The organism is Pseudomonas oryzihabitans, from assembly GCF_032027545.1.
Taxonomy (GTDB): Bacteria; Pseudomonadota; Gammaproteobacteria; order Pseudomonadales; family Pseudomonadaceae; genus Chryseomonas; species Chryseomonas oryzihabitans_F.
The window spans coordinates 394,837-450,875 of the sequence record NZ_JAVSJB010000004.1; the positions used below are offsets into that span (position 1 = coordinate 394,837).

Here is a 56,039-nt window from a genome sequence, read left to right on the forward strand (position 1 = left end):
CAGCAAGTCCCCGCGAGCCCGAAGGTGCCTCATCTTCGGGCTCGTGCGTCTGTGCAGAACGGTCATTACGATTTTGTGACAAGCTCGCCAGGAGCTCTTGGACACGCGCCGGGAGGGCGCCACGATGCTGACACTGCTCAATCTGCTATCCGCCGTGTCCCTGCTGGTGTGGGGCACCCATATCGTACGCACCGGCATCCTGCGGGTGTACGGTGCCAGCCTGCGCCGGGTACTCAGCCGCAGCATGCAGCGCATGCCGCTGGCCTTCCTCTCTGGCATCGCCGTCACCGCCCTGGTGCAGAGCAGCAATGCCACCGCGCTGCTGGTGACCTCCTTCGTCGCCCAGGGCCTGGTGCCGCTCACCCCGGCGCTGGCCATCATGCTCGGCGCCGACGTGGGCACCGCGCTCATGGCACGGGTGCTGACCTTCGACCTGTCCTGGCTGTCGCCGCTGCTGATCTTCCTCGGCGTGGTGTTCTTCCTCGGCCGCAAGCAGACCCGTGCCGGCCAGCTCGGTCGGGTCGCCATCGGCCTCGGCCTGATCATCCTGGCGCTGCAGCTGATCGTCGAGGCGGCCTCGCCCATGACCCACGCCGCCGGGGTCAAGGTGCTGTTCTCCTCGCTGACCGGCGACCAGTTGCTCGACGCCCTGACCGGCGCCATCTTCGCCATGGTCTCCTATTCCAGCCTGGCGGCGGTGCTGCTCACCGCTACCCTGGCCGGCTCCGGGGTCATCTCGCTGAAGGTGGCGCTGTGCCTGGTGGTGGGCGCCAACCTGGGTAGTGGGGTGCTGGCCATGATCGGCGCCGCCAAGCAGGGCGTGGAGGCGCGCCGGGTGGCCCTGGGCAGCCTGTTGTTCAAGCTCGCCGGTTGCCTCCTGGTGCTGCCCTGGATCGGCCTCCTGGCCGACTGGCTGCAGGGCTACGACTTCAACGAGGCCGAGGTGGTGATCGGTTTCCACGTCGCCTACAACCTGGTGCGCTGCCTGCTGTTCCTGCCGCTGACCGGTCCGCTGGCGCGTTTCTGTACGGCGCTGATGCCGGCGCGGGAGAGCGCCGAGACCATCCTGCGCCCCCGCCACCTGGACACCGCGGCGCTGGACACCCCGGCCCTGGCACTGACCAACGCCTCGCGCGAGGTGCTGCGCATGGGCGACGTCATCGAGCAGATGCTGCAGCACCTCCTGGTGCTAATCAACGCCGGCGACAAACAGCTGGCCCGCGAGGTGCGCCGCCTCGATGACGACGTCGACGCCCTCTATACGGCGATCAAGCTGTACCTGGCACGCATGCCGCGCGACGACCTCGACGAGCGCGACAGCCGGCGCTGGGCCGAGACCATCGAACTGGCGATCAACCTAGAGCAGGCCGGCGATCTCATCGAGCGCATGGCCAGCGACGTGGACAGCAAGAAGATCGCCGCCCGCCGCTCCTTCTCGGCCTCCGGGGTGGACGAGCTCACCGCGCTGCACCGGCTGCTGGTGGATAGCCTCCGGCTGTGCCTGTCGGTCTACCTCTCCGGCGACCTCGACGCCGCTCGCCGCCTGCGCCGGCTCAAGCAGCGCTTCCGCCTGCTGGAGCGGCGCTATGCCCATGCCCACGTCGAGCGGCTGCACCAGCAGGTGGTGGAAAGCTTCGAGACCAGCGCCCTGCACCTGGGCCTGCTCAGCGATATGCGCCGGGTCAATTCGCTGTTCTGCAGCATCGCCCACGGCGTGCTGGAGGCGGCCGACGCCGGCTATGCCACCGAGCATGAACTGCCGGTGGAGGGGCGTGAGGAAGCGGGTGAGGCCTGAGGTTGGATTTCGTGGATGAGGCTGCGCCGTCAGCCACCCTACTGATCGCGGCCATGGCGGTCCGCCGATGCGGCCGTTCCTACTTAGCGCTCCGATTTATCGCGGCCATGGGCCGCTCCTACAGGGTTTGACGGTTTTGTAGGAGCGGCCCATGGCCGCGATGGAGCGCCTTACCGCCCCCCGCTATCGAGCCGCTGCAGAATCCGCCATGCCGCCTCGATCCGCGCTGGAATCGGGTAGTTGCGATTGGCCAGGATCACCAGACCGATCTGGCGTTCCGGGATGAACAGCGCGTAGGCGCCGAAGCCGTTGGTGGAGCCGGTCTTGTTCAGCAGCCGGGCGCCACTGGCTGGCAGTGGCGGGTGCTGCCAATCCACCGGTTGCGGCTCCAGGGCCATCGCCGGGGTGTTGCCGGCCAGCAGCTGGGCCTTGGTCAGGGGATAGGCGTAGGCCTCCCAGCCCAGGCCCTGGGTCAGGGGGCCGCTGCGATAGTAGCCCTGCTGGGTGGTGGTGATCGCCTTGGCCAGGGGCGCCGGTAGTTGGCCAGGGTTGAGGTTCGCCGCGATGAAGCCCAGCAGATCACCGGCGGTGGTCTTGATGCCATAGGCCTCCTCGGCATAGACGCCCGGATTGACCCGCAGCGGCTCGCCGTTCTTGCCATGGCCCCAGGCGTAGTGAGCCTGCGCGGTCGCCGGTACCTGCAGATAGGTGTGGTCGAGTCCCAGGGGCTTGAGGACGTGGCGCTGCAGCGCCGTGGCGAAGGGCTCATCGAGTCGCTGGGCCGCCAGGGCGCCGAACAGGCCGATGCTGGGATTGGAGTAGAGGCGGTGGCTGCCGGCGGGGAAGGGCGGCTGGAAGGCGCGGTAGAAGGCCGTCGTCTGATCGTCGCGGGTGACGCTGTCGGGAAATTGCAGTGGCAGCCCGCCGGCGCTGTAGGTGGCCAGTTGCAGGAGACTGGCCTGGCCGATGGCGCTGCCGGCGAGCGCTGGGCGGACCTGCGCTGCTGACTCGTCCAGTCGCAGGCGTCCCGTGACCGCCGCATAGGCGCCCAGGGTGGCGGTGTAGGTCTTGCTCAGGGAGCCGATCTCGAACAGGGTCGCGGCGTCCACTGGCTGGCCGCTGCGGCGGTCGGCGGTGCCGAAGTAGTAGAGCCGACGCAGGCCAGGGGCGGTGACGCCCACCGCCAGGCCCGGGATGTCCTGCTCGGCCATTACCGTTTTGACGGCGGCGCTTACCTCGTCGTCGAGGCCTGGGGCTGCCTGGGCCAGGATGGGCAATGCCAGCCCCAGGCAGAGACCGAAGCGGAGGGGCGCGCGCGGGATACCCGACATGGCAGTCATTTCCTGATGATGGGGTTGGCAGTCTAGTCGAGCGTTGCCTACGGACTTGAGAACCGGACAACGCTGCGAGGTTTTGCCGTTGCTGCGGTCCATGGTTGGCTGGAGCCCGGTCATGGACTGGACTACAGTCGCCCTTTCCCTTTTCCAGGAGTCGCCCCATGTCCGCTGCCCCCCTCGTCGAACAGATCCAACTGGGCCAGTTGCCCGTCTGGCGCATCCGCGTCGGCCAGGCCGAAGCCCTGGTGGCCTGCCAGGGCGCCCACGTGCTGCGCTACGGCTTCGACGGCGAGCCGGACATCGTCTGGGGTAATCCGGAGGCCGTGTTCGAGCCCGGCACCCCGATCCGCGGCGGCATTCCGGTCTGCTGGCCCTGGTTCGGCGACCTGCTGAAGAATCCGGCCGCGGTCCAGGCCATGTGCACCACCACGGCGGACGCCCCGGCCCACGGCCTGGCGCGCCAGGTCGCCTGGCAGGCCGGGGGTGTCGAGGTGGATACCGACCGGGTGCGCCTGGACTTCCACCACCGCACCTCCGCCGAGACCACCCCGGGCTGGCCCCATGCCACCGAGCTGACCCTGAGCCTGAGCGTCGGTGAGCGCCTGGAACTGACCCTGAGCGTGCGCAATCTGGAAGATCACCCACTGGTGCTGAGCCAGGCGCTGCATACCTATTTCGCCGTGAGCGACGTGCACGAAGTGGGTATCGAGGGCCTGGCCAACGCCGACTACTACGACTGCCTGGACGGCTGGACCCGCAAGCGGCAGAACGGCGAGCCGACCATCACCGGCGAGACCGACCGGGTCTATGTCGGCCTGCCGGCACGTCTGGCGATCCGCGATACCCAGTGGCAGCGCCGGCTGTTCGTCGAGACCCGCAACAGCCATTCGGCGGTGCTGTGGAATCCCTGGATCGACAAGGCCGCGCGCCTGAGCCAATTCGCCGACGACGCCTGGACCGGCATGCTGTGCATCGAGACCGCCCGGGTGATGGACGACGTCCTGACCGTGGCGCCGGGCGCCTCGGCCGAGATGGCGGTGAGCCTGTGGCGCGAGGCGCTATAGGGGCTGGTTAGGGGTTAGGGGCGGCGCTCTCCCGAAGGGAGAGGGGGCGCTCAGATAGGCTCAGGCGCCTGGATGCTTGGGCGTCCTGCTGAGCGGTGACATTCAAGCAGGCCAGAGCGAAGTCGGCGCTGGACCGCAGAGGACATGAAGGACCGCACCCGAACTCCACCCCAACGCCCCTTGGTGTATGGCCCGGAGGGGAGAGGGGCGCTCAGATGGACTTCTGGGTAGTGGGCTGGTGAGCTGCCCGCCAAGCCGGAATGGCTAACCTCCAGTGCTGTGGAGCTTGCCCAAACGCCCCCTCTCCCCCTGGGAGAGGGCCGGGGTGAGGGAGCAGCCGGCCCATCAGCCGACGCTCACAATTCCTCGCACAGATTGCGCCCGATCCACTCGACCGCCGCCGCGCGGTCCAGGCCGGCGCCGAGCAGCGCATGCAGCTTGCCCAGGGCGGCTTCGCGGGTCATGCCGCGGCCGGAGATCACCCCGGCGTCGGCCAGGCCGCTGCCGGCGGCATAGGTACCCAGTTCCACCGTACCGCGCGCGCCCTGGCTGAGGGCGACCACCAGGGTACCGGCGTCGCGCAGTTCGGCCAGGGCGGCGAGGAAGTCGGCGTCGTCCGCCGGACCGGTACCACTGCCATAGCACTCCAGCACCAGGCCGTGCAGGCCGCTGCCCGCCAGACCGCGCAGGGTGGCGCCGTCGACGCCCGGAAACAGCGGCAGCACCGCCACCCGCACTGGCTGGCGCGGCTGGTCGAAGCGCAGCGCCGCTGGCACGGTGACCAAGGCCTCACCACTGCGCGGCCGGGCGCTTTCCACGAAGGCCTTCCAGCCACTGCTGGCCTGCTTGGTGCAGCGCGCGGCCGGCAGGCGCTCGCCATGGAACTGCACCTGCACGCCCGGGGCCAGGCCGCTGGCGAAGGCGGCGAAGCTGTCGGCCAGGTTGCCGTCGGCGTCGCTGTCCGCCACCCCGGCCGGCAGCATGGAGCCGGTCAGCAGCACCGGGATACCGAGGCCCAGCAGGCGGAAGGCCAGGGCGGCGGCGCTGTAGGCCAGGGTGTCGGTGCCGTGCAGCACCAGCACGCCGCGGCAGGCCGGGTCTGCGGCGGCGGCGAGGATGGCCTGGGCCAGGCGCTCCCAGGCGGCGGGATTCATGTTGGCGCTGTCGATCAGCGGCAGCAGCTCCTGCAGGCGCCAGTTCGGGTCGCCCAGGTCCGGGCGGCAGGCCAGCAGGGCATCGATGCGCGCCTCGAAACCTGCCGCCGGGGCCAGGCCGGCGGCGGTCTGCTGCATGCCGATGGTGCCGCCGGTGTAGAGGATGTGTAGGTACGGTGAGCTCATGGGGGACATCCTGATAAGACTGCCCCCACACGGGGTGGGGGCAGGAAAACGGTCGCGGTCCGGGTCAGCGTGACCCGGCAGCGGCGGTCAGTGCGCCTGGCGCGGCTGGGCCGCGCGGGCTTCGGCGACGGTCTCTTCCAGACGCTCCAGCGCCGGCCAGGCCTGGCGATCCAGGTCCAGGTCGCGGAACTGGTCGGCGTCGAACACTGGCTGATCGACCCCGGCGCGGCGCTGGGCGTCGTAGTCGTTGAGCACGCGCATGCCGACCTTGATCAGCATGGCCAGGGCGATCAGGTTGACGAAGGCCAGGCAGGTCATGGTGATGTCGGCGAAGGCGAACACCGTGGCCAGGTTCTGCATCGAACCCCAGCAGATCAGCACCAGCACCAGGCCACGATAGCCGAACAGCACGGCCTTGCCACGGCCGAGCAGGTAGCGCAGGCCGTTCTCGCCCAGGTAGATGTTGTAGAGGATGCAGGTGAAGACGAACAGCGACAGGGCGACGCTGATGAAGATGCGACCCCAGTCACCGACCACCGCGGCCAGGGAGTTCTGCGTCAGCACGATGCCGTCGCCTTCGAAGCCCGGGGTGTAGAAGCCCGACAGCAGGATCAGCAGGGCGGTGCAGGTGCAGATGACGAAGGTGTCGAGGAAGACGCTGAAGGCCTGCACCACGCCCTGGGCGGCCGGATGCTTGACCGCTGCCACGGCAGCGACGTTGGGTGCGGCGCCCAGGCCGGCTTCGTTGGCGAAGACGCCACGCTTCACGCCCATGGTGATGGCAGCGCCCAGCAGGCCGGCAAAGGCCGGCTCCAGGCCGAAGGCGCTCTTGACGATGGTCAGCAGGGTGCCGGGGACCAGGTCGATCTGGGTGATGATCACATAGAGGGTGACGGCGATGTAGGCCAGGGTCTTGACCGGCACCAGAACGTCGGACACCGCGGCGATGCGCTTGATGCCGCCGATGAACACCAGGCCCAGCAGGATGGCCAGGGCGATCCCGGTGTACTGCACCGGCAGGCCGAAGGCGTTTTCCAGCGAGTGGGTCACGGTGAAGGACTGCAGACCGACGAAGGCGAAGCCGTAGGTCACCAGCAACAGGCCCGAGAAGATCAGGGCCATCCAGCGCTTGTCGAGGCCGTGCTGGATGTAATAGGCCGGGCCACCGATGTAGAGGCCTTCGCCATCGGCGCGCTTGTAGACCTGCGCCAGGGTGCACTCGAAGAAGCTGCTGGCCATGCCGACCAGGGCGGTCACCCACATCCAGAACACCGCGCCGGGACCACCCAGGGTCACGGCCAGGCCCACGCCGGCGATGTTGCCGGCCCCCACGCGGCCGGCCAGGCTGAGCATCAGTGCCTGGAAGGAGCTCAGGCCGTCGCCACTGTTGCGCAGGGATTCCTTGAACACGGTGAACATGTGCGGGAAATGACGGACCTGCACGAATCGCGAGCGCAGGGTGAAATAGCTGCCCAGGCCGACGATCAGCACGATCAGCACGTGGCCGGACAGGAAGTCGTTGAGCATTTCTAGGTAGTGCATGGAGGATCCTCGAGCATGCTAGTGATGCCCCAGGGCCGGCTCGCACGCCGTGGGGCTATTATTGTGGGATAGACCGTTGCCAGTTCGCGCGCCCGGTCATGCGGAGATGACCGGGAGCAGGCTCTGGAACGCGTCGGTCCGGGCGGATCGGGCAGTGAATAGGACCGGGCGCCTAGGTTCGGCTATCCCACCGGTGTGGACAATTCCGCGCCTCGCTTCAAAATGGCGCGACTTGATGCTAGTTTTCCGGCCGTCTGTCAAGTTCGGGCGCCCGCCATGAGCGATTTTTCCGCCAATCTGCAGCTGCTCTGCCGGCATCACCGCTCGATTGCGGCCGTCTGTCGCGCCGTCGGCATCAACCGCGCCCAATTCAATCGCTACCTCAACGGCCAGAGCCGCCCGTCGCCCTACAACCTGCAACGCCTGGCCGACTTCTTCGCCCTGCCGGTGGGCGATCTGCAGCTGCCGCAGCGGCAATTCGCGGCGCGCCTGGGGGCGCCGGCGAATCAGGAGAGTGGCTGGGCTGGACAGGCCCTGGCGCTGTTCGCTGCTCGCCAGGAGGGGCTGGCGCGCTACCAGGGCTATTACCACGAGTACTACCCGTCGCTGTCCACCCCCGGCGTGGTGCTCTGCGGCCTGGTGCGGCTGTTCGAGGAGCAGGGGGTGTTCCGCTACGTGCGCTTCGAGCGGCTGCGCCGCCAGGGTGAGGCCACCAGCCAGGCGCGCTTTCGCTACCTGGGCCTGGCCATGAGCCTGGAAAGCCGGCTGTTCTTCACCGACTACGAGTCCCTCACCGGCAACGAGCTGTCGCAGACGGTGCTGCTGCCCAGTGCGCGCAACCGCATCGATCGCTTGAACGGCCTCAAGCTGGGCGTCAGCGCCTCCGATCGGCGCGAACCGGCCTGTACCCGGGTGGTCTGGGAGTATCTCGGCGACCGGCCGCGGCGTGGCACGGCCTATGGCCGGATCGGCCTGTACGACTGGCAGGACCCGCGCCTGGACGACGACCTGCGCCAGCGCCTGGCCAGTACTATCCTGGTGGACCGGGTCTATCGCCTGGGTTAACCGAGCGGGTCGGCGAGCGCCAGGTGCTCGTCGCAGCGCTCCAGGCGCGCCTGGTCGCGCCCTGCCTGCTTGGCCCAGTAGAGCTGCTGGTCGGCTGCCTCGAGGAGGGCGTCGGCACTGGCATGGCGTGGCCCGGCGCAGGCCCCGCCGATGCTGACGGTGACTCGCCGCCCCGCACCGGCATTGCCCGGATTGGGAATCTCCAGCTGGCGGACCGCATCGAGCAGTTGCTGGACGATCTGGCCCTGGTCCTCATCGGCAGCGGTGGTATGGAGGATGGCGAATTCTTCTCCGCCGTAGCGTGCCAGGCAGTCACCGGCGCGCAAGGGGCCGGCGAGGGCGGTGGCGACCTGCTTCAGGCAGCGATCGCCGGCCGGATGGCCGTAGCGGTCATTGAAGGCCTTGAAGTGATCGACATCGATCATCAACAGGATCAGCCGCTGGTTCTGCCTTCGCGGCAAGGCCGTGGCGAGCGCCTGCATCAGCGCCCGCCGATTGGCCACGCCGGTCAGGGGATCGGTGGTGGACTGTTGTTCCAGGAAGCGATTGGCGGCGGCCAACTCCTCGTTGCGCAGCCGATCGCGCAGGATCAGCAGATAGCCCTGACGATGGGCTCTTTCCATCCAGAAGTTGGCGAGCAGGGTGAAGGCGGCGGTGGCGAAGGCCAGCGTCATTACCAGCGAGGCTTCCACGGCGGGCAGGCTGTGTATCTGCGTCGCCAGGCAGATGGCCAGCAGGCCGACCAGGCTGTGCGCGGTGGCCTGGCGCAAGGGCGGAGCGATGCAGCTGTTGGTGTAGAGGGTCATCAGCGGCAGGGTGGCCAGCCAGAGCGCGCTCTGCGCAGCATCGCTGGTATCCACCTCGAACAGCGGCGGACCGTAGGCCAGCAGGCTGGGCAGGATACCCAGCCATTCGCGTGCCGGATGCTCGGCCGGCATCAGCTTGAGCGCCAGCATTACCGCGCCGCCGCCGAGCAGCACCAGGCTGGTGAGCAGGGTGATGACCCAGAAGGCGTCGGTCATCAGGATCCAGTCCCAGACCGAGAAGCTGGCGTAGGCCAGGATGGCGACCGCGAGACTGATGCGCAGATGACGGCGGCGCGAACGGGCGATGTCGAATTGGTAGTGCCGTTCCAATACCGGCTCGAAGCTCAGCGCCCAAAAAGGGCGGGCCAGCGCCCGGTCGAGGGGGAAGCTAAGGGACATGGTGCCGTACCTGGCGCAGTGATCCGGTGGCTCACTTGAGCACAGTCAGGCCCCTGTTGTTGAGGATGGTTCCCAAATGAAGCCAAGCAGGCGCCGAATGGTAGCCAATGGCTACCATTCGGTCCGTTATGGACCTCCTGGCGGTCAACCGCCGGCCTTGATCCGACTCCAGGCCCGGGTGCGTACCCGCTCGATGGGTTGTGGCAGCGGCTGCACCACATAGAGTTTCTTGCGCATCTCGGCGGTGGGTACCAGGTCGGGATTGTCACGGATGGCGGCGGTCACCAGCGGCATGCCCGGCTTGTTGGCGTTGGGATAGCCTAGGTAGTCGCTGATCCCGGCGATCACCTTGGGTTCGAGCAGGTAGTTGAGGAAGGCATGGGCCTGGTCGACGTTCCTGGCGCTGGCCGGAATGGCCCAGGTGTCGAACCAGATGGGCGCGCCCTCGCGGGGCAGGCGCCAGTCCACCACCACGCCGTTGCCGGCTTCCTTGGCGCGGTTGGCGAACTGGTAGAAGCTGCCTGAATAGCCCACCGCCACGCAGATGTCGCCGTTGGCGATGTCGGTCATGTACTTGGTGGAATTGAAGTAGGCCAGGTAGGGACGGATCTTGAGCATCAGCGCCGTGGCCTTCTCGTAGTCCTTGGCGTTGGTGCTGTTGGGGTCCAGGCCCAGGTAGTGCAGCACCACCGGCAGGATGTCCGAGGGCGAGTCGAGCATGGCCACGCCGCAGCTCTTGAGCTTGGCCATGTTCTCCGGCTTGAACACCAGGTCCCAGCTGTCCACCGGCGCATCCGTGCCCAGCGCCGCCTGGACCTTGGCCGGATTGAAGCCGATGAGGATGGTGCCATACATGTAGGGCACGCCGTACTGGTTGCCCGGGTCGTTGACCTCCAGCAGCTTGAGCAACTCGGGATCGAGATTCTGCCAGTTGGGCAGCTTGGTCTTGTCCAGCTTCTGGAACACCCCGGCCTTGATCTGGGTTTCCAGGAACTGGTTGGAGGGGATCACCAGGTCATAGCCGGACTGGCCGGTAAGCAGCTTGGCCTCCAGCGACTCGTTGCTGTCGAAGGTATCCCAGGTGACGCGGATGCCGGTCTGCTGGGCGAAGTCCTTGGGCGTCTCGGGCCGAATGTAGTCGGCCCAGTTGTAGACCCGCAGTTCGCCAGGGTCGGCGGCCTGGACGGCGGTGGCGAGCAGGGCGCTACCGAGCAGGGCGGTGAGCGGGCGCAGGAGGCTGTGCATGGTCGGATTCCTCGCGATAGGGATCAGGCGCCGTCGAAGGCGGCCAGGACGTTCACCGTGTTGATGCCGATCTCCGCCACGGCGTAGCCGCCCTCCATGACGAACAGCGTCGGCAGACCGAGCCGCGCCAGGCGTTCGCCCAGGCGCAGGTAGTCTTCGCTCTCCAGCTTGAACCGGGAAATCGGATCGGCCTTGAAGGTATCCACGCCTAGAGAGACCAGCAGCAGGTCGGGGGCGTAGCCTTCGAGCCGCTTCAGCGCTACCTCCAGGGCCGCACTCCAGGCCTCCCAGGCGCTGCCGGCGGGGAGCGGCAGGTTGAGATTGAAGCCGTGCCCGGCGCCGTTGCCGGTCTCGTCGGCATAGCCGAGGAAGAAGGGGAATTCGAAACCCGGATCGCCGTGCAGCGAGAGGAACAGCACGTCGTCGCGTTCGTAGAAGAGGTTCTGGGTGCCGTTGCCGTGGTGGTAGTCCACGTCGAGGATGGCCACTTGCCGGGCGCCACCGTCGAGGGCGGCCTGGGCCGCGATGGCAGCGTTGTTCAGATAGCAGTAGCCACCCATGACGTCGGCTGCGGCGTGGTGGCCCGGTGGCCGGCACAGGGCGAAGGCGCTGCGCGCGCCGCTGGCGATCTCGGCCGCGGCGCTCAGCGCCACCTGGGCGGCGCTGTAGGCAGCCTGCCAGGTACCGGCGGTGATCGGCGCCCCGCCGTCGAAGCTGTAGTAACCCAGGCGTCCGTGCAGGCTGATGGGGGGCAGTACCTGGCGCAGGGTGCGGGCGGGCCAGGTATAGGGCATGAGGTCCACGGTCTCGCCGCCGGCAGCCCATTCCTCCCAGGCGCCGGCGAGGAAATCGAGATAGGGTTCGGTATGGATGCGCGCCAGCGGCACCCGGCCGAAGTCCTGGGGCGCCACCACCTCGCCGAGCTGTCGCCGGTAGCACTCGGCGAGAATGAATTCGACGCGCTGGGGCTTTTCGAAGCAGGGCTGCAACTGGCCGTCGATCAATTCGCAGCGGCCATGGTGCAGGGCATGGTCGGGACTGTGGTGGATGCGCATGGCGACTCCGGGCGGTGGCTTCCCGGTCGATTCTTGCCAGCGCCGCGGCAGGCGACCAGAGGCGGAGCGGCCAAAAGGGGATGGATCCGGCCAGACCCCGCTCTGCGTCCGGCCTTAAAACCTGTTCACGATCTGCTACGCGTCGGCCAAACGGCGTTGAAACTGGCCTGGGTCGCCAGCCCGGTCGGAATGCTCATTTACCACTCGTAAACTCCGCTTCCTCAGCCATTTTCGCCTTGTTTGGCTCTAGCTCGCGAGATCGTGAACAGGTTCTCAGCCAGCCTTGGCTTCGTAGACCACGAAGCGCTTCAGGGTCGGTTCCACCACCTCCCAGGTGCCTTGGAAACCGCGCGGGATGACGAAGGTGCTGCCCGGCCCCAGGCGCGTGCTGCGGCCCTGGTCATCGGTGACCAGGCTCAGGCCCTCGAGGATCTGGCAGTACTCCTCCTCGGTGTAATTCACCCGCCAGGTGCCCACCTCGCTGTGCCAGTGGCCGACGGCGAAGACGCCACTCTCATCCTCGTACTCGAGCCAGAGGCTCTGCAGTGGGTCACCGGCCAACAGCTTCTCCGCCGGTAGTCGGTATTGCTGGGTGGGTTGGCCGCGAGCATCGATCAGCTTCAGCGAGGGCATGGGCAATCCTCCGTGACGAATGGAAGCGTCCAGCATACGTCAGGCGTCAAAGGCGATAACCCCGCGGCGACTGTCCGCTCCAGCGGCGAAAGGCATGGCGGAAACTGGCGGTCTCGCTAAAGCCCATGACCTCGGCGATGCGGTAGATGGGCAGCCGCTCCTGGGCCAGCAGGTCGCGCGCTCGCTCGAAGCGCAGCTCGTCGAGCAAGAGCTGGTAGCCGCTGCCGGCGGCCTGCAGGTGCCGGCGCAGGCTGCGCGGGGCCATGCCCAGCCGGCGCGCCAGGGCATCGAAGGAGGGCGGTGCGGCCAGTTCGGCGCTGAGCAGGGTGCGGATGCGGGCGAGCAGGGCACGCTGGCGACCCTGCTCCGGGGCCAGGCGCTCGCACTGCTGGAGGGCATCGCGGTGGGTCACGGCGTCCGCCAGGGGCAGCGGCCGCTCCAGCCAGGCGGCGGGAAAGGCCAGGCCGTTGAAGGGGGCCTCGAAGGCCAGGGACGTGGTGCCGAAGCAGTCGGCATAGCGCGCGCGATGGAGCGGTACTGGATGCCGGAAGGCCACCTGGGTCAGCGGCAGGGGTGTACCCAGGAGGTCGCAGCAGATTGCCAGGAGCGAGGCCAGGCAGCACTCGGCGTTGCAGCGTTCCAGCTCTGGCGCGAAGGGATGGTCGTCGGCCCTTAGCCAGACCAGTTGGCCATGGCGCTGCAGGCGCAGGCTGAAATAGGTACCGAGCAGCCCTTGGTGAGCCAGCGCCGCCTGCAGCGCCGCGCCCAGGGTCGGGGCACTGAGCAGCGCATAGCCGAGCAGGCCGTAGCCGGAGACGCGCAGCCGCCAGCCCAGCAGCAGGCCCAGTTCGGGCGGGGCGACGGGCAGGGCGTTGGTGATGACCCGCTGTTCCTGGGCCAGGGTGATGAGGCGGTGAGGCTGCTCGAGGTCGTCCAGTTGCAAGCCGCTGCCAATCAGCAGGGGTGCGGCCCGGCCGGGCGTGTCGGCCCCCAGTTGCTGGAGCACGAGGGACACCAGGTTTAGATTGATCAGACCGGACTGACGCATGGGCAAACTCCCGGGGCGGTGGCAGCCTTCCAAGCAAGAAGGATACCGCGCCCGCGGGGAGTGGCCGTGGGTTACCGCTTAGGACTCAGACCTTGGCTTTGAGTGGCACCAACCGCGGCGCGATCATGTTTTCCGGGCGCAGGATGTCGTCCAGGGTCGCCTCGTCCAGCAGGTTTTCCTCGCGCACCAGCTCCAGCACGCCGCGACCGCTTTCCAGCGCCGTCTTGGCGATGCGGGTAGAGGTCTCGTAGCCCAGGTAGGGGTTGAGCGCGGTGACCAGACCGATGGAGTGCTCCACCTGGCGGCGGCAGTGCTCGACGTTGGCGGTGATGCCGGTGATGCAGTGCTCGCGCAGCATGTCCATGGCGCGCTGCAAGAGGCGGATGGAGTCGAAGATCTTGTAGGCGATCAAGGGCTCCATGACGTTGAGCTGCAACTGGCCGCCCTCGGCCGCCAGGGTCAGGGCCAGGTCGTTGCCGATGATCTCGAAGGCCACCTGGTTGACCGCCTCGGGGATCACCGGATTGACCTTGCCCGGCATGATGGAGCTGCCCGGCTGGCGCGGCGGCAGGTTGATCTCGTTGATGCCGGTGCGCGGACCGCTGGAGAGCAGGCGCAGGTCGTTGCAGATCTTCGACAGCTTCACCGCGGTGCGCTTGAGCATGCCGGAGAACAGTACGAAGGCGCCCATGTCCGAGGTGGCCTCGATCAGGTCGGCGGCGGGCTTGAGTGGCTGGCCGCTGATCTCCGCCAGGCGTTGCACGGCGAGGAGCTGGTAGCCGGGGTCGGCGTTGATGCCGGTACCGATGGCGGTACCGCCCAGGTTGACCTCGGTGAGCAGCTCCGGCGCCAGGCTCTTCAGCCGCGCCAGGTCCTCGCCCAGGGTGGTGGCGAAGGCATGGAATTCCTGGCCGAGGGTCATGGGCACCGCATCCTGCAGCTGGGTACGACCCATCTTCAGCACCTCGGCGAACTCCACGCCCTTGGCGGCGAAGGCGGTGATCAGGCTGTCCAGGCTGGCGAGCAGGGCGTCGTGGCCGAGCAGCAGACCCAGGCGGATGGCGGTGGGGTAGGCGTCGTTGGTCGACTGCGCCATGTTCACGTCGTTGTTCGGGTGCAGGTGGCGATACTCGCCCTTGGCGTGGCCGAGGATCTCCAGGGCCACGTTGGCGATCACCTCGTTGGCGTTCATGTTGGTCGAGGTACCGGCGCCGCCCTGGATCATGTCCACCACGAACTGGTCGTGGAATTCGCCGCGGATGATGCGCGAGCAGGCCTCGCTGATCGCCTGGTGCTTCGCCGCCGGCAGATGGCCAAGACGGTGGTTGGCGTCGGCCGCGGCCTGCTTGACCATGGCCAGGGCCACCACCAGCTTCGGATAGTGCCCGAGGGGCACGCCGGAGAGGCGGAAGTTCTGCACGGCGCGCAGGGTCTGGATGCCGTAGTAGGCATCGGCGGGAACGTCGAGAGTGCCGAGGAGATCTTTTTCGAGGCGGACGGATGATGCAGAGTCGGACATGATAGCGTTAGGCTTCGATCGAGCGGCAGGCGCCGCGATGCCCTAGAATCTAGGCCTGCCAGCCGCTCTCGGCCAATGCCGTTCCGCCAAGCCTCATGCCGGATCGGCATAACTTCCGTTGTGACCTCGTGAGATCCGACGACGTATGGGTGCCATGAACATCGAATTCAAATGGCTGGAAGACTTCGTCGCCCTGGCGGCCACCTACAGTTTTTCCCAGGCCGCCGAAAAGCGTTTCGTCACCCAGCCCGCCTTTAGCCGGCGCATCCGCGCCCTGGAGGAAAGCGTCGGCCTGACCCTGGTGGACCGATCCCACACCCCGGTCAGCCTCACCGAGGCCGGGCAACTGTTCCTGGTCACGGCGCGCAGCGTGGTGGAACAGCTGGGCGAGACGGTACGTCATCTGCACCACCTCGAAGGCGGGCAGGGCGAGGTGCTGCAATTCGCCGCCGCCCACTCCCTGGCGCTGGGCTTCTTCCCGCAATGGATCGCCGGCCTGCGCGGCCAGGGCCTGGCGCTGGCCAGTCGGCTGGTGGCCACCAACGTCGGCGAGGCCGTCCATGCCCTGCGCGACGGCGCCTGTGACCTGATGCTGGCCTTCCACGATCCCGACGCCGCCCTGCAGATGGACCCGGAGCTGTTTCCGTCGCTGCACCTGGCGCACACCGCCATGCTGCCGGTCTGCGCCACCGATGGCGAAGGCCGACCGCTGTTCCAGCTGGACGGGCAGAGCAGCGTGCCGCTGCTGGCCTACAGCGCCGGGGCCTTCCTCGGCCGCTCGGTGAATCTGCTGCTGCGCCAGCGCAAGCTGCGCGCCGTCACCCTCTACGAGACCGCCATGGCCGACAGCCTCAAGACCATGGCGTTGCAGGGGCTGGGCGTGGCCTGGGTACCGCAACTGTCGGTGGCGGCCGAACTGGCTCGTGGCGAGCTGGCGATCTGTGGTGATGCGGCCTGGCAGGTCGGCCTGGAGATCCGCCTCTATCGCTGTGCCCTGTTGCGCAAGCGCCTGGTGCAGCAGGTGTGGCGGCATCTGGAGAGTCAGAGCCACGGCAGCTGATCGGCGGTATTTAATTGTGCTGATTTCGGCATTTCGATAGCCGACGTCCTGCAAGCCTTTTTCGCCTTTCTGCGCGACACTGGGATCTCTCTCACGGAGGTCAGCCATGCAGCGCATCCGCGTCATAGACTCCCACACCGGTGGCGAACCCACCCGCCTGGTGCTGGACGGTTTTCCCGATCTGGGCCACGGCAGCATGGCCGAGCGCCGCAGCCGTCTGGCCGGCGAGCACGACGCCTTCCGCCAAGCCTGCATGCGCGAACCGCGCGGCAACGAGGTGCTGGTGGGCGCGTTGCTGTGCGAGCCGGTATCGCCCGCGGCCAGTGCCGGCGTGGTGTTCTTCAACGAGGTCGGCTACCTCGGCATGTGCGGCCACGGCACCATTGGGCTGATCGTCTCCCTGGCTCACCTGGGCCGTATCGGCCCCGGCGATCACCTGATCGAGACCCCGGTGGGCGATGTCACCGCCACCCTGCATGACGACGGCAGCGTCAGCGTGCGCAACGTGCCCGCCTATCGCCATCGCCAAGGCGTGCGGGTAGAGATTCCCGGCCACGGCCCGGTCACCGGCGACATCGCCTGGGGTGGCAACTGGTTCTTTCTCTGTGCCGATCACGGCCAGCGCATCGCCGCCGATAATCTCGATGGCCTGCTCACCTTCAGCCTGGCCCTGCGGGGTGCCCTGGAGGCCGCCGGCATCATCGGCGCCCAGGAAGGCCATATCGATCACATCGAACTCTTCGCCGACGACCCTGACGGCGCCGACAGTCGCAGCTACGTGCTCTGCCCAGGCCGCGCCTATGACCGCTCGCCCTGCGGTACCGGTACCAGCGCCAAGCTGGCGTGCCTCGCCGCCGACGGCGATCTCGCGCCCGGCGCCGTCTGGCAGCAGGCCAGTGTCATCGGCAGTCGCTTCGAGGCCCATTATCAGCAGGGCGACGAGGGCCGCATCCTGCCGGTGATCCGCGGCCGCGCCCACGTCATGGCCGAAGCGACCCTGCTGCTAGCCGACGACGATCCCTTCGCCTGGGGTATCCCGGGGTGAAGCCCGTGGCGGACGTCCTCGTCGTCGGCGCCGGCATCATCGGCGCCAGCTGCGCCGCGACCCTGGCCGCGCGCGGCTGCCGGGTGCGGGTGCTGGACGCCGGCCTGCCTGGCGCCTCTGCCGCTGGCATGGGTCACCTGGTGGTGATGGACGACGACCCCGCCGAACTGACCCTGAGCGCCCGCTCCCTGGCGCTCTGGCGCGAGCTGGTGCCCCAGTTGCCGAGCACCGCCGACTACCGCAACTGTGGCACCCTCTGGCTGGCCCGCGACGCTGCCGAACTGGACCTCGTCGAGCAGAAACGTGCTCGCCTGGATGCCCAGGGCATCGCCAACCAGCCGCTGAACGCCACCGCCACCGCCGCCGCCGAACCGGCGCTGACCGCCCTGGCCGGCAGTCTGGAGGTGCCCGGCGACGGTCTGCTCTATGCCCCGGTGGTGGCCGCCTGGCTGTTGCAGCGCTCGCCGCTGATCGAATTCCAACGCGCCCGGGTGAGTGCCATCGAAGGCCCGCGCGTGCGCCTGGACGATGGCCGCTGGCTGAGCGCCGACGCTGTGGTGCTCGCCGCCGGCCTGCAGGCCGCCACTCTCTGCCCCGATCTGCCGCTGGTGCCCAAGAAGGGTCATCTGCTGATCACTGACCGCTATCCCGAGCGGATCCGCCACCAGTTGGTGGAGATCGGCTATGGCGCCAGTGCTCATGCCAGCAGTGGCGCTTCGGTGGCTTTCAATGTCCAGCCGCGACCCACCGGGCAACTCTTGATCGGTTCCTCGCGCCAATTCGAACGCCCGGATATGGCGGTGGAACCCGCCGTGGTCGGCCAGCTGCTGCGCCGCGCCCTGGACTTCCTGCCGGGCCTGACCCATACCTCGCTGATCCGCGGCTGGACCGGCCAGCGCGCCGCCAGTCCCGACGGCCTGCCCCTGATCGGCGCCCATCCCGACCAACCAGGTCTGTGGCTCGCGGTCGGTCACGAAGGCCTTGGCGTTACTACCGCTCCAGCTACCGCTGAAGCCATAGTCGCAGGCCTGTTTGGTGAACAACCAACGTTCCACGTGGAACCCTTCGCGCCCAGCCGTTTTACGAGCGCCCCGAGGAGCCAGGCATGCTGACCCTGTTCATCGATGGCGAACGGCTGGAGCTCCGTCCGGGCAGCCTGCTCACCGCCGCCCTGGCCAAGAGCCGCAACCCAGCGGCGCGCCGCTCGGTATCCGGTGAAGCCCGCGCGCCCTTCTGCGGCATGGGTGTCTGCCAGGAGTGCCGGGTGCAGGTCGACGGCGTCCGTCGCCTGGCCTGCCAGACACCCTGCCAGGACGGCATGCAGGTGGAGCGACTGCCATGATCGGCACTCATTGCGACCTGCTCATCGTCGGCGCCGGTCCGGCCGGTCTTGCCGCGGCGCGTGCCGCCAATGGCCGCGGTCTCAAGCTAGTGCTGCTGGACGACAATCCCTTGCCCGGTGGCCAGATCTGGCGTGCCCGGGCGGGTCAGGTCGCCACTGAAGTCGGCCAACTGCCAGCAGACGTCACCCTGCTGACCCAGACGCGCGTCGCCGCGGCCCTGGGGCCCCGCCAGTTGCTGCTGGAAGAGGCTGGCGGCAGCCGCACCCTGACGTTCGACACCCTCATCCTCTGCACCGGTGCCCGCGAACTGCTACTACCGTTCCCCGGCTGGACGCTGCCGGGCGTGACGGGTGCCGGTGGCTTGCAGGCGCTGATCAAGGGCGGCGTCGATGTCGCCGATGAGCGTATCGTTGCCGCCGGCACGGGGCCGCTGCTGCTGGCCAGCGCCGCCACCGCGCAGCAGGCCGGCGCACGAATCGCCCTGGTCGCCGAGCAGGCCAACCGCCGCGCCGTGCTCGCTTTCGGTTTGGGGCTGTGGCGCTGGCCGAACAAACTTCGCCAGGCGCTGACCTTGGCTACTCCCCGCTACCGGCCCGGCACCTGGGTCGAGGCTGCACTCGGCAGCGACCGCCTCGAGGCCGTCCGCCTGCGCCAGGGCGACCGTCGCTGGGAAGTGGCCTGCGACCGCCTCGCCTGTGGCTATGGTCTGGTACCCAACGTCGAACTGGCCCAGAGCCTGGGCTGCGCGACCCTGGACGGCGCGGTGGCGGTAGACGAACACCAGCGCACCAATCAGCCGCATATCCTGGCCGCCGGCGAATGCACCGGCATCGGTGGCAACGAACTGGCCCAGGCCACCGGCCGTATCGCCGGCCTGGTCGCCAGCGCCCAGCTCGACGCCGTCGCCAGCGTGCAGGCCGAGGCCCGTGCCTGGCGCCGCTTCGCCGTCCAGCTGGCCCGCACCTTCGCCCTGGATCCGGCCATTGCCCGCCTGGCCCAGCCAGACACCCTGGTCTGCCGCTGCGAGGACGTTTCCCTCGGCGCCCTGGTCGGCCACGCCGACTGGACCCAGGCCAAGCTGCACAGCCGCTGCGGCATGGGCGCCTGCCAGGGCCGTATCTGCGGCCAGGCCACCCGGGTCCTGCTTGGTTGGACGCCCCCGGCCCCCCGCTTTCCACTGCAACCCACCCGTATCGACAGCCTGCTGACCCTGACCGAGGACGAGAGATGAACGCCGCCGCCCACCTGGACGCCCTGAATCGCGCCCGGCCCGCCGACCTGCCCGCGCTGCTCGCCAGCCTGAGCCTGGTGGCGCCGCTGCTCGACGCCATCCCCGGCGTGGTGTTCTTCGTCAAGGACCTGGAGGCGCGCTATGTGTTGGTCAACCTGACCCTGGCCCAGCGCTGCGGTTACGAGAGCGTCGCCGAACTGCTCGGCAAGACCGCCGAGGAAGTCTTTCCCGCGCCCCTGGGCGGCGCCTACGCCGAGCAGGATCGCCGCGTACTGCGCGAAGGCCTGGCGCTGGATGACCAGCTGGAACTGCACCTCTATGCCGGGCGCACCCCGGGCTGGTGCCTGACCCGCAAGCTGCCGCTGCACGATGCCCAGGGTCGGCTGATGGGCATGGCCGGCATTTCCCACGATCTCCAGGCGCCGGCCGCCGATCATCCGGCCCACGCCAAGGTGGCCGAGGTCGACCGCTACCTGCGCGAGCACTATGCCCAGCCGCTCTCGGTGGGCGAACTGAGCCAGCGGGTGGGCCTGTCGGTCTCCCAGCTGGAACGCCAGTGCAAGCGCATCCTGCGCCTCACGCCCCAGCAACTGCTGCACAAGGCCCGGCTCGACGCCGCCTCGCGGCTGCTGGCCCGCAATCTGCCCGTCACCGAGGTGGCCCTGGCCTGTGGCTACACCGACCACAGCGCCTTCAGCCGCCAGTTCCGCCGTCTCACCGGCCTGTCGCCCCGGCAATACCGCGACTCTCTCAAGCCCCGTTCCCGTCTGGAGGAAACCCCCGCATGAGCACTCCCCGCGTCAACTGGAGCGGCGTCTTTCCCGCCGTCACCACCCAATTCAACGACGACTTCTCGATCAACCTGGAGAAGACCCACGGCGTGATCGCCAACCTGGTACGCGATGGCGTCTCCGGTCTAGTGATGTGCGGCACCGTGGGCGAGAACACCTCCCTGACCCTGGAGGAGAAGATCTCCCTGGTGGAAGTGGCCAAGGACGCCGCGGGCGGTCGCGTACCGGTGATCTGCGGCGTGGCCGAATTCACCAGCCTCAATGCCACCCGCACCGCCCAGGCGGTGGGTCGCGCCGGTGCCGACGGCATCATGCTCATGCCGGCCCTGGTCTACTCGGCCAAGCCCCACGAGACCGCCGCCCACTTCCGCAGCGTGGCCAGTGCCCTCGACCTGCCGCTGATGGTCTACAACAACCCGCCCATCTACAAGAACGACGTCACCCCGGACATCCTCATCTCCCTGGCCGATGTCGACAACATCGTCTGCTTCAAGGACTCCTCCGGCGACACCCGCCGCTTCATCGACGTGCGCAACGAGGTGGGTGACCGCTTCGTACTCTTCGCCGGGCTCGACGACGTGGTGCTGGAGAGCATCGCCGTGGGCGCCGAGGGCTGGGTCTCGGGCATGTCCAACATCTTCCCCACCGAAGGCGAAACCATCTTCCGCCTGGCCAAGGCCGGTCGCTTCACTGATGCCATGCCGCTCTACGAGTGGTTCATGCCGCTGCTGCACCTGGACGCCCGCCCGGACCTGGTGCAGTGCATCAAGCTCTGCGAAGAACTCGCCGGCCGCGGCAGCGCCCTGACCCGCCCGCCGCGCCTGGCCCTGCCCGAAGCCGATCGCGCCTTCGTCGAACGCCTGATGGCCAAGGCCCTGGAAAACCGCCCGCAGCTGCCGGACGTGGGGATCTGAGGCAAGCGGTAGTCGCAGCTTCTACCAAGGCGCCGCTTCCAGCGCACTATCCAGGCTAATCGCGGCCATGGGCCGCTCCTACAAAAGCATCACTCCCTGTAGGAGCGGCCCATGGCCGCGATAAACCGACATGCCATCCAGCCCTCTCCCGCCTGCGGGAGAGGGCTGGGGTGAGGGCGCTCTTCACCGCAGCCCGACCTTGAGCTTTGCGCCTCTAGCCCGCACCTTCGTCCCAAACCACCACCCATCCCCTGGACGTCACTCCCTGTCCGCCAACCGACAGACGATACTCGGCGTAGGAGCATTCTCCGCCCCGCTTTCGTCTATACTAAGCCGCTCATTTCCCAAGCCACGTGGTAGAACGCACGAAAGCTACTGCGCTCGGCCGAGCGGCGTTGAAAATCGTCTCAAAATGCTCATTTACCCGGCGTAAACTGCGCTTTTTCGACGATTTTCGCTTGGCTCGTCCTTCGCTCGCGACGCTTTCGCCCGCTCTACCTCCGCGTGGCTTCTGCATTTCAGAGGCACGACGATGAGCGCACTCGTAGGCGTGATCATGGGCTCCAAGTCCGACTGGTCCACCCTGAGCCACACCGCCGACATGCTGGACAAGCTGGGCATTCCCCACGAAGTGAAGGTGGTCTCCGCCCACCGCACCCCCGATCTGCTGTTCCAATACGCCGAAGAGGCGGCCGGTCGCGGCATCGAGGTGATCATCGCCGGCGCCGGTGGCGCCGCCCACCTGCCGGGCATGTGCGCCGCCAAGACCCACCTGCCGGTGCTCGGCGTTCCGGTGCAGTCCTCCATGCTCTCGGGCGTCGACTCCCTGCTGTCCATCGTGCAGATGCCCGCGGGCGTACCGGTCGCCACCCTGGCCATCGGCAAGGCCGGCGCCATCAATGCCGCGCTGCTGTCCGCCAGCATCCTCAGCGGCAAGTACCCCGAGTACCACCAGCGCCTGAACGCCTTCCGCGAAGAGCAGACCCGCACCGTGCTGGATAATCCCGATCCGAGGGACCAGGCATGAAGATCGGCGTCATCGGTGGCGGCCAACTGGGCCGCATGCTCGCCCTGGCCGGCACGCCGCTGGGCATGAACTTCGCCTTCCTCGATCCGGCGCCGGATGCCTGCGCCGCCGCCCTGGGCGAGCACCTGCGCGCCGACTACGGCGATCAGGATCACCTGCGCCAACTGGCCGACGAAGTCGACCTGGTCACCTTCGAATTCGAGAGCGTCCCGGCCGAGACCGTGGCCTTCCTGTCGCAATTCGTGCCGGTCTATCCGTCCGCCGACGCCCTGCGCATCGCCCGCGACCGCCTGTTCGAGAAGTCCATGTTCCGCGACCTGGGCATCCCCACCCCGGCCTTCGCCGACGTGCTCTCCCAAGCCGACCTGGATGCCGCCGTGGCCCGCATCGGCCTGCCGGCGGTGCTCAAGACCCGTACCCTGGGCTACGACGGCAAGGGCCAGAAGGTCTTGCGCCAGCCCGATGACGTCGCCGGAGCCTTTGCCGAACTGGGCAGCGTGCCGTTGTTGCTGGAGGGCTTCGTGCCCTTCACCGGCGAAGTCTCCCTGGTGGCCGTGCGCGGTCGCGATGGCGAGGTGCGCAGCTATCCGCTGGTGCACAACACCCACGAGAGCGGCATCCTGCGCCTGTCGGTGGCCAGTTCCGACCATCCGCTGCAAGGACTGGCCGAGGACTACGCCCGTCGCGTGCTGGAACAGCTCGACTACGTCGGCGTGCTCGCCTTCGAATTCTTCGAGGTCGAGGGTGGCCTTAAGGCCAACGAGATCGCTCCGCGGGTGCACAACTCGGGGCATTGGACCATCGAAGGCGCCGAGTGCAGCCAATTCGAGAACCACCTCCGCGCGGTGACCGGCTTGCCACTGGGATCCACTGCCAAGGTCGGCGAGAGCGCCATGGTCAACTTCATCGGCTCGGTACCGCCGGTGGCCGCCGTCACCGCCCTGGAAGACTGCCACCTGCACCACTACGGCAAGGCCTTCAAGGCCGGGCGCAAGGTTGGCCATGCCACCCTGCGCAGCGCCGACGCCGCGACCCTGCAGACCCGCATCGCCACCCTGGAAGCCCTGATCCAGGACTGATGCCACCCGGCTTCCGCACACGGAAGCCGTTTTCCCCTGAACCTCGGCGGATAACCGGTGGTCGGAGAGTACAACGACGCCTGCTGACCGGCGTTGTCTTACCAGCACTCAAACAGGGGATTCTTCACATGGGCATCATCGCAACCATCATCATCGGTCTCATCGTCGGCCTGGTTGCCCGCTTTCTCAAGCCGGGCGACGACAGCATGGGCTGGATCATGACCATCATCCTGGGCATCGTCGGTTCCGTGGTCGCCACCTACCTGGGCCAGGCACTGGGCATCTACCAGGCCGGCCAGGGCGCAGGCTTCATCGGCGCCGTGGTCGGTGCCATCATCGTGCTGTTCATCTACGGCATGATCACCAAGCGCCGCTAAGACGCGGCTTCGCCTCGGCGAAGCCCTAGCCGTACAGGTTTTCAGCCCTCGGAGTCGACCGTCGACCCGGGGGCTTTTTTATGGCGACCCACTAGGTTGCGTCGCGAGACTGGACCCCTGGCCCGCCGCGCCGCACACTCGGACTTTTGTGCCGTGTCCAACCTGCCCATGTCCAGACTGCTCCTCACCCTGCTGCTCGCCAGCCTGCCGCTGCTGACCCACGCCGCCAAGGGCGAACCCCCGGAAACCAACTGGCTCGACCTGCTCACCGCGGAAGACCGCCGGGCGCTGGAAACCATGCCCGAGATCACCCACAACAGCCCGGAGGCACCAGGCGGCTTCGGCTCGCCGGGCGGCCTCAAGCAAAAGGACAGTAAGCTGCCGGAGGTGATGCACTCCACCCGCACCGTCGCGGCCTTGAATGGCAAGACCATCCGCCTGGGTGGCTTTCCGGTGCCCCTGGAGAACGATGCCAAGGGCAACTTCCATGAGTTCTTCCTGGTGCCCTATCCGGGCGCCTGCATCCACGTCCCGCCGCCGCCACCGAACCAGATCGTCCTGGTGCGCTATCCCAAGGGCGTGCCGCTACCCGACATCTATGAACCCTACTGGGTCATCGGCACCCTGCACACCGAGGCGGTCGACAACGACCTGGCCGAGGCCTCCTATACCCTGGATGCCAGCAAGGTGCGCAAGGTCGAGGAAAGCGATCTATAGCGATCGTAGGCTGGGCCAAGACGGCTCAACCGTCGCAGCCTTGTCCACCACCACTCACCGCCAAACCCTAGGCCGGTTGCCGCTCGCCGTACCGCTGCTCCAGGTAGGCGATGATGTCGTCCGACTCGTACATCCACACGCTCTGGCTGCCTTCGTCGATGCGCAGGCAGGGCACCTTCACACGGCCACCGCCCTGTTCCAGCTCGGCGCGCAGCTGCGGGTCCTTCTTGATGTCCTTGAGCCGTATCGGCAGGTTCAGCCGATGCAGCGCCCGCCGCGTCTTCACGCAAAAGGGGCAGGCCTGGAACTGATAGAGCGACAGATGGGCCAGCTCTGCCTCGATGGCAGCCTGGGCTTGCTCGCTGCGCTTGAGCTTGCGCGGCCGGGTCACCAGATCCAGGCCGACGATCACCTGGCCGAGGCCGTTGCGTAGCAGATTGATCAACGGGATTCACCTTGAGGGGTCGTTCGAGCCGGGCAGTTTACCCTATCGTCCCAGGGCTGCCGTTCCGCCAGTCGTTACGGAACGTCACCCGCCAGGCAGGGCTCTACAGGAGGGATTAATTCCTCGATGGGGACCTGTTGCATGCCGCTGTCTTCCGCAGAGCGCGAGGCCTTTCGCCAACTCGCCGCCGATCTTCGGGGTATCGATCTTCCGGTCTACGAACACTTCGCCAAGGACCCGCTGGACCCCATCATCGGCCTGGGCGATCCCGACGCACCCCTGGGCTTCTTTGGCCGCGACCCAGGGCGGGACGAGGTCAAGTACGGCGAACCCTTCATCGGCAGCGGCGGCCAGATCGCCCGCAAGGTCCTCTACCAGCACCTGCACGGCCAGCCCCCGGCCGATTTCGACGCCAGCCGCAGCCTGAGCCAGCAATTTTTCTGGGCCAACACCGTGCCCTACAAACCCCTGGACAACAAAGCCTGGTCGGAACGGGTGAAGAAAACCTTCCATCCCCTGATGCGCCGCCTGCTGGTGGACCACTGGCACGGCACCCAGCTCATCACCCTCGGCCGCGAAGCCTTCCTCTGGTTTGGCATCGGACAATCGAAGGAGGAGCGCGCCCGCCTGGAAGCCTTCTGGAAGCGCGAAGACCGCTTCGACAGCAGCATAGAGGTCACCCTGGAAACGGAGGAGGGCAAGCGCAAGACGCTGACGCTCTATCCACTGCCGCATCCGTCGCCGTTGAATCAGACGTGGTATACGAGGTTTCCGGGGTTGTTGGCTGGGAGACTGAAAGAGCTACTGGATTAATCAGTGTCGATTTCTCGCGAAAAGCTCTCTCTTTGTAAGGTTTCAAATGCCGATGAGGTGATGCTTGTCTCCGAATTGCTGCATTTTAAGTTGGCTATTCGTTTGTTTCTTGCGTAAACAACAATTCCTGCTGCTTGGATAGATTCACCATTCGAAGCATCGGCTTGGGTTTTTGTTATGTCATAAATAAAATAGCTGTATGTTCCGTTTGAGAATCTTATTCTGTTTTCACCACCACCAGGATAGGGAGTGGCGCTAAGCTTGAATTTTTCTATTGATCCTTCCGTCAACTTAGGATAGATGAACTCTTTTTTTAGGCCTGTTCCGATCCGATACTGAATTTGATTAGCTGTCTTGCTCAGGCACAGGGATGCAGTTTTTTTTGTCAGAATACAATTAAATAGAGTGGCCTCTCCAGCACTACAAAGACTTTGATCTGGAAACTCGTCCGCGCAGGCAAGGCTGCAGGTCAACGTGAGCACCAATAATATCGATGTTTTCATTGCGTGATCCTTAGGTGCTTTTTTATCTTGCCTAGGCATTCCATTCTATCTTTAAAGCCATTCATGCCTCCGTTAATAGCTTTGCTCAATGCCATCGAGTCATCTGCATCCGCGAGTTTGTTTGCGTCAACCATGTCCCAGTATACAAAAGCAGACTCTATACCATACTGAAGTGATTCAGTGATAAGGTCTGGGTTTTTCACGAAGTCTCTTGGGTCATCGGGATTTGCCTGGTTGTGAATGTTGGTATATCGCCTATATGTATCTTTTCCGGTCAATTGGATTATGCCACGACCTCTGTACTTGTAACCCTCTCCGCTTTTTTCATCGCCATTTCCCATGCGCGATGAATAGACAAAGTTTAGAAGCGCTTCAGCATTTAGCGTGTATTTCGACTCTTCCGACCAGAGTTTTTCACGTTGCCTTCCTAAAATGCAGTCGTCATTTGCCTTGGAGTAATTTTTACTGCCCCCTTTGCAGCCAAACATTTCTCTCATTCGAGTTGCGCTATAGGTTCCGATTTCGGACTTGACTATAAAGCCGCTTTCATGACCTGTCTGAGCTAAGAAGTGAGCTATTCTAAGTGGTGTATTGACTCTATAGACGATGGCGTACTTATTTAAGAAAGGTAGAATTCGTTTGTAGTAGGATTTGTCCTGTTTTGGGTTGACAGTTTGAAGCATTTCCAGTGTGATGATTTCTGGCTGTTTGATGTTGAAAGACCTGCAAAGATGCTCTGGATTGATATGCCAAATCTTTGCATGGTCAAAGCCACTCAGTGTTGTCGAAATGGTGTCCCACCAAGTAAGATTTTTTATCGCCTCTTTTTGGCTTTCCCACGCGGTATTATTTCCATCCGCTGGTGCCAGCAGTGCGTCTAGCGAGCTCCATTTTTCTGAACTCCAAAACCATTCTGTTTCGCATTTGACGATAAGCGAGCTGACTTTTTGAAAGTGCCATAGTTTTTTTATGCTTTTTATGATTTCAGTGTTGATTACTGTGGTTGCGGGTAAGATGATTTCAGATATTTTTCTGAAGAGTGAACTCTGCTGTGCCTGCTGAATTTCGCTCTCATATCGTGTCAGCTCTGCTCTTGTAAGTTGAGAATTGATGCTTAAAAAATATGCCAGTTTCGATAGGTAGGCGGTTTCCTCTTCAATGAGTTCATGGTCCAGCCACTCCCACGGACTATGCCGACTGGTAATAAGCTCCTGCTCGCACAGCCATCCCTCTATCGGCTGTCCTTCGCTGTCCGCTAACACACCCTTAAAATGCCACCAGCGCTGTTCCGGCGTGCAAATGCTGCCTTCGTTGCGCGCGGGTACGACGATCTTGTCGGTGGCGGACAGGGCGTCCAGTTGGGCTTGGCTGAGAATGAGGTCCACGCCGACCTGAACGCCGGGATCGCTGATCCGCGGGGGATGATTGGCGTCGATGTCGGGTCTGTGAGTGATCAGTTTGCTGGCGCCGGCGTGGATCTTCAGCAGGGTCTTGTCGCTGTCGGGCAGCTTGGTGGCCCAAGCGCGGCTGCGTTCGATGAAGGCGGGGAGGTCATCGCAGCTGAAGGTTTCCAGGTGGATCTGCTGCCGGCCTTCGTAAAGACCCGGATGGCCGAGTAGCTCGCCGGCCTTGATGGGAAAGGGCTGGTCCAGGACTACCACGCTGTTCTGGGCCTTGGGCGCCGCCTCCGGTTTGAGGTAGCGGCGGGCGACGTAGCCGAGACCGACTTGCGACCGCCCCGGTAGGGGCCTCAAGCCATTGTCCAGTATCTCGATCAGCTGACACCAGTCGCCCGTACCCGAGATGCGGACCTGACTGCCGTTGTTCAGCTCGGCCTGGACGAGGGCCTGGCTGCTGGGCTTCTGCCTGACGTTGAGCTTGCCGCCCAGGGTACTGACACGGAAACGATCGTTGCCCCAGAAGGGCGGGCGTGGCAGGGCGGGGTTGGCCTCGTAGCCGGCCCAGTCCAGCAGGTGCATGTAGAGACTGAAGAACACTAGCGAAGGCGGGACTTCGGGATTGTTGGGCAGTTGCGGTGCCTCCAGGCGATGACGGACCAGGACGAAGCTGGTGGAGTAGGTCTTGCCCCGTGGCGTCGAGCCTGGGTCCGGCGCGATGCGATGCACCTTGTCGTCGATGCGATAGGCGACCACCTCGCCGTCGGCGATGCAGTGGATGCGTGACTGGTCCAGGTAGGCGGCGGTGCCTTCGTCGAAGTGCACGCCGCCGTGCCAGAGGCCGTTGCTGCCGAGCAGATAGGTGCCGCCGCGGGCGTGGGCCAGCGCCTGCTGGTAGAGCCGGGGATCGGTGACATCCTGGCCGCCCTTCGTCTTGAAGGGGTAGGCCCAGTTTTCTACCTTGGGCGGTTGTGCAGTGGGAGTGGTGGTCATGCTGCTGTCCTAGGCAAAGACCGCGTCGCCGCGGTGGTCCTTTTCGTGGTGCTGATCAAACGGAAAACTTGAGCATTCGCAGAGCTTTCACATCCTGCTGTTCAACCTCATTGGCCAGCGCCAATTGGTTCGGATCGCCTGCAGAGCCCTGCTCGGTAGCGCCCGGCGGCCTTGGCAGTTGCAGGGCGATGCCGGAGCCATTGCCGGGGGCGCCGCCGGCGTTGAGGCGGGCCAGGGGGCCGACCAGGGTGATGCCGCTGGGATCGAGCTTGATGAAGCTGCCGCCGGCGCTCAGGGTCAGTTCGGTGCCGGCTTCGATGATCATCTTGTCGCCGGCCTTGAGGTGGATCTCCTGGCCGGCTTCGAGGTACTGGCCCGCACCCAGCTTGAGGTGCTGGCTCCCAGCGATCAGCAGGTGGTCGCTGGCCTTGACCTCGGCCTTGCGCGCGCCGTGGATCAGGCGGTGTTCCTCGGCGTGCAGTTCGCTGTGGCTGTTGCCGCGAATGCGCTGGTGCCTTTCATGGCCGATCTCGCTGCGGTGGTCATGGCGAATGAGTTCGTCCCAGTCGCGTTGGGCGTGAACGTGGATTTCTTCCTGGCCCTGGCGATCCTCGATGCGCACTTCGTTGTAGCCGCCACCGCCGGGACTGCTCAGGGTCTTGAAAGAGCTGCGGGTCTTGTCCTTGGGCAGGTCCAGCGGTGGACGGTGCTCGGCGTGATACAGGCAGCCGGTGACCAGGGGTTGGTCAGGATCGCCTTCGAGAAAGCCGACCAGCACCTCCATGCCGACCCGCGGCACGGCCAGGGCGCCGTGGCCATTGCCGGCCCAGCCACTGGCGACCCGTAGCCAGCAACTGGTGCGCTCGTCGGCCTGGCCTGCGCGGTCCCAGTGGAATTGCACCTTGACCCGGCCGAGGGCATCGCAATGGATTTCTTCGCCAACTGGGCCGGTGACCACGGCGCTCTGCTGGCCGAGCAGCCTGGGCTTGGCATGACGTCGCGCCGGGCGAAAGGGCAGTTGCCAGGGAATAGCGGTGAAGCGGTTGCGATAGCCCTGGCTCCAGCCGTCGTCGCTGGGGGGCAACAGGCTGGGCGTACCCAGGCCTTCTTCCAGCACCTGGGGTTGGCGACCCTCATGCTCGAGGCGGGTGAGCAACCACAGTTGGTTCCAGTCGCCGCGGGGATGTTCGGTCAGTGGCAGGAAATGGCCACTGCTGAGGCTGGGTTGATCGCCCTGGCCCTCCGCCGCCTGGCTGTCGGCGCGCAAGGCTTCCAGGCCGCGGGTGCTCAGTTGCCGGCCGCGGGTGCGGTCGTGGAAGCCGGCGGGAAAGGCGTAGTGCTCCAGTACCGGCTGTTGCTCGATGTCGCTGCGGCTTTCCAGGCGCAGCCGGGGTTGCAGTGGGTCTTGGTCGCGCAGGGTCAGTTGGCTGCTGCGGGTCTGCAAGCCCACCTGCAGGCGCCGAATGACCGGACGCTCGGCGACCTGGCCGCTACTGGGGTGGTAGGCCGTGGCGGCCAGACGCGGAAAGCTGGTGGCGTCGTCGCCGAAGACCAGCACGGCGCCCTCCGGCTGGTGTTCGAAGTGGTAGTGGATGCCTTCTTCCTCGCAGAGGCGGTCGAGAAAGTGCAGGTCGCTTTCGCCGTATTGCACGCAATAGTCGCGGGCAGGATAGGGCGTCGGCCCCAGGGCCAGGCGATAGGCGCCCTCCAGGATGCCGTGCTCTTCGAGCAGGCGAGCGAGGATCTGCGGCACCGTGAGCTGCTGGAAGATACGCGAGTTGGTGCGCTGGGCCAGGTAGGCCAGGCGCGGGACCAACTCGACGCGATAGCGGGTCAGCCGCCTGCCCGAGTCGCCCTGGGTGACGGCCCCGAGCAGGCCATGAATACCCGGACCGCTGGGTGCCAGGCTCAACCAGGCCGGTCGGTGGAGCAGTTGCTCGAGGGGCCAGTCGGCTCTTTCGCTGACCAGCTCCACCTGGAAACGATAGGGTTCGTTGAGGGCTTCCTGCCCTTGGAAGCCCAGGACCTGGAAATCCTGGGCGAGACCCGGCAGGGCCAGGGTGAAGCGGGGAGTGTTGGCCGGGTTGAACATGGGAGTCTTCCTGACGGTGAAAGGGTTTCACGTGGAACGTGCGAGCAGTCGCTGCCACCAGCGCTGGTCCGGCGCCGACGCGGTCTGCCAGAGCGCGCGCCACTCGCCCAGATCCTGCTGACGCTGGGCGGGATCGATCTCCAGGGCCCGCCGCAGGACCTGCCAGGCAGCATCGGGCAGGACCTGCGGCCGTTCGGGCTCGATTTGCAGGCTGCGCGCCTGCTTGGCGCTGAGGCGGCGATAGGGATGCTTGCCGGTGGCCAGTTCGTAGAGCACGCAGGCGCAGGCATAGAGGTCGCCCGCGGTGGTCAGCAGGCCGTCTTCGAGCAGTTCGAACGGGGCGTAGCGCACCGTCCAGGCATTGAAACGACCGCGATTCAAACGTGGCAGACCGGGCAGCAGGTCTTCGCAGGGCTGGCCGAGACCGAAGTCGAACAGGCGCAGGCCGCTGTCGGTGAGGATCACGTTGCTGGGCTTGATATCGCCGTGCAGTACGCCGTTGGCGTGGGAGAAGTGCAGGGCGTCCAGCAGCGGCAGGCCGATTTCCTGCAGTTCCGTCCAGCGCAGGCCTTCGGGCCGGTCGCAGAGCAGGGCGTCGAGGGTCGGGCCGCGCAGCAGTTCGAGAGTGATGAAGGCGCGCTCGCTGTCGCGATCCACCTCGAAGCCATGGAGCCGCACAATGTGGGGATGGCGCAGCCGCACGGTGAGGGCGAATTCGCCGTAGAGCAGGGCGTTGGCATCGCGGTATTCGGCGAAGTCGTCGTTGAGCACCTTGACCGCCACCTGGGGCGCCGGATCGCCATACTGTTCGCGCAGCAGATCGCGGGCGCGGTAGACGGCGCCCATGCCGCCGATTCCCAGCAGGGTTTCCAGCCGATAGCGACCACCGAGCAGTTCCGGCAGGGGCGCCAACTGACGGGTGACGGGCGCCGCGGTGGCTGGGGCGAAGGCGAAGTGGGTGAGACCTTCGTCGAGGGAAAGCTCCTGGTCGTTCATGCCGCCTCCTGAGGGTGGATGACGATGGCGGTGAGGTTGTCCAGCGCCGGTCCCTGGAGGACGCCATCGAGCAGTCGTTCCAGGGCCACGGCTGGCGCGGGCAGTGACAGGGCGGCGCCCAGGGCGCGCTCCTCCAGGGCGCCGTGCAGGCCGTCGCTGCTGAGCAGCAGGCGATCGCCGGGCAGCAGTTCGAAGCGGACGCTGTCCAGCGCCAGCTCGTCCTGGGCACCCAGGGCGCGGGTCAGGGCGTGGGCGCTGGGATGGCGGATGGCCTGTTGCGGCGTGAGGCCTTCGACGTCGACCAGTCGCTCCAGCAGGCGGTGATCGCGGGTCAGTTGGTAGAGCTGGTTGCCGCGCCAGAGGTAGGCGCGGCTGTCGCCCGCCCAGACGCACGCGGCTTCGCCGTCCGCCAGCAGCAGCGCCACCACCGTGGTGCCGACCAGACGCTCGGCACTGTCGGCGAGCACCGTGAGGTCCCGGGTGAGGCGTCGATTCACCTCGTGCAGTACCAGACGGACCTGGGCCAGGCGCTCGTCCAGGCTGCCGCCCAGCGCCAGCTCGGCGAGGCGCTCCACCACCAGGCGGCTGGCGCGGCCGCCTTCCTGATGGCCGCCCAGGCCGTCGGCGACGGCCCAGAGACCGTCGGCCGCCCGCTCCAGCAGGGCATCCTCGTTCTGCGCCCGGACCTTGCCGGGATGGCTGCGGGCGCTGCTCAGGGCCGGGCTCATCACAGCCGCTCCGGCAGCTTGAAGCCGCGCAGGGTGGCCAGGTCGAAGGGGTTGGGCGAACGCTGGCTGGACAGTAGGTAGCCGGCATGACGCCCGTCGAGATCGGCCTGTACCAGCATGACGTCGCGGGCGCTGTGCTGCTGCAGTTTCAAGCGATCCAGCAGGCGGAACAGCGACCAGGCGCTGCCGTCCTGCTCCAGGCCGACGCGGCGACCGCCCAGCTCTTCCAGTACCAGGGTGGTTCTCAGGGCATCGCTCTGTGGCCAGCGGAAGGTGGCGGCGACGATGGGGCCGTGGCGGTATTCCAGGCGTTCCTTGCCGATGCTGAGGTCGGCGCGGGTCAGGCTCGGGTCCAGGGAGTGGGGTTCCAGCTTGAAAATGATGCCCGGCTCGGCGGGATTCTCGGCGAAGAAGCCGCGGCGGATCTGCTGGGTACGGCCCATCTGGATGAGGAACTCGCGCGACAGCGGCAGGCTGTGGCCGTCGATGGCACGGAGGCGATAGGCATTGTCGCTGCGAATCACGAAGGGCTTGAGGTAGGTATCGAAGAACGTGTCGGCGATTCCCTGGGCCTTGAAGAACTCGCGGAAGTCGGCCAGGGAGACGTCGCTCTCGCTGTCGGCCTTGAATGGATAGCGCCTGTCCAGGCCGTTGCGATAGCTCGCCAGCAGCTCGTTCTGATAGCGGTCGTTGAGGTAGTCATAGGCGCCGGCCAGGATCAGGTTCCAGCTGTCGTCCACCAAGAGGCCGAGCCAGCTGTTGACCGGGACCGGCAGGCGACTGGCGGCGGTGCGCAGGCTGTTCAGCGCATCGCGGTTGCCGGCCATGCGCGCCTTGGCCAGGTCGAAGGCGGCCTGCTCCGGGGCGCTGGCGTGGGCCAGGCCGGCCAGTTGCTGCTGGAGGTCGTTGAGGGCGGCCATGGCAGGCGCGAGATCGGCCACGGCGGTGCCCTGGTCGTCGAGCAGCCGGTGCAGGTTCTCGAAGCGGGTCTGCAGGCTACGCCGCGCGGTATCCGGCAGAGGGTCACCCTGTCCGGTGGCGTCGCTGGCGACGGCGGCCAGGCGGGTGTTGTTGCGCACCTCCAGCAGCAGCTGCAGCAGGGGCGAGTTGGCCGAGGTCAGGCCGGCCAGCAGCAGGGCACCCTGGTTGGCATCGCCCACCGGTTGCAGGGTTACGCGGGCGAGGGCTTCGCTCCAGAGATTGGCGTAGTCGCGGAAGTAGAGCTGTTCCAGTTCCACCTGCAGGTGGCGGAGGTCCATGCCGGTGATGCCGTCGCCATCGCCCAGCACCCAGTTGTCGGCGGCCAGGTCGTGGATCACGGCGAGGCCCTGGGTGGAAAAGGTCTGTTCGTAGCCCTGGCGGGTATAGAAGCCGGGGATGGGGTAGTCGGCGCCTTCGAAGGCCAGGGCCTGGGGCCCCAGGTGCTGGCTCAGGCGATAGACCGGCAGGCCACTGGCCTGGTCGCGCAGGATGCGATAGACCACCGCGGCGAGGGATTCGCTGCGCAGCAGCTGGCGCGCCTGACTGACCAGCTGGGCGTCCACCGGGTAGGCGGCGAAGCCCTGTTCCAGCAGCCGGGCCAGGTGGGTGTCGAGGCTGTTCTGGGTCAGGGCATCGCCCGGATAGCGCTGCGACCAGTCGGCCGCGGCCCAGTCGCGCAGGACGCGGGCGTCGCGGCGCTCGGGCAGCTGCAGCATGAGATAGGCGCGCAGATGGCCGATCAGCCGTTCGCGGTCGCCGAGGCTGCCGCGGATGCGTTCTTCCAGTTGTGCCTTGAGACGGGGTAGCAGGTAGCTTTCCAGCGCCTGGCGGTAGGCGGCTTCGGTGGTGGGACGCACCGCGTCGCCCTGGTAGAGCCCGGTGCGCTCGCGCAGCGGCGTGGCGCCAACGGCGGGGAAGACCTGGGTGCCGGCGTAGGCGTTGTCCAGCAGCGGCAGCAGGGCGCGGGCATCGGCGCCGGCCTTGAGCTGGCTGCGCGCCTGCTGGCCGTGCTGCGCCAGGTCGCGCAGGCGTTCCAGGCGTTCGTGGTTGCTGCCGAAGCTGGCGGTCCAGAGCGCCGCACCCAGGGCCAGGCCGGCGAGGGCGGCGGCATAGAGGCCGCGCTGGCCCCAGCTCAGCCGCCGTACTTCGCGCTGGTCGAGACCGGCCAGGCTGGCTTCGGGGAAGATCACTCGGCTGAACAGCTGGCGGATGAAGCGCGGCTGGCCGCTGCGGTACTGGGGCAGCAGGGTGCTGGGCAGGCCGAGCTGGTCGCCGATGCCTTGGGTCTGGGCATCGAGACTCTGGGTCAGCGCCGGGGTGCTGGTCAGGTAGAAGCCGCGCAACTGGGCGGCGCGCTGGTAGCGGTTGCCGGAGAAGGCCAGTTCGACGAACAGGGTGAGGCCGTCGGCCAGGCGCCCCAGCTGGTGCGGGAAGTCGAGGATCTGGCCGCGGCGCTGGCCGTCACGCTCCTGGTGAATGCGCGGGATGACCTGGCTGTTGAGGCGACGCAGCAGTTCCTCGAATTCCTGGCGCAGGGTGGCGGTGTCGGTGCCGTTCTGGGCTTCGCGGAAGGTGGTGCCGAGGACCTGTTCGCTCTCTTCGCGGGAGAGGCCGTCGAAGAAGGCGCCGAAGCCGGGCAGGCGGTCGGCCTGGGTCAGCACCAGGTAGACGGGGACCTCCACCCTGAGTTCGCGGGCGACGTCGTGCAGCCGGGCGCGGACCTGGCGGGCCAGGGTTTCCAGCGCCACTTCGTTGCCGCTCGCCAGCCGCTCCACCGGCAGGGTGACGAGGATGCCGTTGAGCGGACGGGTACGGCGCTGGCGACGCAGCAGCCGCAACAGCGTCAGCCAGGCACTGCCGTCCACCGGGGCGTCGCCCTGGGTCAGGTAGCGGCCGGCGGTGTCGAGCAGCACGCCCTGTTCGGCGAAGTACCAGTCGCAATGGCGGGTGCCACTGACGTCCCGGGTCAGCCGGGATTTCTCGCCGTTGAGGGGGAAGTCCAGGCCGGAGAAGTCCAGCAGCGAGGTCTTGCCGGCACCTTCCGGCCCCAGCAGCAGGTAGTGCGGCAACTCGCGGCGCCAGCGCTGGCTGCGACCGCGATAGAGACCGGCGCCTTGCAGGGTCCGGCGGGCGTTGCGGGCGCGGGACTGCAGCTCGTGGGCCTCGTCGTCGATGCGTTCGGCCCGCAGCTGGTCCTGCTGGCCCGCTTCGGTGGCGAGACGTTGCCGCTGTTGGCGTTGCTGCCAGCCCTGCAGCAGCACCATGCCCAGACCCCAGGCCAGGAACAGGCCGCAGAGGGTGGCCAGGCGGTGGCTGACCGCGGCCCAGGGGCTGTGGCCGGCGAAGGCCAGCAGCGGGCCGAGGATCCAGACCAGGCTGCCCAGGCCGAGGGTCACGAGCAGGGTCCAGGCCCAGGGACGGCGCAGGCTGCGCCCGAGTGTGATGATGAGTCCTTTCATGATGGCGATCCGTATCAGGCGTGGGGAGCTGGGGTGGCGGTCGCGGTGGCGGCGGGGTGACCGGGATAGGTTTCCAGCAGGCTGTCGCGTTGCTGGTCCAGCACCAGGCGGAAGCCGCCGTAGAGACTGCCCAGGCAGATCAGGGTGAACAGGCCGACCAGCCACCAGGGCACCAGGCGCACCAGCCGCCGTGGTTTGGCGTCCAAGCCCTGCCAGTGGGGCGACAGCTCGCGGGGGACGTCGCCGCGCAGCTGGCGGATCTGCCGGTAGAGGCTGTCGCGGATGGCTTCCAGCTCGAGCATGCCGCGCGGCAGCACGCGGTACTTGCCTTCGAAGCCCAGCGCCAGGCAGAGGTAGAGCAGTTCCAGCAGCGCCAGGTGCTTGGCCGGGTTGCGACTCAGGCGTTCCAGCAGCAGGAAGAACTTCTCGCCACCGAAGGTCTCGTTGTGGAAGCTGCTCAGCAGGCTGAATTGTGACCAGTCGCCGGCGTTGCCCCATGGGGTGGTGACCACGGCTTCGTCGACCGTGGTGCAGAGGGTGTAGCGCGCCGCCATGACTTCGCCGCTGTCCAGGCCATCGGCCAGGGCGCGCTGTTCGAACAGCCGCAGGGTGGCGGCCAGGCGCTCCTTGAGCACGTGCAGGTCTTCGGCGGCATAGCTCTGGCGCAGGCGGACCACCTCGGAGAGCAAGGGCGCGGCGGCGCCCACCAGCGGATTGATGCTCAGGTTCAGGGCCTCGCCCGGACGCAGGCGGGCGGCTTGCACCATGCGCTCTTCCAGCTGCGCATAGCGCGGCGGCTCGCTGAAGTCGGTGAGCGGACTGCGCGGGGTGTCCGGGCCGTGGCCGTGGCAGCTGAGCACCACGGTTTTGTCGTCCCGGCCATAGTCGGTGGCGGTGTGCATGCTTAGCTCCTGATCGCCCAGAAGGCGAGGTCGAGGCCCGGGAAGGTGCCGGAGACATGGAAGGCGAAGCCGCCGGACTGTTCGAGCAGGGCGAGGTCGGCGGGAGTGAGTTCGAGGGCGAAGTAGGCCTTGTCAGCATGGAACGGCAGTTGCCGTGGTGCCACCGGCAGCGCCTTGAGCGCCAGGCCTGGCAGGTGCAGGTTGACCAACTGGCGGATGCGCTCCACCGGGCCCACCTTGAGGTGCGCTGGCAGGCGCTGGCGCAGTTCCTCGGTGCTGCAGTCGGCCCCGGCGATGAGCACGAAGCTGGCGGTGGCCAGCAGGCCGTGATCCTGCAAGGGCGCGACCTGGATGCCGTACTGGCGCTGTTGCAACGGCAGCGGCAGGGCGTGCTGTTCGAGCACCATGGACAGCGCCTGGCGCAGGGCCTGGAACAGCGGCTCGAAGCTGCCGCCCTGGTCGGCGTGGTGATAGTGCAGCGCTTGTGCCGGGCGCCTGTCGGCGGCGGCGAAGGTGGCCAGTTCGCCGTGCAGGGCGAGCAGTTCACGGAACAGGCTGCGTGGATGCAGCTGTTCGTAGTCCAGGCAGTGGCGCAGCACCGCCTCGTGGCGATTGACCAGTTGCAGCAGCAGGAAGTCGCCGATCTCCGCGGTGCCCAGGCTGCCGGCCTGGCGCAGTCGCTGCGCCAGTACCTCGCCGCGGTGGGCGAGCAGGGAGACGACTTCCTTGAGTCCGGCCAGCAGGGGTTCGGCGGCGCGCACCTGGATGACGCTGGGGGTGAAGCGGGCGTCCAGTTCCAGGCTGCCGTCCGGGGCGGCCTCCAGGATCTGGCAGACCTGTAGGCGGACGTAGGCGTCCAGCCGGGGATGGTCGTCCAGCAGCAGGCGGAAATCGGGCCGGCCACAGGTGACCGCGCCGGGCTCGCCGAAGCCGGCGTGGGAATCGGGGATCTCGCTGTCGACGCTCAGGTAGCGGGCGATGATTTCGTCCTGGTCAGCCGGGCGACTTTCCACGTGCTGGCCGCTGGCGAGCGGCAGCGCCAGCCACACCGCGCTGTCGCGGGTGTTGGCCGGGATGTCGAGCGCCAGGGGTGCGCTGTCGGCGCCCAGCTCGAACAGGGTGCCGTCGGGCAGGATGCCGCTGGCCTGGCCCACCACCAGCTTGCCCATGGCGAGGAATTGCCGGTCGAGGGTCAGCTCGAAGAAGCCCCAGGCCGGTTCGCCCAGGCGCCGGGTGCGGGTCTGCAATTGCTGGGCGTGGTAGCGGTCGTTCTGCTGGAAGTGCTGCGGGCGTAGCAGCATGCCTTCCTGCCAGATCACCTTGAGCTGCTGCATGACCTACTCCTTGGCCGCCGGGGCGGGCTGGATGCCCGTAGCTGTGAGCTGCAGGCGCACCTGGGCCAGGGCGTTGGGCTTGAGCTGGATGACCTGCCGCCACTGGCTGCCACCGAGGTTGCGGTAGGCGCCGTAGATGCCGACGTAGCGGCTGTCGCCTTGCACCTTGAGCTTGAGCTCGCGGGCTTCGCCGGGGCGCAGTTCGAGCTCTTCCTCGGCCACCCAGTCCGGCGCCAGGACCTGCTTGGCGTTCTCGTAGAGCGGGAAGAATTCGACGTTCTCGAAGCCGACCGGGTTCTTCAGCTCCACCAGCCGCACCACCAGTGGCGACGGCCGCCCATTGAGATCGGGATTGAGATCGTCGCCGCCGCTCAGGGTCAGGTCGAGCAGGGTCGGGTCCGGGGTCTTCTGGCTGGTGCAGGCGCCCAGCAGCAGAGTGAGGGCGAAGGCGCAGAGGCGCAGGGAGGTGTTCATGTCAGCGTCCTTGCTGGGTGGGGTCGAGGGTGGCGATCAGGCGAACCTGCTCGGTGTAGGCCTGGGCGAAGTCCTTGGCGAACAGCCGCTCGCGCCAGTCTTCGTCTTGGCGCAGGTCGCGGTACTGGCGTTGCCAGGCGCGCCAGAGGGTGGCATCGCGGCCCCAGCGTGGGCGACGGCCTTCGCGTTCGACGCGGGCTTCGCACTGGGCCGGCGCCAGCTGTTCGAGGGTGGCCAGCACCGCCTGGCGACTAGCGGCGACCAGGCCGACCTGGTGGGCCTGGAGGTCGCGACAGGCACGCCGCAGCGCCTGATCGGCCGCCAACTGGCCGACGGCAGTGGGGCGCAGCAGTTGGGCCAGGGCGGCATCGCCATCGGCGGCGAAGGTGAGTGGATTGTTGCCACTGCTCTGCACCGTGGTGAGCGGCAGGCGCAGTTCGTTGCGCGTTTCGTTGCGGGTGCGCAGGCAGCCATGCAGGCCCTGGATGGTCAGGCGCAACAGGCGGGCGGCTTCCAGGGCCAGGGCTTCGCGCGCGTCGTCGTCGAGGGCGGTCAGGTCCAGGCCAAGGGCCTCGCCGAAGCTCTGCCAGAAGGCCGGTGCCTGGCGTTGGGGCGCCGCCGGTCGCTCTACCGCCGGGGCGGCCGGTTCCGGTACCAGGGCGGGAATGCCCAGGCTGTCCAGATCGACCCGGGCGTAGTCGCTACGGGTAGCGTCGCTGGCGAAGGGATTGCTGCCATCGAGTTCGTCGAGACCGTGGGGATCGTGGCGTTCCAGGGCCTGCATCGGGTCCAGTTCGAGGAAGGCGTCGTCCGGGATCAGCTCCTGGTGGCTGCTGGGGACGCTGAAGTCGTCGGCGAAGCCGGCGGGATCGCGAATCAGTCGGGCGGCGAGGGTGAAGGTGCCCAGGATGAAGGCCTGGCCATGCTGGATGCGCCAGGGCTCGCCCTTGCTCAGGCGCTGGCCATCGGCGAGCTGGACGCCGTTGCTGCTCAGGTCGGTGAGGAAGTAGTCCCCCTCGCTGTAGCTGATGCGAGCGTGTTGGCCGGACAGCACCCGCTGCGGATCGGGCAGGTACCAATCGCAGTCTTCGCTACGGCCGATGAGGCCGCCGACGTGGCGAAAGGTCTTTTGGGTAAGCAGTCCGGGCGTGGGCTGACGGCTGCCGACCAGGTCGAATACCAGTTCCATGGTGACTTCCTGTCCTAGGTGAGGCGATGGGATGTCTGGGGCTCGCCCAGCGGGCGATAGTCCTGCAGGTCCTTGGGTGCCGCGTGGCAGGCCGCCAGGGTCAGCAGGCTCAGGAGCAGCAGGGGGCGAAGTGACGCGGTCATGGCGCTTCCTCTTCAGGAAAGTTGCAGATCGGCGCTGCGGATGCTCAGTCGCTGCAGGCGGTAGAGCAGGGTGCGGCGCGGCAGGCCCAGCTCCTGGGCGGCCTGGGTCTGGTTGCCGCGGTTCTTGCGCAGGCAGTCCACCAGCAGGCCGCGTTCGAGCTGGTCCAGCCGCTCGCGCAGGGTCAGGCCGTTGGTGGGCGCGGCGAGGGTGGTGGGGCGGATGGCGAAGTGCTCGGGCAGCAGTTCGTTGCCGTCGCAGAGCAGCACGGCGCGCTCCACCAGGCCCTTGAGCTCGCGGACGTTGCCGGGAAAGGCGTAGCCGGCGAGCAGGTCCAGGGCGGCGCTGGACCAGCGGCAGCGCGAGCGCTGCAGGCAGGCGCAGGCCTGGTCGGCGAAATGCCGGGCCAGCAGCGGCAGGTCTTCGCCACGCTCGCGCAGGGGTGGCAACTGGATGGGGAAATGGGTGAGGCGGTAGTAAAGGTCTTCGCGGAAGGTGCCTTGTTCCACCAGGCGCAGTAGGTTGCGGTGGGTGGCCGCGACGATGCGCACGTCGACTTTATGGGTCTCGGCGCTGCCCAGGGGACGCACCTCGCCTTCCTGGAGTACCCGCAGCAGCTTGGCCTGCAGGGTCAGCGGCATGTCGCCGATCTCGTCGAGGAACAGGGTGCCGCCGTTGGCCGCATCGAACAGGCCGCTGCGATCGCGCTCGGCACCGGTGAAGGCGCCCTTGCGGTAGCCGAAGAGTTCGCTCTCCAGCAGGTGCTCGGGCAGCGCCGCACAGTTCTGCACCACGAAGGGCTGGGTGCGTCGCGAGCCGCGTTCATGGATGGCGCGGGCCACCAGTTCCTTGCCGGTGCCGGTCTCGCCGGTGAGCAGCACGGTGATGGGAGTGTGCAGCACCTTGCCGATCAGCCGATGCACCTGCCGCATGGCGCCACCATCGCCGATCATGCCGAAGCCATCGCCCGCTGCCGGTGCCGTCTGCCTTGGCGTGGCGGCGCCCAGCGGCTGGGCCTGGGCGCGCTCCAGCAACTGGCCCTGCGCCAGGGCGAAGCGTCCGAGCGGGGCCAGCCGGTCGGCGTCGGCTTCCAGGTCGCGGCGGGTGCGGCTGGCCTGGACCAGCAGGCCTTCGACGCCACCGCCCGGACCGCACAGCGGCAGGCAGCCAAGGCTGCGCCAGCCGTCGCCGGGCAGGAAGGGGGTGGTGTGCAGCAGCGGATCCAGCTCGCGCAGGTGCAGGCTGCGATTCTGCGAGAGGCAATAGTGCAGCAGGCTCTCCTGCTCCAGCGGCAGACTGTCGCCGGTCAGGGTGGCCACGCCGTCCAGGCTCTGGGCCAGGCGCACCAGCTGGGTATGGGTGGCGTCCAGGCGGTAGTACTGCACCAGGTCGAGCCCGACCAGACGCTGGATACCCTCCACCAGGCCGAGGGCGAGTTGAGCGGGATCGTCGCGCTGGCCGAGTTCGATGAACAGCGGCAGCACGGCCTCTGGAGCGCTGGACAGGGTCATGCCGTCACCTCGCAGAGAAAGTCGCCCTGGTCGCTGCAGGCGAGGTGCAACTGGCGTGGCGTGCGGCCTTCGGCCAAGGCAGCGAGCAGGCGGTCGGTGAGCAACGGCAGCACCTGTTGCTCCAGCAGCAGATCGATACGGCGGGCGCCGCTGTCGGCGTCCAGGCAATGCATCGCCAGCTCGTCCAGCAGGGCCGGGGCATAGCTGAAGGCGACCCGGCGGGCGGCCAGCCTGGCGCCGAGGCGGTCGAGCTTGAGCACGATCAGCTCGCGCAGCAGCGCGTCATCCAAGGGGTAGTAGGGCACCACGCGCAGTCGCGCCAGCAGCGCCGGTTTGAAGTGCCGGGTGAGGGTGGGGCGGATCGCTTCCGTGAGGCTGGCCACGTCCGGGCGACCCTCGGCGCAGAGGCGCTGGATCTCGCCGCTGGCCAGGTTGGAGGTGAGCAGGAAGAGCACGTTGCGGAAGTCCACCTGCCGTCCTTCGCTGTCGGTGGCCTGGCCGCGGTCGAAGATCTGGTAGAAGAGGTTGAGCACCTCCGGGTCGGCCTTTTCCACCTCGTCCAGCAGCACCACCGAATAGGGCTGGCGGCGGACCACCTCGGTGAGCACACCACCCTCGCCATAGCCAACGTAGCCCGGCGGTGCGCCGATCAGCCGGGAAACGCTGTGTTTCTCGGCGAATTCCGAGAGGTTGAGGGTGATGAGGAAGCGTTCGCCGCCATAGAGCAACTCGGCCAGGGCCAGGGCGGTTTCGGTCTTGCCGACGCCGCTGGGGCCGACCAGCAGGAAGACGCCGACCGGTGCCTCGGGAGCGTTGAGACCGACGGCGGCGGCGCGTAGGGCGCGATCCAGGGCCATCACCGCCTGCTCCTGGCCACGCAGGCGGGCACGCAGGTCGCTGGCGAAGCGGGCGAGGCGTTGGTCATGACGGCGGGCGAGCTGGCTCGCGGGGATGCCAGTCCAGGCACCGATCACCTCGGCCACCAACTGCGGGCAGACTTCCAGGTTGATCAGGCGCTCGCCCTGGTCTTGCAACTGCCTCAGTTCGGCCTGGGTGGCCATCAGTTCTGCGTGGCTGCCAGCCGTGCGCACGGCCAGGATGCGCTCGGCGAGGGCGCGCTGCTGCTCCCAGGCCTCCTGCAGCGCGTTCGCTGCCTGGCGCTCGGCGTCGAGGCGGGTGGCCAGTTCGCCCAGGGTGGTCGCTTCCACGGGCACGCCGTGATCGGCATCGCGTCGGGCAGCGCTGAGGGCGCGTTCGGTGGCGGCCAGGCGTTCACGCAGCTGCTCCAACGCGGCGGGCGGACTGGCCAGGCTGATGCGTACCCGGGCGCAGCAGGTGTCGAGCACGTCCACCGCCTTGTCGGGCAGCTGGCGCCCGCTAAGGTAGCGCGCGGCCAATTCGGCGGCGGCGACCACGGCGTCGTCGCGCAGATAGACGCCATGGCTCTCGGCGTAGGTCGGCGCCAGGCCGCGCAGCACGGCGATGGCGGTGGTGACGTCGAATTCGTCCAGCTTCACCGGCTGGAAGCGTCGCGCCAGGGCCGGGTCCTTCTCGAAGTACTTCTTGTACTCGCCCCAGGTGGTGGCGGCGATGGTGCGCAGCTCGCCGCGGGCCAGTGCCGGCTTGAGCAGGTTGGCGGCATCGGAACCGCCCGCCGGGCCGCCAGCGCCGATCAGGGTGTGGGCCTCGTCGATGAACAGGACGATGGGCGCGGGCGCCTGGCGCACGGCATCGATCACCCCCTGCAGGCGGCGCTCGAACTCGCCCTTGACGCTGGCCCCGGCCTGCAGCAGGCCGAGGTCGAGGGTGCGCACCTCGACCCGGCGCAGGCTGTCGGGGACTTCCCCGGCGGCGATGCGCAGCGCCAGGCCTTCGACTAGGGCAGTCTTGCCGACCCCGGCCTCGCCCACCACCAGGGGATTGTTCTTGCGCCGTCGCGAGAGGATGTCCACCAGTTGGCGGATCTCGGCGTCGCGGCCCAGCACCGGGTCCAGGCGTCCAGCGCGGGCCTGGGCGCTGAGGTCGTGGGTGAAGCGTTCCAGCGGCGAATCGCTGGTGGTGGCCGCAGCTGACGGCTGCTGGGCCTGGACGAACTCCAGCAGCTGGGTGGCATCCACCCGCTCCAGCAGGTGCCCGTAGCGGGTGCCCAGGTGGCGCTCGGGATGGCGCAGCAGCGCCAGCAGCAGGGCGGCGCTGTCCACCGCTGGTTGTTCCAGCTCCAGACGCGCCAGCAGCACGGCGTCCTGCAGCCACAGCAGTAATTCCGGGCTGAACACCGGATCGCCACCTTCGCCAGCGCCCGGGCGCGGCTGCAGGGTGGCGGCGAAGGCCTGGTGGTCGACCTCGGCGGCGCTCAGGGCGCGACCGAGCAGGCCATCGCGGGCGTCCAGCAGCACGGCGAGCAGGTCCTCGATGAGGATCTGCCGGCCGCCGCGGCGCACGCAGCGCTGGGCGGCCTGTTCCAGGTCCTGGCGCGTCGTGGCGGCTAGGCTGTCGATGAGGTGTTGCAGGTCCAGGGTGAGCATGTCGATCGTCCTTGATTAACGGTGGCAGGCCAGGGTGACCTGGCCCTTGGCACGGGTAAGACCGAGCCAGGTGGTCCAGCCCAGGCGGCAGGGGCTGGCGGCGCCGAGGCGCCATTCGCGCAACTCATCCCGGCGCAGGTGTAGGCGCAGGTCGTAGTCCAGCTGGTCGCGCAGGGTGAAGCGCAGCAGGGCGCGCAGTGCCGCGTGCTGGGTGCCCGCTGGTAGGAAGGTGTGGAAGGCGTTCCAGTCCAGCTCCAGCAGGTGCAGCCGGAACTTACCGACCCGATCCCGTACCTGCACGCCCAGCACCGCCGCCCGGCCGAGCTGGGCGGTGCCCTGCCCTAGCCGGGATTGCTGCTCGCCGGGAATGGCGACGCGCCGCTCCAGGCACTGCTCCAGGCGCAGGGCGGGCTGCGCGAAGTAGTAGCGCAGCGCGGCCTCGATCAGCGCCGCCGAATGCACCTTGAGGCTGAGCAGGCCGAGGTAGGGCAGCAGGCGTTTCCAGTTCAGCTCCGGTGCCTGGCGCAGGCTGCTGTCGCCCAGGCCGATGAGGCTGAACAGCCGCGCCGACAGCTCGTCGCGGGCGCCCTCACGGAAGCGGGCGTGATAGCGGTACTTGCGCCAGATCGGCAGCAGCAATCGATGCAGCCGGTGGTTGAAGAGGTCGAGGAAATCGCGGGTGGTGCGATGCTGCTCGCCATCGCCCAGGGCCTGCTCGCTGTAGAAGGCCGGCAGCGGCGAGCCACTGCCCATCAAGGCGCCCAGGTTGAGTTGCAAGCGGGCGCGCAGGCCATCGTCATCCGCGACGAATTCCAGCCGCTCGATGTCACTGCCGGGGAAGGCCAGGCTCGGGTTGGCGTGGAATTCCAGGCGCTCGTACAGCTCGTCTTCGGTCAGCCCGGGTTCCAGGGCGTGCAGTCTCTTGAGCACCTGCTGGATGCCCTGGAACAACGAGTACTCGCGAATCTCCCGGCACAGCGCCGAGCGGTTCAGATCAGCGGCTGCTGACCCATGCGCGGTGTCCATAGGTACACCTCTCCCTGCAGGCTGCGAACGCTGAGTTGATGGAAGGAGTTCAGGCTGGCGTAGAGCGCGAAGAACTCGTTGAGCACGCTGGCGAACAGGTACAGCTCGCCCTCGCTGCGAAAGCCGCTGGCATCCATGACCAGTTGGGTGGCGATGCCACGGATCGGCAGGCCGCGATAGAGGCGGTCCACCGGGCGATGGCTGATGGCCTGCAGCGCGGCCAGGCGCTGGCGGCTGACCCGCTCGGCCTGGCGATCGTGCTGGCGCGGCAGGTCGTAGCTGGCCAGCACCGTGCGCAGGGCGGCCACGTCGGTCAGCGACAGGTAGTTGAGCGACAGGTTGGAGACCAGTTGCCACAGCCGATCCCCGGACAGCACTGGCGCATGGCTGGCGGTGGGCGCGGCCAGGTTGCGAAAACCCAGCCCGCCGGGGGTGTTCTCGGTGGGCAGGCAGAGGTCGCCGGCGCGCAGGCGTTGCGGCAGATTCTGGTTGGTGCAGGTCAGCTCGATGGACAGGGTGTCCTGGTCGTTGCCTGGGTCGCCGAAGGCCAGGTAGGTGTCGATGCCGCCGTGTAGCAGGGCGGTACGTTGGCGCACGGCATAGTGGGGCCGGCCCCACTGACCACCGAAACTCAGGTCATGGGCGAAGGACTCGAACGGCAGATAGTCGCGATGGCCGAGCCCGCCGGGTTGCCAGCCGGTCACCCGCTCCACGGCGAACACGCCCAGGTGCTCGCGACCATGGCCGGCGGGGAACAGCGGGTACTCGTCGCGCTTGCCGTCCAGGCGAATCGGCAGGGCGTCGTGGCGGAACAGGTTGACCACCGGCACGCAGTGCAGCCGCAGGTTGTCGCGCCCGGGCAGGCGCGGCTGGCGGGCGATGCGCTTGATCGCGAAACGCAGCTCCAGCCCACGGGCCTGGCGGCGTACCTCTTCGGGGAGCCGCTGCAGCGCGGCCAGGCCCTGCACCGTCACGAAGAGGAATTTCTCCGGGAAGGCGAAGTACTCCTGCAGGTGCCGATAGCCGCGGAAGGCATTGGGCGGATAGGGCAGCAGCGCGTCCTCTTCGCCGAAGCCGAGCGGCTGGACCTGGTCGGCGGCCAGTGGCAGGACGCGTTCGCGGCCTTGCTCATCGACCAGTGACTGCCCCTCGCCATCGATCGGCACCAAACTCAGGCCCGCTAGGTTGTGCAGCAGCGCCAGGTAGAGATCCTGGCTGAGGGTACGGTCGCCGGCCAGGTGCAGTGGTAGTTGGCGCAGGTCGAGCGCGGCCAGGGTGCCTGTGCCGATGACTTCCAGGCGCAGGGTCAGGCGGGCGCCGTCGCCCTGGGGTGCGAAGCCCACCTCGGCTACCCGTAGCGGCAGGATCTCGGCGGCGAAACAGGTGCGGAAGCGGCAGCTCACCTCGTCCAGCGGGCGGGATTCCACCTCCGTTCCACGTGGAACCTCGAGCGCCGCACCCGGCGCGGGCAGCGGGTCGAACTCCAGGATGGCGCAACTCGGCAGCGGGCGCAGGTAGTGCGGCCACAGCAGATTGAGCAGCGAATGGGTCAGCTCGGGCAACTCGTCGTCGAGCTTCTGCCGCAGGCGACCGGTGAGGAAGGCGAAGCCCTCCAGCAGCCGCTCGACGTCCGGGTCCTGGCCGCCTTGGCCGAGGAAGGGCGCGAGGGCGGGGTTGCGCTCGGCGAAGCGCGCGCCCAGTTGGCGCAATTCCGCCAGTTCGCTCTGGTAGTAGTGATTGAAGGACATGGACCTATCCCTGGCTGACCTTGACCTGACCGCTGCCATCCAGGCTCGCGGTGAAACGGATGGGGCGACGCTGACCGTCGAGTTCGAGCTGGCCTTCCAGTGCGAAGGCCAGGGTGGTGCCTTCCCGTGGCAGGGGCAGCACCTTCACCCTCGACAGGCGCGGCTCGTAGCTGGCGACGAAGTGCTCGATGGCCAGCCGCGCCCGTTGCAGCGAGTCGTGCAGCGACAGGCGCAGGTCGTTGAGATCGGGCAGTCCGTAGTCGGCCTGGATAGGTACGCTGCCGGCGCGGGTGCTGAGCATCTTCGCCAGGTGCGCTGCTACCGAGGCGCTCAGGGCGTCGAAGGGCGAGCCCTGGGTATGTGCGCTACGGGTACCGGCCAGGCGTTCGAACAGACTGCCGTGGCTCATCGTCGGTTACTCCTTGTCCAGCTTGCCGACCAGCGAGAGGGTGAAATCGGCGCCCTGGTACTTGAAGTGCGGGCGCACGCTCAGGCCGACGCGGAACCAGCCCGGATTGCCCTCCACGTCGCTGACGCGGATGCTGGCGGCGCGCAACGGCCGGCGACCGCGGACCTCGGCGCTCGGGTTCTCCTGGTCGGCGACGAACTGGCGGATCCACTTGTTGAGTTCCAGTTCGAGGTCGGTGCGCTCCTTGGTCCCGCCCAGCTGCTCGCGCTGCAGCACCTTGAGGTAGTGCGCCAGGCGGCTGACGATGAACAGGTAGGGCAACTGGGTGCCCAGCCTGTAGTTCAGCTCGGCCGCGCGGCCTTCCTCGCTGGTGCCGAAGAACTTGGGCTTCTGCGTCGAGCAGGCGGAAAAGAAGGCGGCGTTGTCGCTGCCCTTGCGCATGGTCAGGGCGATGAAGCCGGCGTCGGCCAGTTCGTATTCGCGGCGATCTGAGATCAGCACCTCGGTGGGGATCTTGGTCTCGATCTCGCCCATGCTCTCGAAGTGGTGCAGCGGCAGGTCTTCCACGGCGCCGCCACTCTGCGGGCCGACGATGTTCGGGCACCAGCGGTACTTGGCGAAGCTGTGGGTCAGGCGGGTGGCGAAGGCGTAGGCGGTGTTGCCCCAGAGATAGTGGCCGTGGCTCTGGCTGACGTTCTCGCGATAGGCAAAGGTCTTCACCGGATTCTCTTCCGGATCGTAGGGCGTGCGCAGCAGGAAACGTGGCAGGGTCAGGCCGACGTAGCGGGCGTCTTCCTGCTCGCGAAAGCTCTGCCACTTGGCGAATTGCGGGCCGTCGAAGTGATCCTTGAGGTCCTTGAGATCGGGTAGGCCGGTGAAGCTCTCCAGGCCGAAGAAGCGCGGCCCGGCGGCGGCGATGAAGGGGGCATGGGCCATGGCCGAGACCGCTGCCACCTGCTGCAGGGTGCGGATGTCCGGCGCGGTGGGATCGAAGTCGTAGTTGGCGATGATGGCACCGACCGGCTCGCCGCCGAACTGGCCGAACTCGGCGGTGTAGACGTGCTTGTAGAGGCCGGACTGGACGATCTCCGGCGCATCCTCGAAGTCTTCCAGCAGGTCCTGCTTGGAGACGTTGAGCAGCTCGATCTTGTTGTTCTCACGGAAGTCGGTGCGCTCCACCAGCAGCCGCAGGCCACGCCAGGCCGCTTCCAGCGACTGGAATTCGGCGTGGTGCAGGATCTCGTCCACCTGGCGGCTGAGCTTCTCGTCGATCTCGGCGATCATGCGGTCGACCAGTGCCTTCTTCACCGGCTGCTGGGCGTTGTGCGGCTTGAGCAATTCCTCGATGAAGGCGGAGACGCCGCGCTTGGCCGCGCCATAGCCTTCGTCCTGGGGCGCCAGGCGGGTCTCGGCGATAATGCGGTCGAGGATGCCGCTGTCGTCGGCGACCTTGGCTGGGCGATGCTGGAGCAGGATATCGGTCATGATTAGCCTCCTGGTCAGACGTCTTGTTGGGGCAGGCCGAGTTCGCCGAGCACCTGCTCGCGGGCGACCGGGTCGGCGAGCACCTGCTCGATGGCCTTGCGGAAGGCCGGGGCGTTGCCGAGTGGGCCCTTGAGCGCCACCAGGGCGTCGCGCAGGTCCATCAACTGCTTGAGTTCTGGCACCTGCTGCACCAGCCGCGCCGGGCTGAAGTCGGCCATGGCCTTGATGTCGAGCTGCACCGCGAGGTCGTCTTCGCTGCCTTCCTGCAGGCGATTGGGCACCGCCAGGGTCAGGCCCAACTGCTGCTTGGCCATCACCTCGTCGAAGTTGTCCTTGTCGATGGCCACCGGTTTGCGGTCTTCGAGCTTGCGGTCGTCGGCGCGCTGGGTGAAATTGCCCAGCACCATGAGCTTGAGGGGCAGCTCCAGTTCTTCTTCGGCACCGCCGGTGGCGGGACGTACCGTGACGTTGATGCGCTCTTTCAGCGCAACCGAGCCTTCTTTGGCCATGTCTTTCTCCTGGTGGGTGAGGGCGAGCCTCAGTCGAGTGCCGCTTCGAGGTCGAGGCGGCAGAGTCTTGGGCGCAGCTGTTGCAACTGCGCCCGGCTGTCAGCGGTGACGGGTAGGGCTTCCAGGCACTGGCGGCGCGCCTGGAGGATCTCCAGGGCCAGCTGCGGCTCCCAGCGCATCAGCAGGGGCCCGTGCTCGGCATCCAGGGCGGCGAGCTGGAAGTGGGCCAGCTCGAACTGGCGGGCGTGGATCAACAACTGGGCGCTGGCCAGGTCCCAGAGCAGCCGCTGGCGCTCGCCCAGGGCGCCGAGGCGACCGGCCTGCAGGCGCCGCACCGCACTCTTGAGGCCACTAACCCGTAGTTCCACGAGGGCCTCGGCCAGGGCCGCGCGCCAGTCTTCCGCTGGGCTATCCCCGCTGGTGGGGACGGCGGGTTGAGGTGCGCCCCGCGTCGCCAGGCCGGCCAGCCACAGGCGGGTCTGGGCATCGGCGAAGGGGTGGCCGTCATGGAAGGCGAGGGCTTCGAGTCCGGGCAGGCGCTCCAGCAGCAGTACCATCGGCCATTCGATCTCGCGGCAGGCGGCCTCGGCACCGAGGCTTTGCAGACATTCCCAGGCCAGGCGTTGCCCATCCAGCCAGAAGGGCGCGCGAGCCAGGCTGGTCTCCAGTTCGCCGAGCAGGGTCGCGGCCTCGCCTGCGGCCTGGCGCTCCTGGAAGAATTTCAGGCGATCGGCCGGCAGGCCGCGCAGGCCGGTGACTCCCTGGGAGTCGTGGGCGGGCAGGCTGTCGATGCCACTCCACAGCAGCGCACGATTCAGCCGCAACGCGCGCGGATCGCCGGCGCGCTGGCGTAGCCACCAGGCGTTCAGGCTGCGGGCGCCCTCCTGCAGCTGGCGCAGGAGGCGATGGGCGTCCTTGTCCGATTCCACCGGTCCCTGGGGCAGTGGCTGGGCGGTGCTGGTCATGGCGGCGTTCGTGGACAGGGTCGCTGCGCTCGGCTGGGCCTGGCGCCGCTGCTGTTCATCCAGGCGGCGCACCAGGGGCAGCAGCAGGGGAGCGGCGTCGCCCAGGCGCGGTTGCAGCACGCTTTCCAGCCTGGCCAGCTGGGCGCTGAAGGTCTGTAGCCAGGACGATTCCAAGGCGTTCAGGGTGGTGCTGTCGAAGAGGCCGTCCAGCCGTGTGCAGAGCCAACTATAGGCGGCGGCACGAGTGCGCTCCTTGCGGGGATGCAGGACGTCCCAGTGCGCTTCGGTCAGACGTTCGATCAGCGTCAGCCCGGCTTGCAGACCGGACCAGCCCTGGGTCCGCTGCAGCGCCCAGGTCAGCCAGCCGGCGACCCGCAGATCCTTGGATTGCTCACGCAGAAACACCGTGGCCTGCGCGGCGATGTCGGCCCAATCGGGGGTGATGTCACGATGCAGCGCCTGGCTGTTGTGGCAGGCGTTTTCGAGGCGTTCGAATTCCGGGCTATACCGGCAATCTTCACCGGCGAAGTTGTCTTCGTTAATGGCCTGTTCAGCGATGGTTATATAGCTGGAGGCGAGCGGGGGCAATAAAGTCATCCATGACCTCACAGGGCGGAAAGTTCTAGTCCTTGAACTTCGCGGCACGATAAGTTGCTGTAACGGTTTTCGCTCATCGCTGGGCAGCTAATGGCGCAGCAACGCTGTGAGGCGCATCCTAAAGCCGTTTCATGGGCTTTGGTAGCGTGAAAAACGTGATCGACAGCTGATTTTTTGCCAAGGGCGACAACTAAAAAATCAGAGTTTTAAATGAGGTGACAAATTTTGTCCTAATTAAGCCTGGAAAAGTGACCGTCATTGTCAGTTATGCGGATGTAATATTTTTGACGAGAAAAATATGGCGCCTATATAGGCGCCTATATGGGAAAACTCTAGAGCCAGCCATATTCCGCCATCGACAGCGGTTCTCCATCGCCGACGATGAAATGATCCAGCACCCGTACATCCACCAGAGCCAGGGCGTCCTTCAGCCGACCGGTGAGCAGGCGATCGGCCTGGCTGGGTTCGGCGACGCCGGAGGGATGGTTGTGGGTCAGGATGACGGCCGCGGCGTTGTGGGCGAGGGCCCGCTTGACCACCTGGCGGGGGTAGACGCTGGCGCCGTCGATGGTGCCGTGGAACAGCGCCTCGAAGGCCAGCACCCGATGCCGGGTGTCGAGGAATAGGCAGCCGAAGATTTCGTGGGGTTCGTGGCGCAGACGTGCCTTTAGATAGTCGCGGACCTGCTGGGGGCTCTCCAGCGCCGAGTCGCGTTTGAGGCCTTCGGCCAGGTGGCGCCGCCCCATCTCCAGTACCGCCTGCAACTGGCTGTACTTGGCCGGCCCCAACCCCAAATGGGTACTGAAGGACGCCAGGTCCGCCTGCAGCAACGCCCTCAGGCTGCCGAACTCGCCGAGCAGCTGACGGGCCAGATCCACCGCGCTGCGACCGGCGACGCCCGTGCGCAGGAAGATCGCCAGCAGCTCGGCGTCGGTGAGCGCCTGCGCACCCTGTTCCAGTAGTTTCTCCCGCGGCCGCTCCTGGGTCGGCCAATCCTTGATGCTCATGAGGCGCTCCTTGTTTGGGCTGGCGCCTGCGTCCTGCAGGCGCTGTGCTATCTTAACCGGATGATTCGCGGGTTTACGCCAGCCTAGAGCGTCGGCGAGGCCCGTTCTAGACGGTTTCGAAGCGGAAGACTGTATGCAGCGGCTCCATCGTAAACGCATCGTGCTGGGCGTCGGAGGTGGCATCGCCGCTTACAAGAGCGCCGAGTTGGTGCGCCGACTCAAGGACCAGGGCGCCGAGGTGCGGGTGGTACTGACCCGCGGCGGGCGCGAATTCATCACGCCGCTGACCCTCCAGGCGCTCTCCGGGCTGCCCGTGCACCTCGATCTGCTGGACCCGGCCGCCGAAGCGGCCATGGGCCATATCGAGCTGGCCCGCTGGGCCGATCTGGTGCTGGTCGCCCCGGCCACCGCCGATGTCATGGCGCGCCTGGCCCAGGGCGTGGCGGACGACCTCCTCACCACCCTGGTACTGGCCACCGATGCCCGGGTCGCCCTGGCACCCGCCATGAACCAGGCCATGTGGCGCGATCCGGCCACCCAGGCCAATGCCGAGCTGCTGCGCAGTCGCGGCATCAAGCTGTTCGGCCCGGCCAGTGGCAGCCAGGCCTGTGGCGATGTCGGCCCTGGCCGGATGCTGGAGGCCACCGACCTCGCCCAGCTCGCCGCGGACTGCTTCCAGCGCCTGGACCTGACCGGTCGCCACGTGGTCATCACGGCCGGCCCGACCCAGGAAAACATCGATCCGGTGCGCTACATCACCAACCACAGCTCCGGCCGCATGGGCTTCGCCCTGGCGGAGGCGGCGGCGGAGGCGGGCGCGCGCGTCAGTCTGGTGAGCGGACCGGTGCATCTGGCGACTCCTGATCGCGTCGAGCGCATCGACGTGGTCAGCGCCCGTGACATGCTGGCGGCCTGCGAGGCGCTGATGCCCTGCGACGTGCTGATCGCCTCGGCGGCAGTGGCGGACTATCGCCCCGAAGTCATCGCCCCGCACAAGTTGAAGAAGGACCCCACCCGCGGCGACGGCCTGCTGCTGGAGCTGGTGCGCAATCCCGACATCCTCGCCACCCTGGCGGGGCGTCCGGATCGGCCCTTCAGCGTCGGTTTCGCCGCGGAAACCCAGAACCTGCTGGAGTATGCCCAGCGCAAGCTGCGCGACAAGAACCTCGATCTCATCGTCGCCAACGACGTGGCCAATCCGGCCATCGGCTTCAACAGCGAAGACAACGCGGTCACCGTGATCGACCGCGGCCTGCACGAGATCCGCTTCGAGCAGACCAGCAAGGGCAAGATCGCCCGCCAACTCATCGCGCTGATTTCCACCCACTTGAAAGACACTGTCCAGACCCATGCATAGCCTTCAAGCCAAGATCCTCGACCCGCGCCTGGGGCGCGATTTCCCGCTGCCGACCTACGCCACGCCTGGTTCGGCCGGTCTCGACCTGCGCGCCATGCTGCAAGCGGATCTGGTGCTGGAACCGGGGCAGACCGCGCTGATCCCCACTGGTCTCGCCATCCACGTCGCCGATCCCGGACTGGCAGCGCTGATCCTGCCACGCTCGGGCCTGGGTCATAAGCACGGCATCGTGCTCGGCAACCTGGTCGGCCTGATCGATTCGGATTACCAGGGCGAACTGATGGTGTCCTGCTGGAATCGCGGTCAGAGCAGCTTCACCGTCAGCGTCGGCGAGCGTATCGCCCAACTGATGCTCGTCCCTGTGGTACAGGCGCACTTCGACATCGTCGAGAGCTTCACCGAGACCGAACGCGGTGCTGGCGGCTTCGGCCATTCCGGTACCCGCTGACGCCAAAGGCATTCAGGGCGCGCCGTGACAGATAAGGAGAGGAACGGCATGGCTAGGCGCAACAACGGCAAGGAAGACCGCAGGCACAGGCTGAAGAGCGCGCCCTTGCCCGGCCTGGGTAGCGGTCTGCTGCTGGCGCTCGCCGGTTGGTTACTGGCCGCAGCGCTGCTCTGGTTCCTGGTGCTGGCGCCGCAGGGCGCGCGCACCCAGGAGCAGCAGGCCGAACGCGCCTTGCAGAGCCAGGCCGCGTCCCTCGACCAGTTGTTGGTCGGCCTGACCCGGCGGCTGCAGGGCGTTGCCGGCGATGCCCTGGTGTTGCAAGCCCTGCAGGGCGACGACCCCACGGCCCGCCAGGCGGCGGAGACGCAACTGCGCGAGCGCCTCGGTGTGGTCGATGTCCTGGTGGTGCCCGCCGGCATGCGCCAGATCGAAGACGACCGCCCCGGTCCCCTCAACTACGCCGCCCTCGATCTGCTCAAGCGCGTGGAGAGCGGCCAGCGCACCCCGCCGGAAGCCTATCGCCTGGGCGATCGCTGGCTGGTCTACAGTGCCCAGCCGATCCGCCGCGGCGATCAGTTGCTGGGTAGCGCCGTGCTGGTGGAAGAGCTGTCGACGGTGCTGCAGGGATGGGCGGTACCGCCCCCGGAACTCGGCCATTGGCGCCTGCTGCAGCAGTTCCCCGGCGGCCAGGTGCAGGTACTGAGTCAGGGCGGCAGCCCCGGTGACGCACCCCTGGCCCGGCGCCTGCCCACCGGCAGCACCCTGTGGACGCTGGAACTGGCGCCTGCCGCCAGCGCCGCAGCGGACACCCCCCTGCTGGCCCCGCTGATGGCCCTGCTGCTCGCCCTGTTCGGCCTACTGGCCGGCTTTTGGCTGTTTTCCCGGGAGCTGTCACGACGGCTCCGTGACGACGTCCGCAGTCTGGTCGCCTATGCCGAGGAACTTGAAACCAATCCGGCAGCCAAAAGCCCGGCCTTGCGCCTGGCGGTAATGGAGCCCCTGGCCAGGGCGGCGGCCCGGTCGCTGAACCCTTCGACCGGATCGTCGCCGGACCTCTATGCCACGGCGCCGAGCGCGGCCGTGGCCAAGACCCTGGCGGAGTTTGCCGACAGAGGCCGCTCACCCCAGAGCGAGCCGCTGTTCCAGACCACCGACATCCTCGACATCAGTATCCTCGACGAAGACCAGGATCTCCTGGGATTGGAGAAACCCCCGATGAGCACTACCCCGCAAGCCCCCCAACTCAACGCCAGCATCTTCCGCGCCTACGACATCCGTGGCGTGGTCGGTGACTCCCTGACCGCCGAAGCCGCCTACTGGATCGGGCGCGCCATCGGCTCGGAAAGCCTGGCGCGTGGCGAGCCCAACGTGGCCGTCGGCCGTGATGGCCGTCTGTCCGGCCCCGAGCTGGTCGCCCAACTGATCAAGGGCGTGGCCGACAGCGGCGCCAATGTCAGCGACGTCGGCATGGTGCCGACCCCGGTGCTCTACTACGCGGCCAACGTGCTCGAAGGCAAGTCCGGCGTCATGCTGACCGGCAGCCACAACCCGCCGGACTACAACGGCTTCAAGATCGTCATCGCCGGCGAGACCCTGGCCAACGAATCCATCCAGCGCCTGCGCCAGCGCATCGAGACCGGTGACGTGGCCAGCGGCCAGGGCCAGATCAAGCAGGTCGACGTGCTCAAGAGCTACGCCGACTACATCCGCAACGACGTGGTGCTGGCCAAGAAGCTCAAGGTGGTGGTGGACGCCGGCAACGGTGTCGCCGCGGTCAATGCCCCGCAGCTGATCGAGTCCCTGGGTTGCGAGGTCATCCCGCTGTTCTGCGAGGTGGATGGCAACTTCCCCAACCACCACCCGGATCCGGGCAAGCCCGAGAATTTGGAAGACCTCATCGCCAAGGTCAAGGAAACCGGTGCCGACCTGGGCCTGGCCTTCGACGGCGACGGCGACCGTGTCGGCGTGGTGACCAACGAAGGCAAGATCATCTATCCCGACCAGCTGCTGATGCTGTTCGCCAAGGACGTGGTCTCCCGTAACCCGGGCGCCGACATCATCTTCGACGTCAAGTGCACCCGCCGCCTGAACAACCTCATCGCCGGCTATGGCGGTCGTCCCATCATGTGGAAGACCGGTCACTCGCTGATCAAGAAGAAGATGAAGGAAACCGGTGCCCTGCTGGCCGGCGAGATGAGCGGCCACGTGTTCTTCAAGGAGCGCTGGTTCGGCTTCGACGACGGCATCTACAGCGCCGTGCGCCTGCTGGAGATCCTCAGCCAGGAGAAGCAGAGCGCCCAACAGGTGTTCGATACCTTCCCGGTAGACATCTCCACCCCGGAGATCAATATCCAGGTGACCGAAGAGACCAAGTTCGGCATCATCGAGACCCTGCAGCGCGACGCCCAGTGGGGCGATGCCCAGATCACCACCCTGGACGGCGTCCGCGTCGATTACCAGAACGGCTGGGGCCTGGTGCGGGCGTCCAACACCACGCCGGTGCTGGTACTACGTTTCGAGGCGGAAACCCTCGAAGAGCTCGAGCGCATCAAGATGGTGTTCCGCAAGCAGTT

At 67.2% G+C, this 56,039-nt stretch carries 48 protein-coding genes (1 of these 48 running past the window's edge); 18 read left to right on the forward strand and 30 right to left on the reverse strand.

The window, feature by feature from the left end; translation table 11 throughout:
* The first annotated feature begins 124 nt into the window (after positions 1-124).
* Positions 125-1,795, forward strand: a complete 1,671-nt coding sequence (locus RND78_RS09175; RefSeq protein ID WP_312727982.1) for a Na/Pi cotransporter family protein — start codon at positions 125-127, stop codon at positions 1,793-1,795.
* Between the two features lie 170 nt (positions 1,796-1,965).
* Here RND78_RS09175 and ampC read toward each other — a convergent pair whose 3' ends face one another.
* Positions 1,966-3,126 carry a class C beta-lactamase gene (gene ampC / locus RND78_RS09180; RefSeq protein ID WP_312727985.1) on the reverse strand — a complete coding sequence of 387 codons (1,161 nt, stop codon included), beginning with the start codon at positions 3,124-3,126 and terminating at the stop codon, positions 1,966-1,968.
* Between the two features lie 167 nt (positions 3,127-3,293).
* Here ampC and RND78_RS09185 point away from each other — a divergent pair, with 167 nt between their 5' ends.
* The gene (locus RND78_RS09185; RefSeq protein WP_312727987.1) at positions 3,294-4,196 is read left to right on the forward strand and encodes a D-hexose-6-phosphate mutarotase; all 903 of its coding nucleotides are present in this window, start codon (positions 3,294-3,296) and stop codon (positions 4,194-4,196) included.
* A gap of 356 nt (positions 4,197-4,552) precedes the next feature.
* On the opposite strand, the gene RND78_RS09190 is transcribed toward RND78_RS09185, so the two are convergent.
* Together RND78_RS09190 and RND78_RS09195 are read right to left on the reverse strand one after the other, a co-directional pair.
* Positions 4,553-5,536 carry an asparaginase gene (locus RND78_RS09190; RefSeq protein WP_312727990.1) on the reverse strand — a complete coding sequence of 328 codons (984 nt, stop codon included), beginning with the start codon at positions 5,534-5,536 and terminating at the stop codon, positions 4,553-4,555.
* An 87-nt stretch (positions 5,537-5,623) separates the two neighbouring features.
* Positions 5,624-7,078: an alanine/glycine:cation symporter family protein gene (locus RND78_RS09195; protein ID WP_059228752.1), complete on the reverse strand. Its 1,455-nt coding sequence runs from the start codon at positions 7,076-7,078 to the stop codon at positions 5,624-5,626.
* A 276-nt stretch (positions 7,079-7,354) separates the two neighbouring features.
* Here RND78_RS09195 and RND78_RS09200 point away from each other — a divergent pair, with 276 nt between their 5' ends.
* Complete coding sequence (locus RND78_RS09200; protein ID WP_312727992.1) at positions 7,355-8,143, forward strand: helix-turn-helix transcriptional regulator; 789 nt, start codon at positions 7,355-7,357, stop codon at positions 8,141-8,143.
* On the opposite strand, the gene RND78_RS09205 is transcribed toward RND78_RS09200, so the two are convergent.
* The 6 genes from RND78_RS09205 to RND78_RS09230 all read right to left on the reverse strand — a co-directional run bounded on the left by RND78_RS09205 (position 8,140) and on the right by RND78_RS09230 (position 14,848).
* Positions 8,140-9,348, reverse strand: a complete 1,209-nt coding sequence (locus tag RND78_RS09205) for a GGDEF domain-containing protein (protein WP_312727995.1) — start codon at positions 9,346-9,348, stop codon at positions 8,140-8,142. The two genes, RND78_RS09200 and RND78_RS09205, sit on opposite strands and share 4 nt — an antisense overlap.
* 144 nt (positions 9,349-9,492) lie before the next feature.
* Positions 9,493-10,593 carry a polyamine ABC transporter substrate-binding protein gene (locus tag RND78_RS09210; RefSeq protein WP_312727997.1) on the reverse strand — a complete coding sequence of 367 codons (1,101 nt, stop codon included), beginning with the start codon at positions 10,591-10,593 and terminating at the stop codon, positions 9,493-9,495.
* 23 nt (positions 10,594-10,616) lie between these two features.
* A complete protein-coding gene (locus tag RND78_RS09215) occupies positions 10,617-11,648 on the reverse strand; it encodes a histone deacetylase family protein (protein WP_312727999.1) in 1,032 nt (343 codons plus the stop codon).
* A 273-nt stretch (positions 11,649-11,921) separates the two neighbouring features.
* Complete coding sequence (locus RND78_RS09220) at positions 11,922-12,281, reverse strand: cupin domain-containing protein (RefSeq protein WP_312728000.1); 360 nt, start codon at positions 12,279-12,281, stop codon at positions 11,922-11,924.
* A gap of 46 nt (positions 12,282-12,327) precedes the next feature.
* Entirely contained in the window at positions 12,328-13,329 is a 1,002-nt protein-coding gene (locus RND78_RS09225; protein ID WP_312728003.1) for an AraC family transcriptional regulator, read from the reverse strand.
* A gap of 85 nt (positions 13,330-13,414) precedes the next feature.
* Entirely contained in the window at positions 13,415-14,848 is a 1,434-nt protein-coding gene (locus RND78_RS09230) for an aspartate ammonia-lyase (protein ID WP_312728005.1), read from the reverse strand.
* 154 nt (positions 14,849-15,002) lie between these two features.
* On the opposite strand from RND78_RS09230, the gene RND78_RS09235 reads away from it, so the two are divergent.
* The 11 genes from RND78_RS09235 to RND78_RS09285 all read left to right on the forward strand — a co-directional run bounded on the left by RND78_RS09235 (position 15,003) and on the right by RND78_RS09285 (position 24,432).
* On the forward strand, positions 15,003-15,908 hold the full coding sequence (locus tag RND78_RS09235) for a LysR substrate-binding domain-containing protein (protein ID WP_312728007.1): 906 nt from the start codon (positions 15,003-15,005) through the stop codon (positions 15,906-15,908).
* Positions 15,909-16,014: 106 nt separating this feature from the next.
* The gene (locus RND78_RS09240; protein ID WP_312728008.1) at positions 16,015-16,953 is read left to right on the forward strand and encodes a 4-hydroxyproline epimerase; all 939 of its coding nucleotides are present in this window, start codon (positions 16,015-16,017) and stop codon (positions 16,951-16,953) included.
* Positions 16,950-18,065 carry an FAD-dependent oxidoreductase gene (locus RND78_RS09245; protein WP_312728010.1) on the forward strand — a complete coding sequence of 372 codons (1,116 nt, stop codon included), beginning with the start codon at positions 16,950-16,952 and terminating at the stop codon, positions 18,063-18,065. The genes RND78_RS09240 and RND78_RS09245 overlap by 4 nt, the downstream gene beginning before the upstream one ends.
* Entirely contained in the window at positions 18,059-18,295 is a 237-nt protein-coding gene (locus tag RND78_RS09250) for a (2Fe-2S)-binding protein (protein WP_312728012.1), read from the forward strand. The genes RND78_RS09245 and RND78_RS09250 overlap by 7 nt, the downstream gene beginning before the upstream one ends.
* On the forward strand, positions 18,292-19,527 hold the full coding sequence (locus tag RND78_RS09255) for an FAD/NAD(P)-binding oxidoreductase (protein WP_312728014.1): 1,236 nt from the start codon (positions 18,292-18,294) through the stop codon (positions 19,525-19,527). The genes RND78_RS09250 and RND78_RS09255 overlap by 4 nt, the downstream gene beginning before the upstream one ends.
* Entirely contained in the window at positions 19,524-20,315 is a 792-nt protein-coding gene (locus tag RND78_RS09260; RefSeq protein ID WP_312728017.1) for an AraC family transcriptional regulator, read from the forward strand. Before RND78_RS09255 ends, RND78_RS09260 begins: the two co-directional genes overlap by 4 nt.
* A complete protein-coding gene (locus tag RND78_RS09265; protein ID WP_312728020.1) occupies positions 20,312-21,232 on the forward strand; it encodes a dihydrodipicolinate synthase family protein in 921 nt (306 codons plus the stop codon). Before RND78_RS09260 ends, RND78_RS09265 begins: the two co-directional genes overlap by 4 nt.
* Before the next feature lie 532 nt (positions 21,233-21,764).
* Positions 21,765-22,259 (forward strand): 5-(carboxyamino)imidazole ribonucleotide mutase, encoded by a 495-nt coding sequence (purE, locus tag RND78_RS09270; protein WP_312728023.1) that lies wholly within the window; start codon positions 21,765-21,767, stop codon positions 22,257-22,259.
* Entirely contained in the window at positions 22,256-23,338 is a 1,083-nt protein-coding gene (locus tag RND78_RS09275) for a 5-(carboxyamino)imidazole ribonucleotide synthase (protein WP_312728025.1), read from the forward strand. The genes purE and RND78_RS09275 overlap by 4 nt, the downstream gene beginning before the upstream one ends.
* Positions 23,339-23,466: 128 nt before the next feature.
* Positions 23,467-23,715 (forward strand): GlsB/YeaQ/YmgE family stress response membrane protein, encoded by a 249-nt coding sequence (locus tag RND78_RS09280; protein ID WP_058762286.1) that lies wholly within the window; start codon positions 23,467-23,469, stop codon positions 23,713-23,715.
* Positions 23,716-23,883: 168 nt separating this feature from the next.
* Entirely contained in the window at positions 23,884-24,432 is a 549-nt protein-coding gene (locus RND78_RS09285; RefSeq protein ID WP_312728027.1) for a DUF3299 domain-containing protein, read from the forward strand.
* Between the two features lie 67 nt (positions 24,433-24,499).
* Here the strand turns inward: RND78_RS09285 and RND78_RS09290 are convergent, their stop codons facing one another.
* Entirely contained in the window at positions 24,500-24,877 is a 378-nt protein-coding gene (locus RND78_RS09290; protein WP_059228783.1) for a glutaredoxin family protein, read from the reverse strand.
* A gap of 141 nt (positions 24,878-25,018) precedes the next feature.
* Here RND78_RS09290 and RND78_RS09295 point away from each other — a divergent pair, with 141 nt between their 5' ends.
* Entirely contained in the window at positions 25,019-25,690 is a 672-nt protein-coding gene (locus RND78_RS09295; protein ID WP_312728028.1) for a uracil-DNA glycosylase family protein, read from the forward strand.
* Here the strand turns inward: RND78_RS09295 and RND78_RS09300 are convergent.
* The 20 genes from RND78_RS09300 to radC form a co-directional block, all read right to left on the reverse strand.
* On the reverse strand, positions 25,687-26,193 hold the full coding sequence (locus RND78_RS09300) for a hypothetical protein (protein ID WP_312728029.1): 507 nt from the start codon (positions 26,191-26,193) through the stop codon (positions 25,687-25,689). The genes RND78_RS09295 and RND78_RS09300 overlap by 4 nt on opposite strands.
* The gene (locus tag RND78_RS09305; RefSeq protein ID WP_312728032.1) at positions 26,190-28,583 is read right to left on the reverse strand and encodes a hypothetical protein; all 2,394 of its coding nucleotides are present in this window, start codon (positions 28,581-28,583) and stop codon (positions 26,190-26,192) included. The genes RND78_RS09300 and RND78_RS09305 overlap by 4 nt, the downstream gene beginning before the upstream one ends.
* A gap of 55 nt (positions 28,584-28,638) precedes the next feature.
* Positions 28,639-30,675 (reverse strand): type VI secretion system tip protein TssI/VgrG, encoded by a 2,037-nt coding sequence (gene tssI / locus RND78_RS09310; RefSeq protein WP_312728034.1) that lies wholly within the window; start codon positions 30,673-30,675, stop codon positions 28,639-28,641.
* A 27-nt stretch (positions 30,676-30,702) separates the two neighbouring features.
* Complete coding sequence (locus tag RND78_RS09315) at positions 30,703-31,671, reverse strand: serine/threonine-protein kinase (protein WP_312728037.1); 969 nt, start codon at positions 31,669-31,671, stop codon at positions 30,703-30,705.
* Positions 31,668-32,399 carry a serine/threonine-protein phosphatase gene (locus RND78_RS09320; protein WP_312728039.1) on the reverse strand — a complete coding sequence of 244 codons (732 nt, stop codon included), beginning with the start codon at positions 32,397-32,399 and terminating at the stop codon, positions 31,668-31,670. Before RND78_RS09320 ends, RND78_RS09315 begins: the two co-directional genes overlap by 4 nt.
* On the reverse strand, positions 32,399-35,839 hold the full coding sequence (tssM, locus tag RND78_RS09325) for a type VI secretion system membrane subunit TssM (protein ID WP_312728041.1): 3,441 nt from the start codon (positions 35,837-35,839) through the stop codon (positions 32,399-32,401). The genes RND78_RS09320 and tssM overlap by 1 nt, the downstream gene beginning before the upstream one ends.
* A 14-nt stretch (positions 35,840-35,853) precedes the next feature.
* Complete coding sequence (gene icmH / locus RND78_RS09330; RefSeq protein WP_312728044.1) at positions 35,854-36,741, reverse strand: type IVB secretion system protein IcmH/DotU; 888 nt, start codon at positions 36,739-36,741, stop codon at positions 35,854-35,856.
* 2 nt (positions 36,742-36,743) lie between these two features.
* On the reverse strand, positions 36,744-38,075 hold the full coding sequence (gene tssK, locus RND78_RS09335; protein ID WP_312728046.1) for a type VI secretion system baseplate subunit TssK: 1,332 nt from the start codon (positions 38,073-38,075) through the stop codon (positions 36,744-36,746).
* A 3-nt stretch (positions 38,076-38,078) separates the two neighbouring features.
* The gene (tssJ, locus tag RND78_RS09340; RefSeq protein WP_312728049.1) at positions 38,079-38,549 is read right to left on the reverse strand and encodes a type VI secretion system lipoprotein TssJ; all 471 of its coding nucleotides are present in this window, start codon (positions 38,547-38,549) and stop codon (positions 38,079-38,081) included.
* Position 38,550: 1 nt separating this feature from the next.
* The gene (gene tagH, locus RND78_RS09345) at positions 38,551-39,738 is read right to left on the reverse strand and encodes a type VI secretion system-associated FHA domain protein TagH (protein WP_312728051.1); all 1,188 of its coding nucleotides are present in this window, start codon (positions 39,736-39,738) and stop codon (positions 38,551-38,553) included.
* A gap of 14 nt (positions 39,739-39,752) precedes the next feature.
* Positions 39,753-39,881, reverse strand: coding sequence for a hypothetical protein (locus RND78_RS09350; protein ID WP_312728053.1), 129 nt, complete (start codon positions 39,879-39,881; stop codon positions 39,753-39,755).
* A 12-nt stretch (positions 39,882-39,893) separates the two neighbouring features.
* Positions 39,894-41,390: a sigma 54-interacting transcriptional regulator gene (locus RND78_RS09355; RefSeq protein WP_312728055.1), complete on the reverse strand. Its 1,497-nt coding sequence runs from the start codon at positions 41,388-41,390 to the stop codon at positions 39,894-39,896.
* On the reverse strand, positions 41,387-43,915 hold the full coding sequence (gene tssH / locus RND78_RS09360) for a type VI secretion system ATPase TssH (protein WP_312728057.1): 2,529 nt from the start codon (positions 43,913-43,915) through the stop codon (positions 41,387-41,389). Before tssH ends, RND78_RS09355 begins: the two co-directional genes overlap by 4 nt.
* Positions 43,916-43,930: 15 nt before the next feature.
* Positions 43,931-44,941 carry a type VI secretion system baseplate subunit TssG gene (tssG, locus tag RND78_RS09365; protein ID WP_312728058.1) on the reverse strand — a complete coding sequence of 337 codons (1,011 nt, stop codon included), beginning with the start codon at positions 44,939-44,941 and terminating at the stop codon, positions 43,931-43,933.
* Positions 44,905-46,689, reverse strand: coding sequence for a type VI secretion system baseplate subunit TssF (tssF, locus tag RND78_RS09370; RefSeq protein ID WP_312728061.1), 1,785 nt, complete (start codon positions 46,687-46,689; stop codon positions 44,905-44,907). The genes tssG and tssF overlap by 37 nt, the downstream gene beginning before the upstream one ends.
* A 4-nt stretch (positions 46,690-46,693) precedes the next feature.
* Positions 46,694-47,098, reverse strand: coding sequence for a type VI secretion system baseplate subunit TssE (tssE, locus tag RND78_RS09375; RefSeq protein ID WP_312728064.1), 405 nt, complete (start codon positions 47,096-47,098; stop codon positions 46,694-46,696).
* Between the two features lie 6 nt (positions 47,099-47,104).
* Positions 47,105-48,583 carry a type VI secretion system contractile sheath large subunit gene (tssC, locus tag RND78_RS09380; protein ID WP_312728067.1) on the reverse strand — a complete coding sequence of 493 codons (1,479 nt, stop codon included), beginning with the start codon at positions 48,581-48,583 and terminating at the stop codon, positions 47,105-47,107.
* Positions 48,584-48,597: 14 nt separating this feature from the next.
* The gene (tssB, locus tag RND78_RS09385) at positions 48,598-49,092 is read right to left on the reverse strand and encodes a type VI secretion system contractile sheath small subunit (RefSeq protein WP_312728069.1); all 495 of its coding nucleotides are present in this window, start codon (positions 49,090-49,092) and stop codon (positions 48,598-48,600) included.
* Positions 49,093-49,121: 29 nt separating this feature from the next.
* Complete coding sequence (gene tssA, locus RND78_RS09390; RefSeq protein WP_312728070.1) at positions 49,122-50,645, reverse strand: type VI secretion system protein TssA; 1,524 nt, start codon at positions 50,643-50,645, stop codon at positions 49,122-49,124.
* A gap of 341 nt (positions 50,646-50,986) precedes the next feature.
* Positions 50,987-51,661, reverse strand: coding sequence for a RadC family protein (gene radC / locus RND78_RS09395; RefSeq protein ID WP_312728072.1), 675 nt, complete (start codon positions 51,659-51,661; stop codon positions 50,987-50,989).
* Positions 51,662-51,794: 133 nt separating this feature from the next.
* On the opposite strand from radC, the gene coaBC reads away from it, so the two are divergent.
* The 3 genes from coaBC to algC all read left to right on the forward strand — a co-directional run.
* Positions 51,795-53,018 carry a bifunctional phosphopantothenoylcysteine decarboxylase/phosphopantothenate--cysteine ligase CoaBC gene (gene coaBC, locus RND78_RS09400; RefSeq protein ID WP_312728074.1) on the forward strand — a complete coding sequence of 408 codons (1,224 nt, stop codon included), beginning with the start codon at positions 51,795-51,797 and terminating at the stop codon, positions 53,016-53,018.
* Positions 53,011-53,466 (forward strand): dUTP diphosphatase, encoded by a 456-nt coding sequence (gene dut / locus RND78_RS09405; RefSeq protein ID WP_312728076.1) that lies wholly within the window; start codon positions 53,011-53,013, stop codon positions 53,464-53,466. The genes coaBC and dut overlap by 8 nt, the downstream gene beginning before the upstream one ends.
* A gap of 1,215 nt (positions 53,467-54,681) precedes the next feature.
* Positions 54,682-56,039, forward strand: partial view of a phosphomannomutase/phosphoglucomutase gene (algC, locus tag RND78_RS09410; RefSeq protein ID WP_312728122.1) — the 5' portion only. It continues 37 nt past the right edge of the window; only the first 1,358 of its 1,395 coding nucleotides appear in the window; its start codon is at positions 54,682-54,684; its stop codon lies off the right edge, out of view.

What these genes read in the sequence shown, in the direction of transcription:
- RND78_RS09175 (WP_312727982.1), top strand. Translation starts at nt 125, where the DNA reads ATGCTGACACTGCTCAATCTGCTATCCGCCGTGTCCCTGCTGGTGTGG.
- ampC (WP_312727985.1), bottom strand. Translation starts at nt 3,126, where the DNA reads ATGTCGGGTATCCCGCGCGCGCCCCTCCGCTTCGGTCTCTGCCTGGGG.
- RND78_RS09185 (WP_312727987.1), top strand. Translation starts at nt 3,294, where the DNA reads ATGTCCGCTGCCCCCCTCGTCGAACAGATCCAACTGGGCCAGTTGCCC.
- RND78_RS09190 (WP_312727990.1), bottom strand. Translation starts at nt 5,536, where the DNA reads ATGAGCTCACCGTACCTACACATCCTCTACACCGGCGGCACCATCGGC.
- RND78_RS09195 (WP_059228752.1), bottom strand. Translation starts at nt 7,078, where the DNA reads ATGCACTACCTAGAAATGCTCAACGACTTCCTGTCCGGCCACGTGCTG.
- RND78_RS09200 (WP_312727992.1), top strand. Translation starts at nt 7,355, where the DNA reads ATGAGCGATTTTTCCGCCAATCTGCAGCTGCTCTGCCGGCATCACCGC.
- RND78_RS09205 (WP_312727995.1), bottom strand. Translation starts at nt 9,348, where the DNA reads ATGTCCCTTAGCTTCCCCCTCGACCGGGCGCTGGCCCGCCCTTTTTGG.
- RND78_RS09210 (WP_312727997.1), bottom strand. Translation starts at nt 10,593, where the DNA reads ATGCACAGCCTCCTGCGCCCGCTCACCGCCCTGCTCGGTAGCGCCCTG.
- RND78_RS09215 (WP_312727999.1), bottom strand. Translation starts at nt 11,648, where the DNA reads ATGCGCATCCACCACAGTCCCGACCATGCCCTGCACCATGGCCGCTGC.
- RND78_RS09220 (WP_312728000.1), bottom strand. Translation starts at nt 12,281, where the DNA reads ATGCCCTCGCTGAAGCTGATCGATGCTCGCGGCCAACCCACCCAGCAA.
- RND78_RS09225 (WP_312728003.1), bottom strand. Translation starts at nt 13,329, where the DNA reads ATGCGTCAGTCCGGTCTGATCAATCTAAACCTGGTGTCCCTCGTGCTC.
- RND78_RS09230 (WP_312728005.1), bottom strand. Translation starts at nt 14,848, where the DNA reads ATGTCCGACTCTGCATCATCCGTCCGCCTCGAAAAAGATCTCCTCGGC.
- RND78_RS09235 (WP_312728007.1), top strand. Translation starts at nt 15,003, where the DNA reads ATGAACATCGAATTCAAATGGCTGGAAGACTTCGTCGCCCTGGCGGCC.
- RND78_RS09240 (WP_312728008.1), top strand. Translation starts at nt 16,015, where the DNA reads ATGCAGCGCATCCGCGTCATAGACTCCCACACCGGTGGCGAACCCACC.
- RND78_RS09250 (WP_312728012.1), top strand. Translation starts at nt 18,059, where the DNA reads ATGCTGACCCTGTTCATCGATGGCGAACGGCTGGAGCTCCGTCCGGGC.
- RND78_RS09255 (WP_312728014.1), top strand. Translation starts at nt 18,292, where the DNA reads ATGATCGGCACTCATTGCGACCTGCTCATCGTCGGCGCCGGTCCGGCC.
- RND78_RS09260 (WP_312728017.1), top strand. Translation starts at nt 19,524, where the DNA reads ATGAACGCCGCCGCCCACCTGGACGCCCTGAATCGCGCCCGGCCCGCC.
- RND78_RS09265 (WP_312728020.1), top strand. Translation starts at nt 20,312, where the DNA reads ATGAGCACTCCCCGCGTCAACTGGAGCGGCGTCTTTCCCGCCGTCACC.
- purE (WP_312728023.1), top strand. Translation starts at nt 21,765, where the DNA reads ATGAGCGCACTCGTAGGCGTGATCATGGGCTCCAAGTCCGACTGGTCC.
- RND78_RS09275 (WP_312728025.1), top strand. Translation starts at nt 22,256, where the DNA reads ATGAAGATCGGCGTCATCGGTGGCGGCCAACTGGGCCGCATGCTCGCC.
- RND78_RS09280 (WP_058762286.1), top strand. Translation starts at nt 23,467, where the DNA reads ATGGGCATCATCGCAACCATCATCATCGGTCTCATCGTCGGCCTGGTT.
- RND78_RS09285 (WP_312728027.1), top strand. Translation starts at nt 23,884, where the DNA reads ATGTCCAGACTGCTCCTCACCCTGCTGCTCGCCAGCCTGCCGCTGCTG.
- RND78_RS09295 (WP_312728028.1), top strand. Translation starts at nt 25,019, where the DNA reads ATGCCGCTGTCTTCCGCAGAGCGCGAGGCCTTTCGCCAACTCGCCGCC.
- RND78_RS09300 (WP_312728029.1), bottom strand. Translation starts at nt 26,193, where the DNA reads ATGAAAACATCGATATTATTGGTGCTCACGTTGACCTGCAGCCTTGCC.
- RND78_RS09305 (WP_312728032.1), bottom strand. Translation starts at nt 28,583, where the DNA reads ATGACCACCACTCCCACTGCACAACCGCCCAAGGTAGAAAACTGGGCC.
- tssI (WP_312728034.1), bottom strand. Translation starts at nt 30,675, where the DNA reads ATGTTCAACCCGGCCAACACTCCCCGCTTCACCCTGGCCCTGCCGGGT.
- RND78_RS09315 (WP_312728037.1), bottom strand. Translation starts at nt 31,671, where the DNA reads ATGAACGACCAGGAGCTTTCCCTCGACGAAGGTCTCACCCACTTCGCC.
- RND78_RS09320 (WP_312728039.1), bottom strand. Translation starts at nt 32,399, where the DNA reads ATGAGCCCGGCCCTGAGCAGCGCCCGCAGCCATCCCGGCAAGGTCCGG.
- tssM (WP_312728041.1), bottom strand. Translation starts at nt 35,839, where the DNA reads ATGAAAGGACTCATCATCACACTCGGGCGCAGCCTGCGCCGTCCCTGG.
- icmH (WP_312728044.1), bottom strand. Translation starts at nt 36,741, where the DNA reads ATGCACACCGCCACCGACTATGGCCGGGACGACAAAACCGTGGTGCTC.
- tssK (WP_312728046.1), bottom strand. Translation starts at nt 38,075, where the DNA reads ATGCAGCAGCTCAAGGTGATCTGGCAGGAAGGCATGCTGCTACGCCCG.
- tssJ (WP_312728049.1), bottom strand. Translation starts at nt 38,549, where the DNA reads ATGAACACCTCCCTGCGCCTCTGCGCCTTCGCCCTCACTCTGCTGCTG.
- tagH (WP_312728051.1), bottom strand. Translation starts at nt 39,738, where the DNA reads ATGGAACTGGTATTCGACCTGGTCGGCAGCCGTCAGCCCACGCCCGGA.
- RND78_RS09350 (WP_312728053.1), bottom strand. Translation starts at nt 39,881, where the DNA reads ATGACCGCGTCACTTCGCCCCCTGCTGCTCCTGAGCCTGCTGACCCTG.
- RND78_RS09355 (WP_312728055.1), bottom strand. Translation starts at nt 41,390, where the DNA reads ATGACCCTGTCCAGCGCTCCAGAGGCCGTGCTGCCGCTGTTCATCGAA.
- tssH (WP_312728057.1), bottom strand. Translation starts at nt 43,915, where the DNA reads ATGCTCACCCTGGACCTGCAACACCTCATCGACAGCCTAGCCGCCACG.
- tssG (WP_312728058.1), bottom strand. Translation starts at nt 44,941, where the DNA reads ATGGACACCGCGCATGGGTCAGCAGCCGCTGATCTGAACCGCTCGGCG.
- tssF (WP_312728061.1), bottom strand. Translation starts at nt 46,689, where the DNA reads ATGTCCTTCAATCACTACTACCAGAGCGAACTGGCGGAATTGCGCCAA.
- tssE (WP_312728064.1), bottom strand. Translation starts at nt 47,098, where the DNA reads ATGAGCCACGGCAGTCTGTTCGAACGCCTGGCCGGTACCCGTAGCGCA.
- tssC (WP_312728067.1), bottom strand. Translation starts at nt 48,583, where the DNA reads ATGACCGATATCCTGCTCCAGCATCGCCCAGCCAAGGTCGCCGACGAC.
- tssB (WP_312728069.1), bottom strand. Translation starts at nt 49,092, where the DNA reads ATGGCCAAAGAAGGCTCGGTTGCGCTGAAAGAGCGCATCAACGTCACG.
- radC (WP_312728072.1), bottom strand. Translation starts at nt 51,661, where the DNA reads ATGAGCATCAAGGATTGGCCGACCCAGGAGCGGCCGCGGGAGAAACTA.
- coaBC (WP_312728074.1), top strand. Translation starts at nt 51,795, where the DNA reads ATGCAGCGGCTCCATCGTAAACGCATCGTGCTGGGCGTCGGAGGTGGC.
- dut (WP_312728076.1), top strand. Translation starts at nt 53,011, where the DNA reads ATGCATAGCCTTCAAGCCAAGATCCTCGACCCGCGCCTGGGGCGCGAT.